The 57,671-nt window shown below is 57.4% G+C and carries 53 protein-coding genes, 1 tRNA gene and 1 pseudogene (1 of these 55 running past the window's edge); 35 read left to right on the top strand and 20 right to left on the bottom strand.

Going from position 1 to position 57,671, the window contains the following annotated elements:
* The 3 genes from K0H47_RS17440 to K0H47_RS17430 all read right to left on the bottom strand — a co-directional run.
* Window positions 1–679 carry the 5' portion of an endonuclease gene (locus tag K0H47_RS17440; protein WP_063031666.1) on the bottom strand. 11 nt of this gene lie to the left of the window's left edge, so only the first 679 of its 690 coding nucleotides appear in the window; the start codon lies at window positions 677–679; the stop codon falls past the left edge of the window.
* A gap of 4 nt (window positions 680–683) precedes the next feature.
* Window positions 684–935 carry a DUF1654 domain-containing protein gene (locus K0H47_RS17435; RefSeq protein WP_008438695.1) on the bottom strand — a complete coding sequence of 84 codons (252 nt, stop codon included), beginning with the start codon at window positions 933–935 and terminating at the stop codon, window positions 684–686.
* A 229-nt stretch (window positions 936–1,164) separates the two neighbouring features.
* Window positions 1,165–2,253, bottom strand: coding sequence for an asparaginase (locus K0H47_RS17430; protein ID WP_003219965.1), 1,089 nt, complete (start codon window positions 2,251–2,253; stop codon window positions 1,165–1,167).
* 567 nt (window positions 2,254–2,820) lie between these two features.
* Between K0H47_RS17430 and K0H47_RS17425 the strand changes: the two genes are divergently transcribed.
* The 7 genes from K0H47_RS17425 to K0H47_RS17395 are packed head-to-tail and all read left to right on the top strand — an operon-like array spanning window position 2,821 to window position 9,788.
* Window positions 2,821–3,780 (top strand): sugar ABC transporter substrate-binding protein, encoded by a 960-nt coding sequence (locus K0H47_RS17425; RefSeq protein WP_063031662.1) that lies wholly within the window; start codon window positions 2,821–2,823, stop codon window positions 3,778–3,780.
* Window positions 3,781–3,838: 58 nt separating this feature from the next.
* Window positions 3,839–5,392, top strand: a complete 1,554-nt coding sequence (locus K0H47_RS17420; RefSeq protein WP_063031660.1) for a sugar ABC transporter ATP-binding protein — start codon at window positions 3,839–3,841, stop codon at window positions 5,390–5,392.
* Window positions 5,389–6,366: an ABC transporter permease gene (locus K0H47_RS17415; protein WP_063031658.1), complete on the top strand. Its 978-nt coding sequence runs from the start codon at window positions 5,389–5,391 to the stop codon at window positions 6,364–6,366. The genes K0H47_RS17420 and K0H47_RS17415 overlap by 4 nt, the downstream gene beginning before the upstream one ends.
* Window positions 6,367–6,369: 3 nt before the next feature.
* Window positions 6,370–7,392, top strand: coding sequence for a LacI family DNA-binding transcriptional regulator (locus K0H47_RS17410; RefSeq protein ID WP_063031656.1), 1,023 nt, complete (start codon window positions 6,370–6,372; stop codon window positions 7,390–7,392).
* 23 nt (window positions 7,393–7,415) lie between these two features.
* Window positions 7,416–8,333, top strand: coding sequence for a ribokinase (gene rbsK / locus K0H47_RS17405; protein WP_177026021.1), 918 nt, complete (start codon window positions 7,416–7,418; stop codon window positions 8,331–8,333).
* Window positions 8,330–8,734 (top strand): D-ribose pyranase, encoded by a 405-nt coding sequence (gene rbsD, locus K0H47_RS17400; RefSeq protein WP_017478841.1) that lies wholly within the window; start codon window positions 8,330–8,332, stop codon window positions 8,732–8,734. The genes rbsK and rbsD overlap by 4 nt, the downstream gene beginning before the upstream one ends.
* A gap of 25 nt (window positions 8,735–8,759) precedes the next feature.
* Window positions 8,760–9,788, top strand: a complete 1,029-nt coding sequence (locus tag K0H47_RS17395) for a nucleoside hydrolase (RefSeq protein WP_063031651.1) — start codon at window positions 8,760–8,762, stop codon at window positions 9,786–9,788.
* A gap of 33 nt (window positions 9,789–9,821) precedes the next feature.
* Here the strand turns inward: K0H47_RS17395 and K0H47_RS17390 are convergent, their stop codons facing one another.
* Window positions 9,822–10,034 carry a hypothetical protein gene (locus K0H47_RS17390; protein ID WP_063031649.1) on the bottom strand — a complete coding sequence of 71 codons (213 nt, stop codon included), beginning with the start codon at window positions 10,032–10,034 and terminating at the stop codon, window positions 9,822–9,824.
* Between the two features lie 143 nt (window positions 10,035–10,177).
* On the opposite strand from K0H47_RS17390, the gene K0H47_RS17385 reads away from it, so the two are divergent.
* Window positions 10,178–10,483, top strand: a complete 306-nt coding sequence (locus tag K0H47_RS17385) for a hypothetical protein (protein WP_063031647.1) — start codon at window positions 10,178–10,180, stop codon at window positions 10,481–10,483.
* Between the two features lie 147 nt (window positions 10,484–10,630).
* Window positions 10,631–10,951 carry an I78 family peptidase inhibitor gene (locus K0H47_RS17380; protein WP_017478844.1) on the top strand — a complete coding sequence of 107 codons (321 nt, stop codon included), beginning with the start codon at window positions 10,631–10,633 and terminating at the stop codon, window positions 10,949–10,951.
* Window positions 10,952–11,024: 73 nt separating this feature from the next.
* Here K0H47_RS17380 and K0H47_RS17375 read toward each other — a convergent pair whose 3' ends face one another.
* Together K0H47_RS17375 and K0H47_RS17370 are read right to left on the bottom strand one after the other, a co-directional pair.
* Complete coding sequence (locus tag K0H47_RS17375) at window positions 11,025–11,237, bottom strand: cold-shock protein (protein ID WP_003179963.1); 213 nt, start codon at window positions 11,235–11,237, stop codon at window positions 11,025–11,027.
* A gap of 289 nt (window positions 11,238–11,526) precedes the next feature.
* Window positions 11,527–11,841 (bottom strand): hypothetical protein, encoded by a 315-nt coding sequence (locus K0H47_RS17370; protein ID WP_026078157.1) that lies wholly within the window; start codon window positions 11,839–11,841, stop codon window positions 11,527–11,529.
* 363 nt (window positions 11,842–12,204) lie between these two features.
* On the opposite strand from K0H47_RS17370, the gene thrS reads away from it, so the two are divergent.
* The 10 genes from thrS (at window position 12,205) to K0H47_RS17320 (ending at window position 20,681) form a co-directional block, all read left to right on the top strand.
* Window positions 12,205–14,127 (top strand): threonine--tRNA ligase, encoded by a 1,923-nt coding sequence (gene thrS / locus K0H47_RS17365; RefSeq protein ID WP_003219944.1) that lies wholly within the window; start codon window positions 12,205–12,207, stop codon window positions 14,125–14,127.
* Window positions 14,127–14,678: a translation initiation factor IF-3 gene (infC, locus tag K0H47_RS17360; protein WP_169875357.1), complete on the top strand. Its 552-nt coding sequence runs from the start codon at window positions 14,127–14,129 to the stop codon at window positions 14,676–14,678. Before thrS ends, infC begins: the two co-directional genes overlap by 1 nt.
* 59 nt (window positions 14,679–14,737) lie before the next feature.
* Window positions 14,738–14,932 (top strand): 50S ribosomal protein L35, encoded by a 195-nt coding sequence (gene rpmI, locus K0H47_RS17355; RefSeq protein ID WP_002553160.1) that lies wholly within the window; start codon window positions 14,738–14,740, stop codon window positions 14,930–14,932.
* Window positions 14,933–14,960: 28 nt separating this feature from the next.
* Window positions 14,961–15,317, top strand: coding sequence for a 50S ribosomal protein L20 (rplT, locus tag K0H47_RS17350; protein WP_003219940.1), 357 nt, complete (start codon window positions 14,961–14,963; stop codon window positions 15,315–15,317).
* Window positions 15,318–15,426: 109 nt separating this feature from the next.
* A complete protein-coding gene (gene pheS, locus K0H47_RS17345) occupies window positions 15,427–16,443 on the top strand; it encodes a phenylalanine--tRNA ligase subunit alpha (RefSeq protein WP_063031643.1) in 1,017 nt (338 codons plus the stop codon).
* 26 nt (window positions 16,444–16,469) lie between these two features.
* Window positions 16,470–18,848, top strand: coding sequence for a phenylalanine--tRNA ligase subunit beta (gene pheT / locus K0H47_RS17340; protein WP_093199055.1), 2,379 nt, complete (start codon window positions 16,470–16,472; stop codon window positions 18,846–18,848).
* Window positions 18,849–18,851: 3 nt separating this feature from the next.
* Window positions 18,852–19,154 carry an integration host factor subunit alpha gene (gene ihfA / locus K0H47_RS17335; RefSeq protein ID WP_002553164.1) on the top strand — a complete coding sequence of 101 codons (303 nt, stop codon included), beginning with the start codon at window positions 18,852–18,854 and terminating at the stop codon, window positions 19,152–19,154.
* On the top strand, window positions 19,135–19,491 hold the full coding sequence (locus K0H47_RS17330; RefSeq protein ID WP_003219935.1) for a MerR family transcriptional regulator: 357 nt from the start codon (window positions 19,135–19,137) through the stop codon (window positions 19,489–19,491). Before ihfA ends, K0H47_RS17330 begins: the two co-directional genes overlap by 20 nt.
* Before the next feature lie 90 nt (window positions 19,492–19,581).
* A tRNA-Pro gene (locus K0H47_RS17325) sits at window positions 19,582–19,658 on the top strand.
* A gap of 630 nt (window positions 19,659–20,288) precedes the next feature.
* The gene (locus K0H47_RS17320; RefSeq protein ID WP_257626690.1) at window positions 20,289–20,681 is read left to right on the top strand and encodes a hypothetical protein; all 393 of its coding nucleotides are present in this window, start codon (window positions 20,289–20,291) and stop codon (window positions 20,679–20,681) included.
* Window positions 20,682–20,683: 2 nt separating this feature from the next.
* On the opposite strand, the gene K0H47_RS17315 is transcribed toward K0H47_RS17320, so the two are convergent.
* Window positions 20,684–20,968, bottom strand: a complete 285-nt coding sequence (locus K0H47_RS17315; protein ID WP_008145664.1) for a hypothetical protein — start codon at window positions 20,966–20,968, stop codon at window positions 20,684–20,686.
* 558 nt (window positions 20,969–21,526) lie between these two features.
* Between K0H47_RS17315 and K0H47_RS17310 the strand changes: the two genes are divergently transcribed.
* From K0H47_RS17310 to K0H47_RS17285, 6 genes are all read left to right on the top strand, one after another.
* A complete protein-coding gene (locus K0H47_RS17310; protein WP_007992482.1) occupies window positions 21,527–22,144 on the top strand; it encodes a hypothetical protein in 618 nt (205 codons plus the stop codon).
* Complete coding sequence (locus K0H47_RS17305) at window positions 22,137–23,237, top strand: XRE family transcriptional regulator (RefSeq protein ID WP_008145665.1); 1,101 nt, start codon at window positions 22,137–22,139, stop codon at window positions 23,235–23,237. Before K0H47_RS17310 ends, K0H47_RS17305 begins: the two co-directional genes overlap by 8 nt.
* A 228-nt stretch (window positions 23,238–23,465) precedes the next feature.
* Window positions 23,466–25,016, top strand: a complete 1,551-nt coding sequence (locus K0H47_RS17300; protein WP_219273296.1) for a TIGR04141 family sporadically distributed protein — start codon at window positions 23,466–23,468, stop codon at window positions 25,014–25,016.
* A 478-nt stretch (window positions 25,017–25,494) separates the two neighbouring features.
* Entirely contained in the window at window positions 25,495–25,674 is a 180-nt protein-coding gene (locus K0H47_RS17295) for a hypothetical protein (RefSeq protein WP_007992485.1), read from the top strand.
* A gap of 27 nt (window positions 25,675–25,701) precedes the next feature.
* The gene (locus K0H47_RS17290) at window positions 25,702–27,903 is read left to right on the top strand and encodes a hypothetical protein (protein ID WP_219273295.1); all 2,202 of its coding nucleotides are present in this window, start codon (window positions 25,702–25,704) and stop codon (window positions 27,901–27,903) included.
* A gap of 364 nt (window positions 27,904–28,267) precedes the next feature.
* Complete coding sequence (locus K0H47_RS17285) at window positions 28,268–28,480, top strand: hypothetical protein (RefSeq protein WP_008145669.1); 213 nt, start codon at window positions 28,268–28,270, stop codon at window positions 28,478–28,480.
* A gap of 97 nt (window positions 28,481–28,577) precedes the next feature.
* Here K0H47_RS17285 and K0H47_RS17280 read toward each other — a convergent pair whose 3' ends face one another.
* From K0H47_RS17280 to tmk, 3 genes are all read right to left on the bottom strand, one after another.
* Complete coding sequence (locus tag K0H47_RS17280) at window positions 28,578–28,778, bottom strand: hypothetical protein (protein WP_008145670.1); 201 nt, start codon at window positions 28,776–28,778, stop codon at window positions 28,578–28,580.
* A gap of 89 nt (window positions 28,779–28,867) precedes the next feature.
* Complete coding sequence (locus K0H47_RS17275; protein ID WP_008145671.1) at window positions 28,868–31,570, bottom strand: tetratricopeptide repeat protein; 2,703 nt, start codon at window positions 31,568–31,570, stop codon at window positions 28,868–28,870.
* A gap of 47 nt (window positions 31,571–31,617) precedes the next feature.
* Window positions 31,618–32,250, bottom strand: a complete 633-nt coding sequence (gene tmk / locus K0H47_RS17270) for a dTMP kinase (protein WP_008145672.1) — start codon at window positions 32,248–32,250, stop codon at window positions 31,618–31,620.
* A gap of 39 nt (window positions 32,251–32,289) precedes the next feature.
* Between tmk and K0H47_RS17265 the strand changes: the two genes are divergently transcribed.
* Window positions 32,290–33,684 (top strand): radical SAM protein, encoded by a 1,395-nt coding sequence (locus tag K0H47_RS17265; RefSeq protein WP_008145673.1) that lies wholly within the window; start codon window positions 32,290–32,292, stop codon window positions 33,682–33,684.
* A gap of 903 nt (window positions 33,685–34,587) precedes the next feature.
* Here the strand turns inward: K0H47_RS17265 and K0H47_RS17260 are convergent.
* From K0H47_RS17260 to K0H47_RS17245, 4 genes are all read right to left on the bottom strand, one after another.
* Window positions 34,588–36,588, bottom strand: coding sequence for a DUF3732 domain-containing protein (locus tag K0H47_RS17260; RefSeq protein ID WP_219273294.1), 2,001 nt, complete (start codon window positions 36,586–36,588; stop codon window positions 34,588–34,590).
* Window positions 36,585–37,046: a three component ABC system middle component gene (locus K0H47_RS17255; protein ID WP_008145677.1), complete on the bottom strand. Its 462-nt coding sequence runs from the start codon at window positions 37,044–37,046 to the stop codon at window positions 36,585–36,587. Before K0H47_RS17255 ends, K0H47_RS17260 begins: the two co-directional genes overlap by 4 nt.
* Complete coding sequence (locus tag K0H47_RS17250; RefSeq protein ID WP_219273293.1) at window positions 37,043–38,260, bottom strand: hypothetical protein; 1,218 nt, start codon at window positions 38,258–38,260, stop codon at window positions 37,043–37,045. Before K0H47_RS17250 ends, K0H47_RS17255 begins: the two co-directional genes overlap by 4 nt.
* Window positions 38,261–38,819: 559 nt before the next feature.
* Entirely contained in the window at window positions 38,820–40,160 is a 1,341-nt protein-coding gene (locus K0H47_RS17245) for a hypothetical protein (RefSeq protein WP_219273292.1), read from the bottom strand.
* A 192-nt stretch (window positions 40,161–40,352) separates the two neighbouring features.
* On the opposite strand from K0H47_RS17245, the pseudogene K0H47_RS31155 reads away from it, so the two are divergent.
* A pseudogene (locus K0H47_RS31155) lies at window positions 40,353–40,633 on the top strand (integrase); the annotation flags it as partial.
* A 163-nt stretch (window positions 40,634–40,796) separates the two neighbouring features.
* On the opposite strand, the gene K0H47_RS17240 reads toward K0H47_RS31155, so the two are convergent.
* The 6 genes from K0H47_RS17240 to K0H47_RS17215 form a co-directional block, all read right to left on the bottom strand.
* Window positions 40,797–40,970, bottom strand: coding sequence for a hypothetical protein (locus K0H47_RS17240; protein ID WP_008145682.1), 174 nt, complete (start codon window positions 40,968–40,970; stop codon window positions 40,797–40,799).
* An 83-nt stretch (window positions 40,971–41,053) separates the two neighbouring features.
* On the bottom strand, window positions 41,054–42,508 hold the full coding sequence (locus K0H47_RS17235; RefSeq protein WP_008145683.1) for a site-specific integrase: 1,455 nt from the start codon (window positions 42,506–42,508) through the stop codon (window positions 41,054–41,056).
* Window positions 42,509–42,833: 325 nt separating this feature from the next.
* Window positions 42,834–43,154 (bottom strand): hypothetical protein, encoded by a 321-nt coding sequence (locus K0H47_RS17230; RefSeq protein WP_219273291.1) that lies wholly within the window; start codon window positions 43,152–43,154, stop codon window positions 42,834–42,836.
* A 107-nt stretch (window positions 43,155–43,261) separates the two neighbouring features.
* A complete protein-coding gene (locus K0H47_RS17225; RefSeq protein ID WP_219273290.1) occupies window positions 43,262–44,095 on the bottom strand; it encodes a CmcJ/NvfI family oxidoreductase in 834 nt (277 codons plus the stop codon).
* 28 nt (window positions 44,096–44,123) lie between these two features.
* A complete protein-coding gene (locus tag K0H47_RS17220) occupies window positions 44,124–44,864 on the bottom strand; it encodes an SDR family NAD(P)-dependent oxidoreductase (RefSeq protein WP_063031637.1) in 741 nt (246 codons plus the stop codon).
* 92 nt (window positions 44,865–44,956) lie between these two features.
* Complete coding sequence (locus tag K0H47_RS17215; protein ID WP_201142469.1) at window positions 44,957–47,107, bottom strand: TonB-dependent receptor; 2,151 nt, start codon at window positions 47,105–47,107, stop codon at window positions 44,957–44,959.
* Window positions 47,108–47,541: 434 nt separating this feature from the next.
* Between K0H47_RS17215 and K0H47_RS17210 the strand changes: the two genes are divergently transcribed.
* Genes K0H47_RS17210 through K0H47_RS17175 form a run of 8 tightly spaced genes read left to right on the top strand, consistent with a single transcriptional unit; the run spans window position 47,542 to window position 57,065 of the window.
* On the top strand, window positions 47,542–49,245 hold the full coding sequence (locus tag K0H47_RS17210) for an ABC transporter substrate-binding protein (protein ID WP_219273289.1): 1,704 nt from the start codon (window positions 47,542–47,544) through the stop codon (window positions 49,243–49,245).
* On the top strand, window positions 49,242–50,174 hold the full coding sequence (locus tag K0H47_RS17205) for an ABC transporter permease (protein WP_177071428.1): 933 nt from the start codon (window positions 49,242–49,244) through the stop codon (window positions 50,172–50,174). Before K0H47_RS17210 ends, K0H47_RS17205 begins: the two co-directional genes overlap by 4 nt.
* 23 nt (window positions 50,175–50,197) lie before the next feature.
* A complete protein-coding gene (locus K0H47_RS17200; RefSeq protein WP_219273288.1) occupies window positions 50,198–51,451 on the top strand; it encodes an acyl-CoA dehydrogenase family protein in 1,254 nt (417 codons plus the stop codon).
* 32 nt (window positions 51,452–51,483) lie between these two features.
* A complete protein-coding gene (locus K0H47_RS17195; RefSeq protein ID WP_219273287.1) occupies window positions 51,484–52,536 on the top strand; it encodes an NADP(H)-dependent aldo-keto reductase in 1,053 nt (350 codons plus the stop codon).
* 15 nt (window positions 52,537–52,551) lie between these two features.
* Window positions 52,552–53,415, top strand: a complete 864-nt coding sequence (locus K0H47_RS17190) for an ABC transporter permease (protein ID WP_063031624.1) — start codon at window positions 52,552–52,554, stop codon at window positions 53,413–53,415.
* Window positions 53,412–55,070 carry an ABC transporter ATP-binding protein gene (locus K0H47_RS17185; protein ID WP_219273286.1) on the top strand — a complete coding sequence of 553 codons (1,659 nt, stop codon included), beginning with the start codon at window positions 53,412–53,414 and terminating at the stop codon, window positions 55,068–55,070. Before K0H47_RS17190 ends, K0H47_RS17185 begins: the two co-directional genes overlap by 4 nt.
* 37 nt (window positions 55,071–55,107) lie before the next feature.
* Window positions 55,108–56,508, top strand: a complete 1,401-nt coding sequence (locus K0H47_RS17180; protein ID WP_081253184.1) for an LLM class flavin-dependent oxidoreductase — start codon at window positions 55,108–55,110, stop codon at window positions 56,506–56,508.
* Between the two features lie 41 nt (window positions 56,509–56,549).
* A complete protein-coding gene (locus tag K0H47_RS17175; RefSeq protein ID WP_219273285.1) occupies window positions 56,550–57,065 on the top strand; it encodes a GNAT family N-acetyltransferase in 516 nt (171 codons plus the stop codon).
* The last annotated feature ends 606 nt before the right edge of the window (window positions 57,066–57,671 follow it).

The following is a 57,671-nucleotide window of genomic DNA, read 5'->3' as shown; positions in this document are numbered from 1 at the left end:
CTTTCAAGTTCACCGGGCCGACAAATTCATTGCCGCGCCCCATCACGCACGCCACGGTTTGATTGCGCTGGCGTTCCCAGGGTTGTACCGGGTAGGTCTTGTTCCAGGCTTCGTAGAGTTGGCGGTCCTGCTTCGACAGGCGCAGGCCATACTGCTTGCTCATATAGAAGTACGTACGGGCGATCATCCCGCGAATGGACGGGCGGGGCATAACCTTCTTGGCCTTGAAATCCACCTGGGTCAGGCACGATCCATATTGCCCGCTTTGTACCGGCAGCCAGCCAAAACTGAAATTGTTCCGGTCGCCATTGACCTCGCCGATACTCGGCACCAAGTTGTGCAGGTCGGCCTCAGCGCGCTTGTACACCGCATCCTTGCGGGTGCAGTTCTTGCGCCCGCCATCCTGCCAGCACTGGCGCTGATGGCCGATCTGCCAGGCCGGAACAATGTGTTCCCATTCAATGCGTGCTGCCCGGTTGGCGTTCTTGCGCGGGACATAGCCGCAGGCTTTCAGGTCCACCCGGTTACCGTTGTATTTGCAGCCGCAATAAAATTCCGTGGATTGCGGTTCATACAGCTTCCAGGCGATTTTCTTGGCTTCGCTGAACGTCTTGGGCGCTTGGGCGTGAGCGGTGACAGCAAAAAACACAAACAACAGACTGATAAAACGGGCACTCATTGACTCAATCTTCCTTCGGCACAACCCAGAAAATCTGCACGCCACCGTCATCGCGATAAGCGAGGGTGACGTTGTCGTTTTCTGCGATTTCCTCCAGTAGTCGTGCCCATTCGTCTTCCGGTTCCTCGGGTAAACGGAAAATCAGCGCCGCCTTGTTCTTTTGAGCGTTGGTGGAATTGATGATTTTTTGCACGCGAACGGCCAGGCGTTGGTAGGCGTCAGGCGCTGCGGGTGCTGCGGAAGAGGGCTTTGCCACGGAGTATTCCTTATTAGGCTGTACGTGCATACAGTATTTAACTGTGGGCAATTTCGCAACTGCTTAAAATCCAAGAAGTTCTTCTGACAGTGGTTTTGCCGATTTGGTGTAGGAGGGCTTTGGTTCTCAACGGTTTATTGCGCGGGGGGTAAAGCGGGGGAATTTGGACCCGCTCGCGGTGCGCCACGAGCGGGATGGCCCAACCGTTACCGGCCGGGCCTGGGAGCGATCAATATTCCCAGAACATCCGTTGCAGTTCCTTGCTGTCCTGGGTCTTGGTCAGGGCGACCATGGCCAGGATGCGGGCTTTCTGCGGGTTCAGATCATGGGCAACTACCCAGTCGTATTTGTCGTCAGGCTGTTCGGCGTTACGCAGAACGAAACCGCCGGCATTCACGTGGGAAGAACGAATGATCTGCACGCCTTGCTTGCGTAGTTCCTGCAGGGCTGGCACCACCTTGGACGATACTGAGCCATTGCCGGTACCGGCGTGGATGATGGCTTTTGCGCCGGCCTGGGCCAGGGCCTTGTAGGCGGTGTCGCTTACGTTGCCATAGGAGTAGGCGATTTCGACGTCCGGCAGACTTTTGATGGTCTTGATGTCGAATTCCGAGTTCATGGTGTGGCGTTTGGCTGGCAGGCGGAACCAGTAGGACTTGCCTTCCACCACCATGCCCAGCGGGCCCCATGGGCTCTTGAACGCTTCAGTCTTGATGTTGATCATTTTGCTGACGTCGCGACCCGACTGGATCTCGTCGTTCATGGTGACCAGCACGCCTTTGCCGCGGGCGTCTTTGCTGCCGGCGACGGCAACGGCGTTGTACAGGTTGAGCATGCCGTCAGCCGACATGGCGGTGCCTGGGCGCATCGAGCCGACCACGACGATTGGCTTGTCGGTTTTTTCCACCAGGTTGAGGAAGTAGGCAGTCTCTTCCAGGGTGTCGGTACCGTGGGTGATCACGATGCCGTCGACGTCCTTGCTGTCGGCCAGCTCGGCGACGCGGCGACCCAGTTGCAGTAGGTTTTCGTTGGTGATGCTTTCGGAGGCAATTTGCAACACTTGCTCGCCGCGTACATTGGCGATCTGACTAAGCTCAGGAACACCGGCGATCAGTTGTTCGATGCCGACTTTGGCGGCCTGGTAGGTCGCGCTATTGGCTGCGCTGGCGCCAGCGCCGGCGATGGTGCCGCCGGTGGCAAGGATCACCACGTTGGACAGTTTTTGCTGGGTTTCAGCTTCTTTTGCCTGAGCAGCAACAGGGAACAACAGCAGGAGGGCTAACGCGCCCGGGACGAAAGTTTTCAACGCAGATTTCATTATTCTTCTCTCTAGTTTTTGATGAGTGCTGATGCAGGTTCATCTAGAAACACCCGGGCGGTTCTGTACGCCGCGAGGTGCTGAGTAAGAGCAGGATTTGTACCAGCGGTATTTTGTTTGGTAATAGAATTTAACCTATTGATTTATATCTATATTTATTTGATTTTTAAGCAAGGGACTTCGTCTTTTGTCCGGCTTTCCGAACAAAACGGCGTGCGAATGTTCGGTTGTCCGAAAAGGATGACGGAAAAGTTTGGTTTTAAACGCAGAAGGCACATCGCGACCTGTCGCTTCAGAGAACGATCAAGCGGCATCGATGTTTAGGGAGGACAGCCAATGGCTGCGAGGGCAGGGCGTAGAGCGGATTCATCAAAAGGCTGTTTTCTCCCGTTGACAAATCCCGACAAGCTTCTCATAGTTTGATCTAACGCAAACGTTTGCGAGATGTTTCACGGGCTGCTCTTGGCGTGTCGTGAAAGCTCGTATCAGTCGCCCGGGTGGGATGGCTGCCGAAGCGTTCTTCGGTGCAAGCGTTGCTCACAATAATCATAAGATCGGAGTGAACCCATGAAGCTGCCATTCGCTGGACGTCTTCTTGCTGTCGCTGTGCTTGCTGCCGCATCCGCTGCCCTGCCTCTTTCCTCTGCATTTGCTGCCGAGACCGCCGCCAAACCCAAGGTCGGCCTGGTCATGAAATCCCTCGCCAACGAATTCTTCGTCACCATGCAGGACGGCGCCAAGTCTTACCAGAAAGAACACGCCGCCGATTTCGACATGATCACCAACGGGATCAAGAACGAAACCGATACCAGTGCCCAGATCGATATCGTCAACCAGATGATCCTCGCCAAAGTAAACGCCATCGTGATCGCACCTGCGGACTCCAAGGCGTTGGTCACTGTGCTGAAGAAAGCCTCCGATGCAGGCATCAAGGTCGTCAACATCGACAACCGCCTTGATCCGCAAGTGCTGAAAAGCAAAAACCTCGATATCCCGTTTGTAGGCCCGGACAACCGCAAAGGGTCCAAGCTGGTGGGCGACTATCTGGCCAAGCAGTTGGCTGCGGGTGACAAGGTCGGCATCATTGAAGGTGTGCCGACCACCACCAACGCCCAACAGCGTACCGCAGGCTACAAAGATGCGATGGACGCCGCCGGCATGAAGATCGTCTCCACCCAGTCGGGTAACTGGGAAATCGACCAGGGTCAGAAAGTCGCATCCGCCATGCTGAGCGAATACCCGGACCTCAAGGCATTGTTGGCCGGTAACGACAACATGGCGCTGGGCGCTGTCTCTGCCGTACGTGCGGCAGGCAAGGCCGGCAAGGTGTTGGTCGTGGGCTACGACAACATCGAAGCCATTAAACCCATGCTGCAGGACGGCCGCGTATTGGCGACCGCCGACCAGGCAGCTGCCCAGCAAGCGGTGTTCGGTATCCAGAACGCGCTCAAGCTGGTCAAGGGTGAAAAAGTCGACGCCAAAGATGGCGTAATCGAAACCCCGGTCGAGCTCGTCCTCAAGAAGTAATTCCCCGGCAGCACCAAACAGCGTCCGCTCACTCGAGCGGACGCCTGGAGACGTTCCTATGTCATCTTCCGCACCGAACGCTGTCCTCTCGGTCAGCGGTATCGGCAAGACCTATGCCCAACCGGTTCTGTCCGACATCACCCTGACGCTCAACCGTGGGGAAGTGTTGGCGCTTACCGGTGAAAATGGCGCGGGGAAAAGCACCCTGTCGAAAATCATCGGCGGGCTGGTCACGCCGACCGACGGCCAGATGCAGTTCAATGGCCAGGCCTACACGCCGGGCAGCCGGACCCAGGCTGAAGAGCAGGGCATCCGCATGGTCATGCAGGAGCTCAACCTGTTGCCGACCCTTACCGTCGCCGAAAACCTGTTCCTCGATAACCTGCCCAGCCACGGTGGCTGGATCAGCCGCAAGCAACTGCGCAAGGCCGCGATTGAAGCCATGGCGCAAGTTGGCCTGGACGCCATCGACCCGGACACTCTGGTCGGCAGCCTCGGCATCGGCCACCAACAGATGGTCGAAATTGCCCGCAACCTGATTGGCGATTGCCACGTATTGATCCTCGATGAACCCACGGCGATGTTGACCGCCCGTGAAGTCGAGATGCTGTTTGAACAAATCACCCGCCTGCAGGCCCGGGGCGTGGCGATTATCTATATTTCCCACCGGCTCGAAGAGCTTGCCCGTGTCGCCCAGCGCATTGCAGTACTGCGTGACGGCAAGCTGGTGTGTGTCGAGCCGATGGCCAACTACAACAGTGAGCAACTGGTCACGCTGATGGTGGGCCGCGAACTGGGCGAGAAAATCGACCTGGGCCCGCGCACCATCGGCGCGCCGCTGTTGACGGTCACAGGCCTGACCCGCTCGGACAAGGTCCGCGACGTGTCCTTTGAAGTGCGTGCCGGTGAAATCTACGGCATCTCCGGCTTGATCGGCGCTGGCCGTACAGAATTGCTGCGCCTGATCTTCGGTGCCGATATCGCCGACAGCGGCACCGTGGCCCTGGGCACACCCGCGCAAGTCGTCAGCATTCGTTCGCCTGCCGACGCGGTCGGTCATGGCATCGCCCTGATCACCGAGGACCGTAAAGGCGAAGGCCTGCTGCTGACGCAATCCATCGGCGCCAATATTGCCTTGGGCAACATGCCGAAGGTCTCCAGCGGTGGCTTGGTGAATAGTCGTGACGAAACCGCGTTGGCCAAGCGCCAGGTCGACGCCATGCGCATCCGCAGTTCCAGCCCGGCGCAGTTGGTGTCCGAACTGTCGGGCGGTAACCAGCAGAAGGTGGTGATTGGCCGCTGGCTGGAGCGCGACTGCGAAGTGATGTTGTTCGATGAGCCGACCCGGGGCATCGACGTTGGCGCCAAATTCGATATTTATGCGCTGCTCGGCGACCTGACCCGCCAGGGCAAGGCGCTGGTGGTGGTGTCCAGCGACCTGCGTGAGTTGATGCTGATCTGCGACCGCATCGGCGTGCTTTCCGCCGGGCGCCTGATCGAGACCTTCGAGCGCGACAGCTGGACCCAGGACGAATTGCTTGCCGCTGCTTTTGCCGGCTATCAGAAACGTGATGCGCTGCTCAATGACGCAGCGCCTAGGAATACCCCATGAAAACCATTTCCTCCCCTGCAAAACGTGGCGGCAACTTTTACGGCCTGGGCACTTACCTTGGCCTGGCCGGTGCTTTGCTGGCGATGATCGCGTTGTTCTCGTTCCTGAGTGACCACTTCCTCTCGTACGACACCTTCAGCACCCTGGCCAACCAGATTCCCGACCTGATGGTGTTGGCGGTGGGCATGACCTTCGTGCTGATCATCGGCGGTATCGACCTGTCGGTGGGGTCTGTGTTGGCCCTGGCCGCATCGGCCGTCAGCGTAGCGATTCTCGGCTGGGGCTGGAGCGTGTTGCCGGCAGCCATACTGGGCATGGGCTGCGCCGCGTTGGCCGGGACTATCACCGGTTCCATCACCGTGGCGTGGCGCATCCCGTCGTTCATCGTGTCTCTGGGCGTGCTGGAAATGGCCCGCGGCGTGGCGTACCAGATGACCGGCTCGCGCACCGCATACATTGGTGATTCGTTTGCCTGGCTGTCGAACCCGGTGGCCTTCGGGATTTCGCCTTCTTTCATCATCGCGTTGCTGGTGATCATCGCCGCGCAGCTTGTGCTGACGCGTACCGTGTTCGGTCGCTACCTGATCGGCATCGGCACCAACGAAGAGGCCGTGCGTCTGGCGGGTATCAATCCAAAGCCCTACAAGATCCTGGTGTTCAGCCTGATGGGCCTGCTGGCCGGCGTGGCGGCACTATTCCAGATTTCGCGCCTGGAAGCTGCGGATCCAAACGCCGGTTCCGGCCTGGAATTGCAAGTGATTGCCGCCGTGGTGATCGGCGGTACCAGCCTGATGGGCGGGCGCGGCTCGGTGATCAGTACCTTCTTCGGCGTGCTGATCATCTCGGTACTCGCGGCAGGGCTGGCGCAGATTGGCGCCACCGAACCGACCAAACGTATCATCACCGGTGCCGTGATCGTGATTGCGGTGGTGCTGGATACTTACCGCAGCCAGCGCGCCAGTCGGCGAGCCTGAGCCATGGCAACGATCAAGGATGTGGCGGCGCTTGCGGGGATTTCCTACACCACGGTGTCCCATGTGGTGAACAAGACGCGCCCGGTCAGCGAGCCGGTACGGATCAAGGTCGAGGCGGCCATCAAGCAGCTCGACTATGTACCCAGTGCGGTCGCGCGATCGCTGAAGGCCAAGACTACCGCGACCATCGGCCTGTTGGTGCCCAACAGCCTCAACCCGTATTTTGCGGAACTGGCCAGGGGCATCGAGGATTACTGCGAGCGTAACGGCTATTGCGTGATCCTCTGCAACTCCGACGATAATGCCGAAAAGCAGCGCAGCTACTTGAGGGTGCTGTTGGAGAAGCGCATCGACGGCTTGATCGTGACCTCGGTAGGCGGTGATGACAGCGGCCTGGCAACGGGCCTGAAAGCGGTGCGTACGCCGATGGTCATCGTCGACCGCGCGCTGGACGGGATCGATGTGGACCTCGTGCGCATCGACCACGAACAGGGCGCCTACCTGGCGACCCGTCATCTGTTGGATTTGGGGCACCGCGACATTGCCTGCATTGGTGGCCCGAGCCATACCCGCGTGGCGCAGATGCGTATGGCGGGTTACTACCGCGCGCTGGCCGAGGCGGGGCTCGAAGTGCCGGCCGGTCGTGTGCTGGAGAGTGACTTCACCAGCACCGGTGGTTACGCGGCGGCAGCGCAATTGCTGGCGGATAATCCCCCCAGTGCGATTTTTGCCGGCAACGACATGATCGGCTTCGGCGTATTGCGCGCGGCTGCCGAACGTAATATCCGCGTGCCCGGTGAGCTGTCGGTGATCGGGTTCGATGATATTCAAATGAGCCAGTACGTGTACCCGGCGCTGACCACGGTGGGCCAGTCGATCCTGCAACTGGGAGAGATGGCGGCCGAGATTTTACTGCGACGAATTGCGACACCCCAATTGCCGATCGATCAACGCATCGTGACGCCGAGTATTGTTCTGCGCGAGTCGACGGCGCCGTTGGCCGGTGTGTTTGCCCAATACCGCTGAACCGAATTGATGAGTACTGATGTATGCCAGCAAAAGTAGTGGTAATAGGCAGCCTGAACATGGACCTGGTCACCCGGGCCAGTCGGCTGCCCCGCGCCGGTGAAACCCTGATCGGCCAATCGTTTTCCACCGTTCCCGGCGGCAAGGGCGCAAACCAGGCGGTCGCTTCGGCGCGTCTTGGGGCCGAAGTCGCGATGGTCGGTTGCGTGGGTACCGATGCCTACGGCGCGCAATTACGCGACGCATTGTTGGTGGAAGGCATCGATTGCCAGGCCGTCAGCACCGTCGACGGTTCCAGCGGTGTGGCGCTGATCGTGGTGGATGACAGCAGCCAGAATGCGATTGTCATCGTCGCCGGCAGCAATGGCGAATTGACCCCAGCCAAATTACAGACCTTTGACAGCGTGCTGCAGGCTGCCGACGTGATTGTCTGTCAGCTTGAGACGCCGATGGAGACTGTTGGCCATGCCCTCAAACGCGGTCGCGAACTGGGCAAGACGGTGATCCTCAATCCGGCACCAGCCAGCGGTCCTCTGCCTGAAGATTGGTACGCCGCCATCGATTACCTGATTCCCAACGAAAGCGAAGCCTCGGCCTTGAGTGGCGTGGTGGTGGATTCACTGGACAGCGCCAAGGTCGCTGCTACGCGTCTGATCAAGGCCGGTGCCGGCAAAGTCATCATTACCCTCGGCTCCGAGGGCGCATTGTTTGCCGATGGCCAGGGCTTTGAGCACCTGATGGCGCCCAAGGTCAAGGCGGTCGATACCACGGCTGCCGGTGACACCTTCGTCGGCGGTTTTGCGGCGGCGCTGGCCAGCGGCAAAAGCGAGGCCCAGGCCATTCGTTTTGGCCAGGTGGCTGCTGCGCTGTCGGTCACCCGTGCGGGTGCGCAACCCTCCATTCCTACATTGCATGACGTCCAAGGTTTTGTGCCCTCATGAAAAAGACTCCCTTGCTTAATATCGCGCTGTCGCGGGTGATCGCATCCCTTGGCCACGGCGACATTCTGGTGATCGGTGATGCCGGCCTGCCGGTGCCGCCGGGTGTTGAACTGATCGACCTGGCGCTGACCAAAGGTATCCCGGATTTCGTCAGCACCTTGCGCATTGTTCTCAGTGAAATGCAGGTGGAAAGCCACGTACTCGCGGAAGAAATCCTGCTCAAGCAGCCGCCGGCCCTGGCTGATCTCAATACCCTGACCGAACAGGCCGCTCTCGGCGAGCGCCGCCTGCTCAGCCATGAAGAGTTCAAGCAGCTCAGCCGCAAGGCGAGGGCGGTGGTGCGCACCGGTGAGTGCCAGCCTTACTGCAATATCGCGCTGGTCTCCGGCGTAACGTTCTAGAATTCCCAACGACAAGGAGTGCGTCATGCAACGTGGTACCCAAACCCTGCGACACCTTTTCCGGAGTGTGCTGCTTTTGTCCTTCCTGACTGCTGCAAGCGCCCACGGGGCGGAAAAAATCGACCTGATCATCGATACCGACCCCGGTGCGGACGATGTGGTGGCCTTGCTGTTCGCCATGGCTTCGCCCGATGAGCTGAACATCCGTGCGCTGACCACCGTTGCCGGTAACGTGCGCCTGGACAAGACCTCCCGCAATGCGCGCCTGGCTCGTGAGTGGGCAGGGCGCGAGGACATCCCGGTATACGCCGGTGCCCCGAAACCGATGCTGCGCACGCCGATCTACGCCGAAAATATCCACGGTAAGGAAGGCATCTCCGGTGTCACCGTGCATGAGCCGAAAAAAGGCCTGGCCGAAGGCAATGCCGTTGATTATCTGATCAAGACCCTGAGCACCGCCAAACCCCACAGCATCACCATTGCCATGCTCGGTCCACAGACCAACCTGGCGCTGGCGTTGACCCAGGCGCCGGAGATCACGCAAGGCATCAAGGAAGTGGTAGTGATGGGCGGCGCGCACTTCAACGGCGGCAATATCACGCCGGTGGCCGAGTTCAACCTGTTCGCGGATCCGATAGCGGCTGAGATCGTGCTCAAAAGTGGCGTCAAGCTGACTTACCTGCCATTGGACGTGACCCACAAGGTCCTGACCAGTGACGCACGCCTGAAGCAAATCGCTGCGCTGAACAACAACGCGAGCAAGGTGGTGGGCGATATTCTCAATGAATACGTCAAAGGCGACATGGAGCACTACGGCATCCCGGGTGGCCCGGTGCATGACGCTACCGTCATTGCCTACCTGCTCAAGCCTTCGCTGTTCAGCGGCCGTGAGGTCAATGTGGTGGTGGACAGCCGTGAAGGCCCGACCTTCGGCCAGACCATCGTTGATTGGTACGACGGCCTGAAACAACCGAAGAACGCATTCTGGGTTGAAAACGGCGATGCCCAGGGCTTCTTCGATCTGCTGACTGAGCGTCTTGGTCGCCTGAAGTAAGCGCTTTACCGGTCGGCGTTCGTCGGCCGGGTCTTATTCGCGCTCGGGGTCTGGCGCCCCCATGTGATCGGTCGGGTATTTCTCGAATACCTGGCCGATGAATGCCTGCGCGGCCTGAGTACCCAGTTCCTTGACCAGCAGGTCGATACCGATGATTGCCAACTCCTCGGGGCTGCCCGGGCTATAGGAGCTTTGCCCTTGGGGCCACTTGGCTTTGATGTCGGCGTGGATCGTGACGATGGTCATGGGGGGCTCGCGAGGCTGGAAGGCGGTTGGTGCTGTCTTGCGAGTGGAGTTAACCATTTTGCGCAGCGTTTGGCACTGCTACTTAGGCATGAGGGGAGGGCTGTGCGACACTGTCCGCCTGTTTAATTGCCAGGGCAAACCGCGTGCAGATCGATTTGAACAACCCCGAGAACCTGACGCTGGAGGCTGTGAAACAGTTGCTGGCCTCCGCCAGTGACAACGTTCACACCCAATTGCGCGTCACCAAAGCAGGCATTGCCTACCTATCTTCGGGCGTGGTGGGCGGTGTTGATATCGACGGCCTGCTGTTTCGTCTCGAAACCTGGGCGGCGGGTTCCGGTTATGTCGGCAACGTCGCAGCCAGCGACGAGGTGTGGGTGATGCAGATTTTCAATGCGCTCAAGCAGAACTGGCCGACGCCGCCGTTTGATTACATCGACATCTACTGAGCGCGTTCATATCTGGTGACGATTGATTCGCTGGTACCCAGCGTCGACTCAGGCAGACTGGCCAACGGCCAATTGTGACAATTCGGAAACCAATCGGCCAAACCGCGGTCGCACGGTCTCTGCCCATTTTTTCTTAAAGGAGGCTTCATGCCTTGGAAGCTCGCATCATTCGGTACTTTGTTGGCTGCGCTTGTCTTGACGGGTTGCAGCACCCCGGGTACCTCTGAGCCAGCCAAAGACACTGCCGTGACCGATGCTGGTCATAGCCGCTGTGAGGCGAAGGCTGCCGAGTTCGCAATCGGCCAGAAGGCTTCGCCGCAACTGCTGGAACAGGCCCGTAGCCGCGCCGGTGCGCAGAACGCACGCATTCTCAAACCAGACGACATGGTCACCCTGGAATACCGCTCCGATCGCCTGAATCTCAATACCGATGACAACCTGGTGATCAATCGCGTCAACTGCGGCTGATGGTTTCAGCGCTTTTCTCCAGGCCATAAAAAACCCCGTCACATGGACGGGGTTTTTTTAGTTCGGCGCAGAATTACTCTGGGCGAACCTGTGCAGCTTGCATACCCTTTTGGCCTTTCTCAGCCACGAAGGAAACGGTTTGGCCTTCTTTCAGGCTTTTGAAACCGTCGCTTTCGATAGCTTTGAAGTGTACGAACAGGTCGTCACCGCCACCTTGAGGAGTGATGAAGCCGAAGCCTTTTTCATCGTTGAACCATTTAACGGTGCCGGTTTGGCGATTAGACATGGTGTATCTCCAAGAAACATATATTTTCAGTAGTGCTGTGCTGCTCAGGCCAACTGGGCACACCGAGCTATCATAGTCGAAATGTTCGGCTTGGGAGCCCCCCCAAGGCATTGTTTGCTATTCAATCGCGTTGCGTTTCATGCCTTGGTTGGCTGAAAGCCCCGATCTACGGGGCTTCTAAGCGAAATATCAGCTAGTAAAAAAAGCCGTAAAAGCTGCGTAATTTGTGAGAAATGGCAGTTTTCAGGGCGATTTCTGGTCCTTTAGCCGGTCTGGCGGGGTGTAAAAATTACTTTTTCTTCACGACTTTGCAGGACGAAATAGCCGCCACAGCTTTGTTTTTCAACGCGGGATCTGCGTTCTGGTTAGTCATGAGTTCCTTGATCTCGGCACTGCTCAATTCGGCATTGATCTTGTCCGCGCCACATTCGCAATGGTCTTTGGCGGTTTTGGCATCAACGCTTTGCTGGGCGGCTGCACTGCAATCCTTGATGAAGCTGTCCCGTGCACCGGCAGGCCAGTTCGACGGGGCTGCGGCGTGCGCACCCAGGGACATGAGGGTCAGGGATGCAGCAAGGGCGAAAGTCGAGGTAAAACGCATAATGAAATGCTCCTGGAGTCATGGACGAACGGTGATTCTCGGTGTGTTTGAGGCTCGCCGTACAGTTCAAGTTCACTTTTGCCCCTAAAAGCCGGGAATTTGCGTTTCGTTAAGCGGCGCCGGCGCCATGACCGTTCATCTGTGCTAGCATCTTTCGCTTGGCTATTTTCCGGCGCGCTTATGCCGCCTTGCCAAGGTCTTTTTTGCTTAACTCCAGTCACTCTGGTTCGATTACCGGTTGGCCGAAAGGCTCCTGCCGCTGTAAGGCAGGCGTTCATCACTGAACGGCCTGGTGTTGGATCTTGTACTGGCTCATCCCAACCCACGTGACCTTTGGTAGGGGTCACCACTAGGAGAGGAGGCGCCATGCCAACTATTACTCTTCCCGACGGCAGTCAACGTTCATTCGATCATTCGGTTTCCGTAGCCGAGGTCGCCGCATCCATTGGTGCCGGCCTGGCCAAGGCCACCGTGGCCGGCAAGGTCGACGGCAAGCTGGTTGACGCCAGCGACCTGATCACCGGCGATGCCAGCCTGCAAATCATTACGCCCAAGGATCAAGAGGGGCTGGAGATCATTCGCCACTCTTGCGCGCACCTGATTGGCCACGCGGTCAAGCAGCTGTACCCAACCGCGAAGATGGTCATCGGCCCGGTCATCGACGAAGGCTTCTATTACGATATCGCCTACGAGCGTCCTTTCACTCCGGACGACCTGGCGGCCATCGAGCAGCGCATGCACGCGCTGATCGAAAAAGATTACGACGTCATCAAGAAAGTCACTCCGCGCGCCGAAGTGATTGATGTGTTCACTGCCCGCGGCGAAGACTACAAGCTGCGCCTGGTGGAAGACATGCCGGACGAGCAGGCCATGGGCCTGTATTACCACGAAGAATACGTCGACATGTGCCGTGGCCCGCACGTGCCGAACACGCGCTTCCTCAAGTCGTTCAAATTGACCAAGCTGTCCGGTGCCTACTGGCGCGGTGATGCGAAGAATGAACAACTGCAGCGGATCTACGGCACTGCCTGGGCTGACAAGAAGCAGCTGGCGGCCTACATCCAGCGCATCGAAGAAGCCGAAAAGCGCGACCATCGCAAGATCGGCAAGCGTCTGAACCTGTTCCACCTCCAGGAAGAAGCGCCGGGCATGGTGTTCTGGCACCCGAACGGCTGGACCCTGTACCAGGTGCTTGAGCAGTACATGCGCAAGGTTCAGCGCGACAACGGCTACCTTGAGATCAAGACGCCGCAAGTCGTTGACCGCAGCCTGTGGGAGAAATCCGGGCACTGGGCCAACTACGCCGACAACATGTTCACGACTCAGTCGGAAAACCGCGACTACGCCATCAAGCCGATGAACTGCCCGTGCCACGTACAGGTGTTCAACCAGGGCCTGAAGAGCTACCGCGAGTTGCCGATGCGCCTGGCCGAGTTCGGTGCCTGCCACCGTAACGAGCCATCGGGTGCACTGCACGGCATCATGCGGGTACGTGGCTTCACTCAGGATGACGCCCACATCTTCTGCACCGAAGAGCAGATGCAGGCCGAATCCGCCGCGTTCATCAAGCTGACCATGGACGTGTATCGCGATTTCGGCTTCACCGAAGTCGAGATGAAGCTGTCCACTCGTCCGGAAAAACGCGTGGGTTCCGACGAGCTGTGGGATCGCGCCGAAGCTGCACTGGCCGCAGCACTGGACAGTGCGGGGCTTGCGTACGACCTGCAGCCAGGCGAGGGTGCGTTCTACGGTCCGAAGATCGAGTTCTCGCTGAAAGATTGCCTTGGTCGCGTCTGGCAGTGTGGTACCCTGCAGCTCGATTTTAACCTGCCGATCCGTCTGGGAGCCGAATACGTCTCCGAAGACAACAGCCGTAAACACCCGGTTATGCTGCACCGGGCGATCCTCGGCTCGTTCGAACGGTTCGTCGGGATCCTGATCGAGCACTACGAGGGTGCATTCCCTGCGTGGCTGGCTCCGACCCAGGCAGTGATCATGAATATCACTGATAAACAGGCAGATTTTGCCGCTGAAGTTGAAAAAACTCTCAATGAAAGCGGATTTCGTGCCAAGTCCGACTTGAGAAATGAAAAGATCGGCTTTAAAATCCGCGAGCATACTTTGCTCAAGGTTCCCTATCTTTTGGTTATCGGAGATCGGGAAGTCGAGATGCAGACTGTCGCTGTGCGTACTCGTGAAGGTGCTGACCTGGGCTCGATGCCCGTCGCCCAGTTCGCTGAGTTCCTCGCGCAAGCGGTTTCCCGGCGTGGTCGCCCAGATTCGGAGTAATTATTATTAAGCGTGAAATGAGACAAGATAAACGAGCTGCACCGAAAGCCCCGATCAACGAGAATATCTCGGCACGCGAGGTTCGGTTAATTGGCGCTGACGGCGAGCAGATTGGCATCGTCTCGATTGATGAAGCGCTTCGTATTGCTGAAGAGTCCAAATTGGACCTGGTGGAAATCTCCGCCGACGCAATCCCACCCGTTTGCCGGGTGATGGACTACGGCAAGTCGATCTTCGAGAAGAAGAAGCAGATTGCCGCGGCGAAGAAGAACCAGAAGCAGATTCAAGTAAAAGAAATCAAGTTTCGTCCAGGGACGGAGGAAGGGGATTACCAGGTAAAACTGCGCAACCTGGTACGTTTCCTGAGTGATGGGGACAGGGCCAAGGTATCCTTGCGATTCCGCGGCCGTGAGATGGCCCACCAGGAGCTGGGGATGGAACTCCTCAAGCGGGTTGAAGCTGACCTGCTCGAGTACGGTTCGGTCGAACAGCATCCTAAGATGGAAGGACGCCAGCTTATTATGGTCATCGCCCCGAAAAAGAAGAAGTAATCAATAGGGCACGGCAGGCCTTCTGATTATGTTTATCAACTGAATGCGGAGTACCGAACATGCCAAAGATGAAAACTAAAAGTGGTGCTGCTAAGCGGTTTCTGAAAACTGCTAACGGTATCAAGCACAAGCACGCTTTCAAGAGCCACATCCTGACTAAAATGTCGACCAAGCGTAAGCGTCAACTGCGCGGTAGCAGCTTGCTGCATCCGTCTGACGTTGCAAAAGTCGAGCGCATGCTGCGCCTTCGTTAATTTTAGTCAAGAATAGAGGAAGTAACTCATGGCTCGTGTAAAGCGTGGCGTCATGGCGCGTAAGCGCCACAAGAAAATTCTGAAACTTGCTAAAGGCTACTACGGCGCGCGTTCACGCGTATTCCGTGTTGCCAAGCAAGCGGTTATCAAGGCTGGCCAATACGCCTACCGTGACCGTCGTCAGAAAAAACGTCAGTTCCGCGCACTGTGGATCGCTCGTATCAATGCTGGTGCACGTGTTAACGGTCTGTCCTACAGCCGTTTCATCGCTGGCCTGAAAAAAGCGTCCATCGAGATCGACCGTAAGGTTCTGGCTGATCTGGCAGTGAACGAAAAAGCGGCGTTTGCTGCGATTGTCGAGAAAGCTAAAGCCACCTTGGCTTAAGTACCCCCGACAGTCACCCTGGGTCGCTTCCGCGGCCCAAGGTGTTAAACGTCTTAAATAGGGGAAGAGCCTTCAAGCTCTTCCCCTATTTTGTATCTGGAGTCTGTACATGGAAAACCTGGATGCGCTGGTCTCTCAAGCACTAGAGGCTGTGCAACGCGCAGAAGATATCAATGCCCTGGAGCAAATCCGGGTTCACTACCTTGGCAAAAAGGGTGAATTGACTCAGGTGATGAAGACCCTGGGGAATTTGCCGGCTGAAGAGCGTCCGCAAGTCGGTGCGCTGATCAACGTGGCCAAGGAGCGTGTTACAGAGGTTCTCAATGCGCGCAAGGCGTCGCTCGAGGAGGCCGATCTTGCGGCCAAGCTCGCCGCCGAGTCCATTGACGTAACCCTGCCTGGCCGTGGCCAGACCTCGGGCGGCCTGCATCCGATTACCCGGACTCTGGAACGTATCGAGCAGTTCTTCACCCACATCGGCTACGGCATTGCCGAAGGCCCTGAGGTCGAAGACGACTATCACAACTTCGAGGCGCTCAACATCCCAGGCCACCACCCGGCCCGGTCGATGCATGACACCTTCTATTTCAACGCGAACATGCTGCTGCGCACCCATACCTCGCCGGTACAGGTCCGCACCATGGAATCGCAGAAGCCGCCGATCCGCATCGTCTGCCCAGGCCGTGTGTACCGCAGCGACTCCGATATCACCCATTCGCCGATGTTCCACCAGGTCGAAGGCCTGCTGGTTGATCGCGACATCAACTTCGCCGACCTCAAAGGCACCATCGAAGAGTTCCTGCGGGTGTTCTTCGAGAAGGAGTTGGCGGTGCGTTTCCGTCCCTCATTCTTCCCGTTCACCGAGCCATCCGCTGAAGTCGATATGGAATGCGTGATGTGCAGCGGTAAAGGCTGCCGTGTCTGCAAACAGACCGGCTGGCTGGAAGTGATGGGTTGCGGCATGGTTCACCCCAACGTGCTGCGCATGTCCGGGATCGACCCGGAAGAATTTTCGGGCTTTGCCTTCGGCATGGGCGTTGAGCGTCTGGCCATGCTGCGTTACGGCGTGAACGACTTGCGTCTGTTCTTCGACAACGACTTGCGGTTCCTCGCGCAATTTCGCTAGTCGTAACGGATCTTTAGGAGAGCAGGATGAAATTCAGTGAACAATGGCTGCGTGGCTGGGTAAGCCCGCAGGTAAGTCGCGACGAGCTGGTTGCCCGTCTGTCGATGGCCGGCCTTGAGGTCGATAGCGTTACGCCGGCCGCCGGTGTTTTCAGTGGCGTGGTAGTGGGCGAGGTGCTGAGCACCGAGCAACACCCGGACGCTGACAAGTTGCGTGTGTGCCAGGTCAGCAACGGCGCGGAAACCTTCCAGGTCGTGTGCGGAGCGCCAAACGTGCGCCCGGGCCTGAAAATCCCGTTCGCCATGATCGGTGCCGAACTGCCAGGCGACTTCAAGATCAAGAAGGCCAAGCTGCGTGGCGTTGAGTCCAACGGCATGCTGTGCTCCCAGGCGGAGCTGCAGGTCGGTGAAGGCAATGATGGCCTGATGGAACTGCCGGCCGACGCGCCGGTGGGCCAGGATATCCGTGTCTACCTGGAACTGGAAGACGCCAGCATCGAGGTCGACCTGACCCCGAACCGCGGCGACTGCCTGTCCCTGGCGGGCCTGGCGCGTGAAGTCGGTGCGCTGTACGCCGCCACCGTCAGCCGTCCGGTGGTTGCCGCCGTGCCTGCCGTGCACGACGAAGTGCGTTCGATCGAGGTGCTGGCCCCTAACGCCTGCCCACGTTACCTGGGTCGTGTGATCCGTAACGTCGACCTGTCCAAGCCAACCCCGCTGTGGATGGTTGAGCGCCTGCGTCGTTCCGAAGTACGCAGCATCGATGCTGCCGTCGACATCACCAACTACGTGATGCTGGAACTGGGTCAACCGCTGCACGCTTTCGATCTCGCTGAAATCAATGGCGGCATTCGCGTGCGCATGGCCGAGGAAGGCGAGAAGCTGGTACTGCTCGACGGCCAGGAAGTCAGCCTGCGTGCCGACACCCTGGTGATTGCTGACCATTCCCGCGCCCTGGCGATTGCCGGCGTGATGGGTGGCGAGCACAGCGGCGTGTCCGCAACCACTCGCGACATCTTTCTCGAAAGCGCTTTCTTCGATCAGATCGCCATCGCTGGCAAGGCCCGTTCCTACGGCCTGCACACCGACGCCTCGCACCGCTACGAGCGTGGCGTGGACTGGCAACTGGCCCGTGAAGCCATGGAGCGCGCCACTGGCCTGTTGCTGGAAATCACTGGTGGCGAAGCCGGCCCGATCATCGAAACCGTCAGCGAGCAGCACCTGCCGTCGGTTGCACCGATCGTCCTGCGTGCCAAGGCCGTTGAGCAAATGCTCGGCCTGGTGATCGAGCCGGTTGAAATCGAGCGCCTGCTATCGGCACTCGGCCTCGGCATCTCTGCAGGTGAAGCAGGGCAGTGGCACGTAGAAGTGCCAAGCCATCGCTTCGATATCAGCCTGGAAGTCGACCTGATCGAAGAGCTGGCCCGCCTGTACGGCTACAACCGCCTGCCGGTTCGTTACCCGCAAGCGCGCCTGGCCCCGCAGCCGAAAGCTGAAGCCCGTGCACACCTGCCGGAACTGCGTCGCCTGCTGGTTGCCCGTGGTTATCAGGAAGCGGTGACCTACAGCTTCATCGATCCGAAGCAGTTCGAACTGTTCAACCCAGGTGTCGAGCCGCTGTTGCTGGCTAACCCGATCTCCAACGACATGGCCGCCATGCGCTCGTCGTTGTGGCCTGGTTTGGTAAAAGCGCTTTCCCACAACCTGAACCGTCAACAAGACCGTGTGCGCCTGTTCGAAAGCGGTCTGCGTTTTGTCGGTCAGTTGGACGGCCTGAAGCAAGAGCCGATGCTGGCTGGCGTCGTCTGCGGCAGCCGCCTGCCGGAAGGCTGGGCACAAGGCCGCGACACCGTCGACTTCTTCGACGTCAAGGCCGATGTGGAAGCGGTGCTGGGCTTTGCCGGTGCGCTGGATGCCTTCACCTTCACCCCTGGCAAACACCCGGCGTTGCACCCGGGCCAGACTGCACGTATCGAACGTGAAGGTCGCCTGGTGGGCTTCGTTGGCGCGATTCACCCTGAACTTTCGAAAACCTTGGGGCTGGACCGTCCAGTCTTCGTTTTTGAGCTAGTCTTGGCTGAAGTGGCATCGGGCAAAATGCCTAAATTCAGCGAGTTGTCGCGTTTCCCTGAAGTGCGACGTGATCTGGCGCTGATTGCCGATCAAGGCGTCGCGGCCAGTGCTGTTCTGGACGTAATCCGTGAAAATGCAGGGGAATGGCTGACAGACCTCAGGCTATTTGACGTCTATCAGGGTAAAGGCATTGATCCGCATAGAAAAAGCCTTGCAGTTGGCTTGACCTGGCAGCATCCATCGCGCACTCTTAATGACGATGAGGTGAATACGACGACACAAAATATCCTCACCTCGCTCGAACAAAGGTTGAACGCCACGTTAAGGAAGTGACGTATGGGGGCTTTGACGAAAGCTGAGATGGCGGAACGTCTGTATGAAGAGCTGGGCCTGAACAAGCGCGAGGCCAAGGAATTGGTCGAGCTGTTTTTTGAAGAAATCAGGCACGCTCTTGAAGACAACGAACAGGTCAAATTGTCCGGTTTCGGCAATTTTGACCTGCGGGACAAACGCCAGCGGCCTGGCCGCAATCCAAAAACGGGAGAAGAAATCCCGATCACGGCTCGCCGTGTGGTCACCTTTCGTCCAGGGCAGAAGTTGAAGGCCCGAGTTGAGGCTTATGCTGGAACCAAGTCATAACGACGAACTGCCCGTCATCCCAGGCAAACGCTATTTCACCATTGGTGAAGTCAGCGAGCTCTGTGCGGTAAAACCGCACGTGCTGCGCTATTGGGAGCAGGAGTTTCCTCAACTCAACCCCGTCAAACGCACCGGGAACCGTCGGTATTATCAGCGCCAGGATGTGCTGATGATCCGACAGATCCGCGCGTTGTTGTACGACCAGGGGTTCACCATCAGTGGCGCGCGCCAGCGTATGTCCGGTGATGAAGCCAAAGACGACACCACCCAGTACAAGCAAATGATCCGCCAGATGATCTCCGAACTCGAAGATGTGCTGGTGGTTTTGAAGAAGTAATTCCGGCTTTTAAAATACTTCCACATTTCAAAAGCTTGCGGTATATTCCTGATCGCTTCGTTGCGAAGCGAACCCAGTAAAACGCCTAGTCGGGGCGTAGCGCAGTCCGGTAGCGCACTAGCATGGGGTGCTAGGGGTCGAGTGTTCGAATCACTCCGTCCCGACCATATAATTCAAGGGGTTGCGAGATTTTATCTCGCGACCCCTTTTTATTTTTAGGCGTTTTTACCCCTACAAAAACTCTGGCTCTTGGTGGAATCCTCACCTCTTGGGGAGGAGATGGGCGCAAGATTTCGGTGTGCCAATGCCCCCCAGGACGTTTGGTGATGGAGGGCAGAGATGGACCTAGTTGGCGGCTCATCAGGCAGTCGGAGGGAATCTGGTGGTGGAAGCCAGTCGCAACGCCGCCATGTTGGCCAACGTGCTCGACGGACTGGAGCAAGCCAACTCTATGTTGCGGCGCGTGGTCATCTATTAGGGCTTCAAAATTTACGGCTCCCACCTTGGGGCGAGGTTCGCACGCCTGCACGGGAGAGAGATGCGGGGTATACGCCACCGAACCTGTACGTCGCTCAGGAATCCCAACTGAGAAAGCGTGCCGAGCATAGCCGTTGGGATTATGTGGCGTTGCATCCTGATCTCATGGTCGGGGATATCTACGGCAACCCGATGAATATTGCGATGGTCATCAGTGTCTTCGCCGAGCTGTCCCATGCGCTAAGTATCCCGATGCGATTCCCCGGCACCGATTAGGCCTACGGCCAGCTACTGCAATTCACGGGCGCCGGTTTGCAGGCATGAGCCAGGGCTGCGCTCAGCGAGTTCGTGGCGAGGCTTTCGACGTGGTCAGCGGCGACATTTACCTTTGGGAGCGTATGTGGCAAGACACCGCCAAATATTTAGGGATGGAAACAGCGTCGCCGGTTCCGTTGACGCTTGCACGCCACATGCACGAAAAGGGCGAATTCTGGCGAGAGATCGCCGAGCGCCACAATTTGATCCAGCCTGATCTGGGTAAGCTGGTCGGCTGGGGGGATTCAATCTTCCATACCGAAGCGGTCATCATCTCAGATACAAATAAAATCTACCGATTCGGATTTACGGAAAGGGCCGATTCTAAAGCTTCGTTGTTCAGGGCGCTGGATAGCTTGAACAAGCAACGAGTGCGTAACACGAAGATGTACGGATAACGTTAAAGCCGTGCGTTGATCCATTCCCACACACTCTTGCTAAGCCAACCTTGGTGCTCACCTTCGTTGATCTTAGTGACAAAAATACGATCATTGACGTCGAGTTTAAGTCTTAGGTCATCAGAAACTTGAGTCGCAGTGGCGGCGCTGTTAAGCCATCTAACAGACTCCAATCCTGGATCGCTGACATTCTGATAGCGATCCAAATGTTGTATGAAGGCTTGCCGAGCTTGGGCGTAATTCCCACGCTCTTTATTGAGGTTCCATGTCACCATAAAAACAGCCATTGACTACTCCTTGTTGAGCCGTGATGGGCTTCACAGAGATTAAGCGAAGGCAAAACGAGAGTCTACATGTCAGGCAGTTCCAGCCATTACGGTATTTTTCACGGCTGTAAAATCCTCTCAAATACGCTGCGCACGCTTGCGTTAGCCTAGGCGTGAAGAGTTCTCTCCTTACTCAAGGGCGGACGAACTCAGCGCTCCGAGGAGAATGCCCGCTTCCTAACCCGCCCAATCAGCATGTTTCCTATGAGCTTCGAGGCCGTTGGGCTTCTGCCGGATACCACTGTGGGCTTTTCCTCCTCGTTAATCGATCCATCTGCTCATTGCCTACCATATGACCGAGCAGATCGAGTCCGTGCATGCTCGGACTGCATCGCCACGCTATCCAGCGTTTGAGACTGCAAGATGTGTTTGCCAGCCGCTTGTTCACCGGAGTGTCTCTCCAGAAACCCTTTTCGATCGATTGGTTTTTGGGCGAACATCGGTTGACACTTTTGTGGAAATGCATAAAAATTCAGTTGACAGATTTTTCGATATGCATAGTTTTTGAGGGTCCGCCTGATGCTTGAGACTCAACACCCCAGCTATTTCGAACCAAGACTGCAGCCTGAATACTTGGACAGGTTTTGTCAGGAAGTATCTTCCGTCGCTTACGGTGCGTTGGAAGATTCCACTACCCAATACGACACCGCATACACGCGCGGCACGCTGCTGTTCGGTCGACTGCAGGGGCTTTCCCAAGTCTTAGGTAAAGACAAGTCGTTGCCTTGGCTGGAGTTGAGAAATGCGACCCTGGACTTCACGGTAAGCGTAAACGGCGTTCTTTTTCAGGTGGTCACGGACAATCCTCAAGACATCAGGAAAACTCACCGCATTAAGGCCAATCCGCTGGAGCAACACCAACTGAGTTTGTTCGAGGTGTCTCCAGAGGTTTGCACTTGGCGGGTTTATCTGTCGAGCAACCAGGACCCTGAATTCCCTAAAATCGAAACGGCGATTGTCGGTTTTGACGCCAATCTGAATGTCGTTTGCCTTTGGAAGCATGAGCAGAGATCAGGTGTGTCTGTTCGAGCCATGGAGCAGCATCCTCAGGTCGATGTAACTGAAGCTCAACCGCGTCGTAAAAAGAAAGACGCAGATACGGATACTGCAAATGATGTTGGCCCGATAGATGGATGAAAGAACGCAACAGCTCACATTTGGCGAAGAGTTTTCTCCCGAGAAACTCCGGTTGGCCAGATGCGCCGCAGGCCTTTCGCTTGCGGAGTTGGGTGAGCTGCTAGGGGTTAGCCGGCAGTACGCGCACAAGCTCGAAATCAACACTATTCCTAACAGGGCGCAGATCGAAGTGCTCAGTAAGGCGTTAGGCGTTACCGAGGGATTTTTATCGAGCCCTCGGCGTGGCTCTGTGGAGCTTGAGCAATGCCATTTTCGAAGTCTTCGCTCGTCTACGCAAACAGTGAAGAAGAGCATCGCCTCTCAAGTTGAGTTGTTTGAGCTGTTCCTTGACGGACTGGAAAAGGAAATCGATTTTCCCGCAGTGAAGTTCTCCACCTTTGACGAGACGCTCCTGAACCACGACTCGATGGAGGTCGCCGCTGAGCGATTTCGACGTGAGCAGTCGATTGGTATAGGCCCAATCGCGAATATGACCCGTTTGGTGGAAAGTGTTGGTGTTTTGGTTGTAAACCTCGCGGATGCTGATGACCGAGTCGATGCATTCTCGTTGTACAACAAGCGACCTCTGATCGTGCGCAACATCGCGAAGGAGAACCCATGTCGTCAACGCTTCGACATTGCTCATGAACTGGGTCACCTAGTCATGCACCAGGGGGTCGAGACGGGATGTCGCACCACTGAAGATCAGGCCAACCAGTTTGCGAGCGCCTTGTTGATGCCTCGTGCGAGCTTTGCAGGAGAGTTTCCTCCCATGCGGGGGCAGTACCTCAATTGGTCTGCACTCCGGGAGCTCAAGCTGCGTTGGAAAGTGAGTTTCAAAGCGCTCATTTACCGTGCGCAGACACTGAATCTGATCACCCAGGATCAGGCACGGTCGGGATTCACCTATCTCAATCGCAACGGATTCACTCGGCGAGAGGAGCTGGACGAACAGATTGAGATGGAATCTCCCAGCCTTGTTCAGAAGGCTATCGAGCTTCTGGATCATGCAACTTGGCGCGGTATCTTGAAGGATTCAGGACTTACAGATGCGCTTGTCACCGATCGCTTCATGCTCAGGGTGCCTGTGGCTCCGTTGTCTCTCGTCAAGTGAAGGCCTGATTCAATTGGGTGAATCGCCCCGAATACTTTAGCTACATGAACCCCGTCGGCAGGTATCCCTTGCTTATGTAGCGAGCCTGATTGAGTCGATGTGGATCTCAGGGAATGGGCGCGGATAAGTCGGGCGCAGCCCCGAGGAGTGAAGGTTATTTGAAGTCGTCTTGACGGGCGAAATGGCGGGTGTCAATTTGGTATCAAACTGCTGAGTCATGGAGGACGTGTGAAGATCACGATCAATGTGTTCTTGCTTAAGGCAGGAAGAACTGTTCTCGACGCGTTGACTGATGAATCCAGGCTGCGGCCCATTTCATTTTCACTGCAGAGCGTCGAGTGCCTCTTCTACCACCAGACCAATCCGTCTCACCCGAAATGGACACAGCTGTTCAGCAATATCGAGGAAGTCGCGCAGCTGGATCTGACAGGCCGGTCGCTCAAGGCGCTCCTGGTCATGGCGGTTCAGGATCGAGTGTTTTGCTTCACGTTCGGTCACGCCCGGCATCTGATTGATGCACTTGGAATCGAGCGCTATTTTGGACTGAGAACAGCGTTAAGCCTGACGGATCCGCTACTCATCAAGTCAGTGGAAAAGGCGAGCATTGATCGAACTCCGCTGCGTTCAAAAGCGCAATCTTCAAAGCACTTGGCCATTTCGGAGTTCGATTTTAAATTCGACTCGGAGATTCTCAAGTCGCTCACTGGAGTGGTTGAGAGCGACCAGGATGAAGGCGAGTATGTGAGTGGCTCGGACTCCTTGGTTTTGCACTCCGATGTCAGGCTCGAACAACTTCCCGAGATCGCTGCTCGTCTACTGACGGCTTATGAGGACGAGCGATGCAAGGAAAAGTACCCGTGGATGGACTTCATTGTCCCGGTACGAGATGCAACGCTCGTGGCGCAGCTTGATGAGCAACTGGTGGTTGCGATTAACGCTCAAGAGTTTGATCGAGTCCGCGCGGCAGCTCCCCAGCTATTATCTGATGACATTAGCGGCTTTGGTTATCTGAGGCACCGTGCGCGATCGCGTAACGGCCCTGCGATTGCCTACGATCTGGATCTTCGACAGGTGCTCCTGGCCAAGCAGATCCTTGGTGCGGTCACGCTGCAATCGCTGAGTTCGGAGCGCATCTACCTGTATGGGGCGGACGAGCAGCAACTCGCTGCCTGGCCCGTGTACGGTTGCCTTGAGGCGGAGATCGAATTCGAAGAAAAGATCTACCTGCTCAGCGAGGGGGATTGGTACCAGATTGATCGAGACTACACGGGCCAGGTAAACCAATACTTCGAAGCGGCTTCCAGATCTACCCTCCAGTTCCCTCGGTACGGTACCGACCAAGAAGGCCCGTACTTAAGACGGGTCGTCGACAACGTAAATTTCTTTCTGCTTGATCAGAAGCTGATTCGTTTGAACGGTGCTGCGAGTCCATTTGAGTTCTGTGACCTGATGACGCCGCAATACGACATCATCCACGTAAAAAAATACTCATCGTCCAGCGTCTTGAGCCATCTGTTCTCCCAGGCGTACGTGTCCGCTGAGGCGCTTATCAATGATCCCGACGTAACGGCGCAGGTTAATAGACATCTCGCTCAGGAGGGGGAGTTTCAGTTCGTATTCGACTCGGCCACACAGCCTAGAAACAAGATAGTGTTCGCCATCATGCAACCCAACGAAGTCCTGCATATGCCATTCTTCTCAAAGGTCAACTTCAGGCAGTTTTCCCAGCGATTGATCGCTATGGGCTACCAGGTTGAGGTGTGCAGGATTGGTAACTGAAAACAAGGGCGCTCTCACCTACACCAGGAGGCCTCGCAGCCCATAGCTTGGAAGAGACTGCCGAACTGGTTCAGGTGTCTCCGGTTTTTTCGGAGTCGCTGCCTTATTGATCAGTGACGAACATCACTAGGCACGGAGGTTTTTGTGAAAGGTAAAAGCTCAGTTTTCTACACATGAGCCGATAGCCAGAAGTGGCGTGGAACCTTTGAGTATCGAAGCTAAGGTGAGTGAGCGTGAGCTATGAACGCTTGCTCTCAACGGTTGTCTCAACCGTGGAAGGATGGCATTCATTCGCTTCTGAAGAAGGGGGAGTGTTCACTCAAGCTCCCTATCTGTATACTGATTGACAAACTGAAAGCTCGAACGCCTGCAAAAATTTCCTAGGCTTCGATGAGCTGCAAGCACTAACCCTACCGATTGTGCTTAGCTTAGCTTACATGCTAATTTGAATAATCCATGCCGTTTCTTGAGAGAAGCCATGAGTCTGATTGCACTGATTGAGCTCACCAATCGTAGAAAATATGAAGCCTCTGACGTTCGCGCCGCGCGAATGGAAGAGAGCCGAGAGCGCCTGCGCCAATACGACCAAGAGATTGAGAAGCGTATCGCTTCCCAAGCCGTGAGCCAGGCCCTGCTAGCTAAGACCTGCAGCCTCTAACCTATTCTCGAAGGAAAAAGCAGCCGGATGGCTGCTTTTTTTATGCCTATGACTCCGTACCTTGTTTCTGAATTCGCGAAGCCGACGATCACCAATCTTGTCAGGGAATGCTTTGGGTATGACTTTCCGGACATTTTCAGCAAGGATCAGGTCGACTACCTGTTTACCTATCTGACCTGCCTGGAAGCCAAGACAGTGCTTCTGGAGTTCAACTACGTCGACAAGGACTACCTGGAAGACTTTTCACGCTACTACGTTAAGCGCTTCGGCAACGACGGCCACAAATGTGCGCGCCTCCATTTTTTCTCTTCGTCCGTCGATCACCGTACGATTACATCGATTTTGAAGCGTGGTGAAGCTGCTCAGGCCGAAATCGATGACCTGAACAGCGACTACCTTGGCTTTATGGTGATCAAACCGTTGCCTCGAACTTTCATTGGGAAGACCTGCCTGAAGGTCATGCCGGATGAACGAAGCGAGAGCAAACGTAAGCGACGACTCGCTCGTGAATACAGCGTCGACCTGTTCGGGATCTCGCTCAAGGTGGAGTCGATTGCCTTTCAGGAACAAGACAAGGTGGTTGCCGCCTGTGCAACGACGGCTATTTGGGCTTCCTTGCATGCGCTGAAATTGCGTAGCACACGCAGTATCCACTCGTGCAGCGAGATCACGATCAACGCCATCAACCATGTTGAAGACTCATCCAACAGCTTTCCGAATCAACAACTGAGCAACAAGCAAATTTTGCGCTCATTAGACGTTGAAGGATTGCGCTACCACGCCAAGAGTATGGAAGCACCTGACAAGCCTTATTTCCTGCAGTCAGTGATTGCGCATATCAACAGCTCGCTTCCCATGATTCTCACAGGCGAAGTGTTTTCCCAGGTGCTTACGGCTCCTAACGCGGCTGCAAATGATGCCAGCCTGGACTGTGCTTCGACTGGTCCGGAAACCGCGAGTGAGTCGCAAGCACAGGATGTGACTGACAGTCATGGTGGGCAAACAGCTAAGCCTGTGTTCAAAGCCCGTGGCGGACACGCCATTTGTGTGGTGGGCTACAAGGTTGATCAGGACGAACAGGTTTTATACGTCCATGATGACCGGCTGGGGCCCTATGCCCGGGCCAAGCTGATTGGAATTGATGGGTATAACTTGATAGAAGGCTCGGCTCCACGCGACATCAAGTGGGCGCTTGGCCTGCAACGGATGAACGAGGCGGGTGGTTGGGATGAGCCACATGAACTGATCACCCCTGATTTTTCCGTGGTTCCTTGCGACAGGAAAGCACGTCTTCCTTTTATATACGTGTATGAAACCTCCAATCTCATCGTCAAAGAACTGAAGAATATGGCAGGTGGCGAGCCATTGGATTTTTTAAGCTACGAAATTGAGCTGCGTGAAATTTCTGATATCCGCAGTGAGGTGTTGGCACATATTCCCGACACTAAAAACCATCATAGTGATGAGGTTCTTGATGCCAGTCCGGAGCAAGTAGAGGCATGGCAAGCGAAAAAAGTCGAATTCCTGACGACCAGTTATGCTCGCCTTCAGTGGGTTGTGTCATTTAACAACGAAGACATTCCGCTCTTCAAAGTGCTGATCGATGCGAGCGAAATTCCTCAAGGGAATGCTGTCTCCGCCATTCTTGCCTATGACATTTTTATGGGCGAGGCGTTGCTCGATTTGATCCGGCAAAGTGCTGATCCGGATGTGGTGGAGGTCAACTCCGGTCACTTTTATCAGTCTTTCCTTCGACGTTTGAAAGCAGACGAATCAAGCCGTACAACGTATCTGGACAAGACCTATGGCTCGCCACGCGCCCCAAAAAATTTACGTGCAAGTGAGTTCGAAGGTGGGAATATAGTACTGAATAGTACGCTGGAGACCTTGTACGAGCCTAATGGAATAAAGCTGTTGGACATGTTCCCGACCTTCGCAAGCGGTGAAGTCGGCAATTTGATCTGGGCAGTTTCTCTGGATGGTGATTTGTTAATCGCCGCCGAGCATGACGGTCGTGGACATCCCAGTATCACGGGTTTCAAGCCCGCTCGAATAGCGGGTGAGATCAGGCGTCCTACAGAAGGCGAATCGCTCCTCATTAATGTGGAGTCAGGACGTTACAGTCGCGACTACGTCAATCGGATTGAGCTATTGGAGAATGCAAAAAAACGCTTTGAACGCTATTTCCCTGAGCAAACGTTCGAGATCCAGATAATAGAAGGTCGCTGAGCGGGTGGCGTTGAGCTCGTAGCCGCCATTACTACTCATGTTGCGCACCGCCGGGATGCAGATGCGCCCGTTTTTCTCATGAAAAGTGAAGGTGTTCGTGCCGGCGCCGATTGATCTAGTTGCCGAAATGCTACTGATCCAGTCTGACTCATCTCGAACCTTCGCCTACGCTGGATTTGTACCAATTTGAAGGTGGGGCTGTCTTGCGTCGGCACGTGGGTCAATTCGGTGTCGGCGTGAACAGTAGTGATACCCAACCGGCAGAAGGTGGACGTGGATGGGTTACGGCAGACTCTCAAAGCCTGGGGCCCTCGAAGCCGCAAATTTGATTACACTGGGCCACCACAATATAGGAGCTATACCCATGAAAACCTGTACCGTTTTTGGGGATATGCAGTCCGACAGTGCCGCCGAACAATACCCGACCGTGACCCTGTGTAATGAATGCGTCGAGCAGGACGCCCTGGCCGAAGAGGATAATCAAATTGTCAGCCAGGGAGCCTACGACGAGTCTTTCGGCGACAGCTGTGAGTGGTGCGGAATCACCAGCGCCGAGGAAGAGGGTGCCGTGCAGTAGCGGCTAGGTCTAGGTATAGGTGCCTCGGATCTAGGCCTCTCTCAGAGCCCCACCTAAACAAGCCTCCACAAAGGGCGGTTTTTCTGTCTACACAGGCTCAGTTTTCGTTGCCTGCATGCACCTCGTACGGGGTGAAGCGGATCACTTCTTGGTCCAGCCATTCATTGATCTGCATCAGCCTGGCCTGCTCTCGTTCAATCTCATTCATAGACCATACCTGAGTTGCGTCACGCACCGCCCGGAACCCTCCTGCGTTCTGCGGGGCCACGCCCATTAACTGCGGCGGAATGCGCAGCATGGCCACTCGTTTTTACCATTCAGTTCGGTGTACCTATTTCCCTGAACTGAGTTCAACACTGGTGACACAAAAAAACCGACACGCCTAGGTCAGAACGCGGAAAACTGAGCGATAAGACCGGGATTGGTTGTATATCGATAGCCCTCGGCTATATCGCTGGCAGGATTCTGTTGTAAAGCGATTTTTACTTTGACGCGCTGCAGAAGGAAGCTACTACGGTATTTTTCGTTCATGCCGGTAGCCCCCGCGACGGACTCGTTAACGAGATCAAGAGCCTCCTCTAACTTGCCCAGCTCGAGTTTTACCTGCGACAAATTGTGAGCCAACCAAATCCGGCCGCTCTTGTCTTCTATCGTATCGAGGATAGTCTCCGCTTCTGCGTAGCGACCAAGTTTATAAAGCGCCTCGCCCCATTTGCGCTTTTGATAGATGTTTGGCGCTTTCAGCGTCTCAAAAGCGTCTAGAGCGCGGTTCAGGTAAACGGCTTCGTCGTCGACGCCCGCTGCGAGCAGCATGATCTCCGCATAGCCGCCCCGACTCTGGTCATCGTCTAGCATCAACGGTGTTGGTTCGGGCAGGCGCGCCAGTACGCTTTCGACCCGCTCCGGTGCATGCCAGACCAGCGCTCGGACAAAGCTAGCGACAGAGTGATAGCCTTGCGGTATACCGATGGCGGCACTGTACAGCGCTTCCCTTAGAAACAGCTCCTCATGCTGTTCGATAAGGTCACCAGCCCAGGTCTGACGAGCGCCATTGAGCGCGTCGCCTAAAGCCATCAGCAGTGAGGGAGACACGGCTCCGTTGTCCAGCTTCGTATTGATGATCTCTGACGCATATCGTTTTGCCGTCTCATAGTCTTGAGGCCTGCGACCGACAGACCGCACCAGTTGAAGTTTGGCATCATTAAGCGAGTGGCTGGCGACCACCTCCTCGAACAAGCGCTCTGCTTCGGCATGTTTCCCCAGGTTACGGAGCGTTTTTGCATGGTGGTGCTTGATTACAGCGGCTTGACGTGCACTGAGGTCAGCCATGGCCTCAAGATCGCCGTAGGCCTGCACGACCGTTCCTAGCCATTCTACGGCAACCACTTCCCCTGACGCTTGCCAGAGATAGCGTTCCTTTGCTTCGATTGTCTCGAGGACGACCAGGATGGCCACGTCGTTGTTGGCCGCGCCCAACGCCTTGAGCCGCTGAGCCTCTTCCAATGGGTTGGGCAGCAAATGGATCTGAATGGCGCTGCCTATCCAGACCATCGACAAAGCGTATAGGAATGCCGGACGACGATCACCATTCTCGACATTACTGGCGATCTTGCCCTTCAGTTGCGATGCGATCAGCTGTAAGCCATGTCCGTCCTCGCGGATCTGCTGGAGAATGAACGCCTCGAGCTTACTGTCGATTTGTCGTGCCTTCTCTTCGGTTAGCCAATCCAATGAACTAAGGGCGGTGAAGACGATATCGTGGATGCGGATCGACGCTTCGTTCTCGGGGGCAGTCAGTCCGTGACGCTCGAATGCTCTCAAGCGAAGCGGTCCGATAACGTACTTGAAAAACGCGCGATCGCAGTGACTCTGGCCCGCCCACTGGAACAGGCACAGCTCTTCCCCTAGTGCCGGTTTCAGCCGTCCGAGAATTCGGTCAGCAAGCCGTGCGCCACCAACCGGTAGATTAGCGACATTGGCGCAGTCCTCGGCGAGTTCGTTCCACGACACGCCCTCGTACGCGGCGGCATTAAGCATCACCAAGCTAAGAGGATGACCGCCGACTGCGCGCCAGATCGTCTGGAACTCCTCCATAGACGGCTGGGTATCAAGCCCCTTACCAAGCAATTCGCGAGCCTGTAGCTCTTTCATAGTAGGCATAGCGAACGCTCCAGGTGACGTGTTTTGCCGTGTGATCAGAATCCGAGAGTTCGGTCCACATAATGCGGCTAACTGTTCTACCACGAGGCTCGGGTTTGCATCGTCTACGACTAAGAATGTGCGGTTCCTGCGTAACAGAGCACTGACGTTACGCTCGGCACCGCCGCGCTGGACCGGAACCGACGAGAGCCGTTCGACACTGTCGATGTCGCGACCGCTGACCCAGAACCTGTACTCGAAACGGTGTTCGCTACGCAGTAGACAGGCGGCTGCGGCTTGTGACTTGCCAATGCCGCCAATGCCGCCGATCTCGACACACGGCGTTGTTTCTAGGAGCCGGTCCAGTTCTGCGTCGATCGCCTCATTTTTAACATAAAGCGCGCTCAGCGGCGGAGCGTTCAATGACGCGGGGTGGTCATCGCGGATCTCAGCCAGGACGGGTAGATGCTGGGCCAGGTCGTCGATCGCGTCGTCACGTAGCATCAGCGTGTCAATGATGGCCTCGGCGATAGCGCGGCTGTCCATCAGGTGGAGGCGTCGCCCGACCATGCGATCCTGCTGGAGGGCCGCATTTACCATCGCTTCGATTACGCCAGTTTCTGCGCGCTGCGAACTCAGCAGATAGATGTCTTCGGCCAATGGTGCCAGCGTGAGAGTGTGGTCGAGATCGCTCCAAGGCTTTTTCATTGCGCCCGAAAAATAACCCTTCACGATCGACGCCTCGACGACGATCCGGCCATCTTCGGAAACGGCATCCAACGCTCCCCCGACGGGGCTGCCGCCTACTGACGAACCGCGCTGCACCAACCTGACATCGTTCATTCGCTCAATCAGAATGACCCCAAAACGCTCGAAGATAGAGCCAGGTGCCAAGATGCCAAGCGAGTCAATCACGCGCTGGATGAGCAGATTGCGGGTTTGCGGATTCATGAAGTGTTCCGGGTATTAGTAGATCTGAGGCGACGTGCCACGGCCGCTTAGTTCGTTGCCGGAGAGTCTCGCAACAAAGGTTCGACCAATTGCCAGATATCGCGCGCAACCGCACTTGGCAACTGGTCCGCGTCGATAAGATGACAGCGTCTCGGGTTCTCGTGTGCCACCGTTAGTAGCCCGTCTTGGATGGCCGCGAAATCCCGCGTCGCTTCCGCCGGGTCGGCAACGCCGTCGTGACGCTGACCCCGCCGATGCTTTGCAACCTCGATCGGAAGGTCGAGGATGATCGTCAGATCCGGGAATGTGGATCCCACGACGATGTCGCGGGTCGACCGGAATAACTGGTGCAGGTCGACGTCGGACACCGCAACCTGAAACGCGTAAGTCGAATCGATGAAGCGATCGGAGATGACCCACTGGCCATTCGCTAATGCTGGCCGGATAATACTTTGTACGTGATCAAATCGAGCAGCGCTTACCAGCAAGAGCTGCTCTACGGGATCGAGTCGGCGGTCGGGCCGTGTCAGGATCGCCCTCACTTCCGCACCCAGTTGTCCACCATCCGGTTCCTTTGTCTGTAGCACCGATTGACCGGCGCTTCTCAGATGCTCAACAAGTAGCTTAACCTGCTCGGTCTTCCCGCTACCGTCGATGCCCTCGATACTTATAAATGGCATGTGCGTCCTTTCTGCTCAAACACAAGGAAGTGGTACTTAATGAAGCGTTCGAATACAGTTGCATTCGTATCCGCCGGTATGTTGTCGCCGAAGAAGCGCGATCATATGCTTGCGCGCCGGCAGCTATATCTCAACTACGGTGCATTATCGCTGGCAACGATCCTAGATGCCATTGGGACCGAGACCCTGCTGTTGCATGGCGAGCACAGCGAACCCGCCGACGTGCTTGGCGTGCTGCTTGATAAAGGCGTATTTCCGTCTCGGTTGCCAATAATGCTATCCATCCCCAGCTTCTATGCGCTTCCGTGGGCGCAGACTTTTTGCCGGCTAGTGCGTAGCGTTGATCCAGACGCCAGAATCATTGTTGGGGGACGTTGGGTAGTTGGGCCCGATCCTGACTGGTTGCATGCGAAACTGCCTGAGGCGAACCTACTCGTCCCAGGGCTGGCAGAACCGCTTATAGCAAGCCTCCTCACGAACTCCCCGGACTTGCGCCGCCTGCCTGCGCCAACACCAGATTTTGTCTTGAAGCATCCCTTGATATCAGGTTTCGAGCGCTATCAACCGAGTATCGAGGCATCGCGCGGGTGTGGCATGGGCTGCGCCTTCTGTGAGGAGCGAGATATCCGGCTTGAGAAGCTACGTGCGCCGGAGCAGATTGCAAGTGCATTTGCGGCGGTTGCTAGCCAGTATGGCGACAGCGAGATCCGACCCTATTTCCAGTCATCGATGTTCGCGCCTAATGAGAAATGGGGAACAGGCCTAGCGAATGCCTTTCGGGCAGCGGGCCTCAATGTCCAGTGGCGGACGGAAAGCCGCGTCGATGCGCTCACGCCTGAAACGATCGCCTGTCTCGCCGAGGCAGGTATGAAGGTACTCGATCTCGGGCTCGAAACGGCGTCGCCGACGCAGATCCTGAACATGCGCAAATCGCCCAATCCGGATCGCTACTTAGAGCGAGCGTCTACTTTGCTCAAAGCATGCAGCGATCATGGCATCGCCGCCAAGGTCAATGTCTTGCTTTATGCCGGGGAAACGACCAAGACTTTAGATGAAACGCGTTCGTTTCTCGATGAGCACAAGGGTTCGATTACCGGAGTCTCGGTCGGCCCGGTCGTGGCCTATGGCCCACCGAAAACTGCGGACATTCTTTTGCGTGAATGGTCGAGGAGCGGTGCTGCGCCGGTCGACCCAAGTAGCGCGAACGACAGCGGGATATCAATGATTCATCTCAGCCATGATTTCGACGCAAAGTCGGCTGAGGCCGCAAGCTTGGAATTGTCTAGGCGCTACATGGATGCAGACGCATATTTCTACCTGAAGAGCTTCTCTTATTACCCGCGCGACTATACGCGTGCGGACTTTGATTGTGATATTGCGGCAAGCGATACATCGCAGTTGCCGTTTCGCGCCTTTCCACGTCTCCCGTCCTGACTGGAAGAAAATGTCGATGGGCAGGCATCTGTATCGCTGAGCATGAACAAACTGACCCTGCCTCGATTCCACGTACGGCAACAAGTTGGAAGCATCAGATGTATAGGGTGTCGAGATGAGAGATAGCAATGCGCCCAAGCGGGAGTACACGGACGGGTTTAGTGCGGAGGCGGTAGGCTGGCCAAATCAGTAGCGTGCGCGTTTAGATGTTTCGCTCGCCGAGTTCGATGGTATTAGCAGTCTTCGTAAACCATGGTTTTACAGAGCTAGCTGCTACCGCGGGCGCGGCTTAGGCCGCAATTAGCCTGAAGCAGTAAGGAGATCTATAAAGGGAACGATCAGCACCGTACGGATCGCCATCGAAAGCAAATTACCAATATATGAAGCAGATATTTCGGTAATCGCCCAGTAATTGTGCAGAGTAATGGCGGGGCGATCAGCGCATCCAGCAGGGCACTTGTGATGATCACGGTAGCGCTGCCGCCGTTGGTCAATACGGCGGCGGGCACCATGGACACCAAAAGTAAGTAGGTCGGCTATCTGTCTGGGCCCGACCAGCTGCGCGAATATCTCAAAAAACTGGATTTAGCCGGCCAACACATCTGAGAAGCAAAGTAATGGAAAAGTTCGGTGGCCGGCACGTCGGCGTATGGTGCACCTCATTTTTTTGTCCTATCCAGTCGCAAGCACGCCTGTGGCAAGTCGGTGAATTTTTGTTATTACACCAGGCGCCGCATTTGGGCTTTGACGACAAGTTGTCAGCTCTGGTAACAGGCAGAGTATCGATGAGCGGGATGAGAGGAATTTCGTCCCCTCCGGTCTCAGGCGTAATGATTGATGCACCAACCACTGTGGCCTGATCAGGAAGCGGGGGAGTAATCCCCCCCTTCAGGATGAAGACTCCTAGTCGGCGATGAAGCCCCGCGTTCTCCATGTAGCCCGGACATAATCCGGAAATTTGTAACCTTCGCCTAGGGTCAGCCTATCTGCATGATCCGAGACGATGATTTGCGGAGTTACGCCTGTCTTCTTGCCGGTTTCATCACAGAACTTGGCCAACTGGGTGAACATGTTTGTCACAGCACTCATGTCTGCGTCGACTGCGTTTTCACGCTTGGCCTGTTTTGAAAGTTCTTGAGCATCGAAATCCTCTGCGTCATCCAGTGAGGCAGGGAAGTACACTTGGGTGGGCTGATCAAGGAACAGGATTGGTGGGATCTTGCACCCTTTGTTCGACAGCGCCGCGAACTGGTAGTGCAGGGACATGAACAAGGCGAGGTGAGAGTACAGCCAGTTCGCACCGCTGCCCATCGAGCGTAGGTAAACCCGAGTGTTCTGATTCTGCTGATACCAAAGGTCGAACGTTTCAACGTCAAAGCGCAGCTTCGAAGGCTTGTACGTTTCCTCGAAATCGAAGTGGTTGCCAAGCTCACACATCTTGGCGTCGATCTCATTGCTTAACGTTTTCAACCTGTCCTTGATGTCGTATTTCTCAAGTAAGCCGGCCAGGCGATCAACCTCAGTGCGCAGATTTTTTTCTTCAGTCGCCAGCTCCGACTCAGGTTTGTCCAACTGATCTTGAATGGCGATTTCAAGCCGAAGCTTGGCCTTGGTAGCCTGCTCATCGATCGATTTGGATGTCTTGAGCTTGGCAATTTCTTCATCGAGTGGCTGGATGTCGGCCTGGATACGACGCAGCTCTGCGTTCACCTTATCGAGCGCTTCCTGAATGTTTCGGCGCTCTGCAGCGAAACTCTCCCGAGCATAGGCGGACAGCTTGAGTTCGTCATTCAACCACTCAATAGCGCCTACGAGTTTGTTTGCTTCCATGGCGGGGGTGCTGGTATGAGCCTCGCAAAGCGGGCAATGAGCTTCGGACAGCTCAATGGAATCGGGCAATGTCTCAGCGGTCATGCTCAAGCTGAATTGTGTTGCAGAAGTCAGAGACTCATTGACCAGCCTCATCTGTCCCTGCAGCTTGCGCTTTTCGATGAGCGCAGCGATTCGTTGAGAGTGAAGTTCAGCCCGACGCATTTCAACCTGATCTGAGAGCACGTCGATTTTGACGGAACGCCCGGAAATCATCTTCAGCATCGTCGCGGGTTTGCTGTAGATGTCCTCAGCCGTGGCATCGACTAGAGGAAGACCTGCCAAGGACTTGAACTCGATTAGGTAACGGTTGTAACGAGCGATCGCAGCTTCTTTGCGCTGAGCTTGCTTGGGAATCTGCGCCTGGATTTTTTTGAGTTCGTGCTTGGCAACCTCATGATCCCGGTACAGATCGAAATAAGCTTCGTCCACAAGACCCATCAGAATCTTGAAGTGATTGATCGCCTGGTCACGTTTTTCCTTCTCATCGAAGCGGTAGAAAATCGCGTGCTTGTTGGCCACTAGGTTTTGATGCTGGAGCATGAAGGAGGAAAAACTGCGTACCGATGGAGTGGCTGATTTGTTGCGGCCGGCCGCTTTCAGGTACGGGTCTTCGTCGATGTTTTCCAGCGTGATCGCAAAATAGCGCCCAAGGCTTTTCTTGAAGTCTGCCAGTGGCATGTAGTGCTTGGGATCGAAGAAGGCCTTGGGTTGCTCGATTAGTTGGAGCAATTGATCTGGGTCGGAGCCTTGTACCTCAAGCAAAAAGCAGCGGTCGGATTTTTTCTTGCGTGCGGCCACGATGAAGTAGCTGGGAAATTGCAACGCAATGAAAAAGGTCTCGGCGCGCTCAGTGATCGTGCCCACCGGAATTGTGTCTTCGGTGCTGCCGAGGCAATAGTCGAATATTTCCAGGATCGCACTTTTTCCAGTGGATGACTTGCCAGTGATGACGTTGAGCCCAAGCTCCAGTCGCACTTTGTGAATTTTTTCTTGAGTGTCGACTACGCCGATGTACCGCAGAAAGCATTTCATAGAGACTTGAATCCTAACGTCCTGTAGATGGAAACGACGTCTGCCTCTGCGCAGACCATGGAAAGACGGCGGGCGGCTTCGAGTTGTTTGGGGTTGGCATTGGAGGCCCTGACGTCCCCGACCGACTTCACAGTTAGGTCGTCGGTGATCTCGATGCTTTGCTCTGCTTGAAGGACAAGTAGAGCGGCGTTGGTGAGGGATTTGAACTGCTGGGTGTTGTGGGTGAGCCCTACCAGCCGCGACTGCTCTTTGCAGAGCGTGCGCAGGTTGCTGGTCTTCCTCACGGCCAGCAGGTACGTTTGCATGGCCGGGTACAGCACCATGGGCAGCACCAGATAGCTCAACAGCAGGTCTCGTTCCCTAGGTTCGGAATGGGCGAAGAAGTTGTGGATCACCGGTGCCAGTGCGATGGGGGAACGCTGAAGCGTGAAAAGGTGTTCAATGGGTTTTGCACTCATTTCCAGAGCCTCCAGTGAAACTCCTTCGCTGAGCTTGCGGGCACTGAATCTGCGAGCATGTGGTAGATGCCATTGCGGAACTCAACGGGCGTGTCTTCGTAGTTTCGAAAGCCCACGACATCCAATTCACAGCGCGCGTAGTAGAACTTGAGGGATTCCTGCTTCAGTTTCGAAACCGACCAGGTTTCGTCGCAACCGATCATCAGTTTTGCCCTGCTGGCACTATGAGTGCGCATATGGTTCTTGCTGTAGCTTTCCACGTCGCTCTGTGACGTGGTGCAGTCCTTGATCAGCTCGGCAATGTATTCGTGGGCATGAAGCAGATCGGCAGTTGCCTCAAGAATAAGCTCCTCCTCGCCGCCGATCTCATCTAGCTTTTGGGCGTAAATGCGGTCACGCACATTCATCTCAGCAGCTTCCCGCTCGATCTCCTCAGTGTTGACACGGGGAAACTTCACCGAGCCAACCAGGTAGCGGGCGGTGAGCTCTGTGAATTTGCTGTCGAATTCCGCGGTGGTGAACCGCCATCCTTCTGTGACCTTAACGGCGCTGGTCATGAAGCCAAAGAGGTCATTCAAGAAGTCGTCCATGCGATGCTCATGGATGCTTTTAAGATGGGCCCTCTTGTACCTGGCGATCAAGCCAAGCAGGTCAGGTTGCTCGGTGATGATCTTGACCTTGGGCAGAGCCTCCATCAGCGACTCACGCATGGCTTTTGCCATCACCTTGCGCTGCAGGGTCAGCGCCTTAGAAGGCCCTGGAGTTTTTCCTCCTGTACCACCTTCCTCGCTTTGGTCAGCAGTTGCCTCTTTCTCCTGCTTGGCCTTTTCGAAGCGAGCCTCCGCATCCTGGAGGATACTTTCCAGCGCAGCCAGACGCTGATCAGTATTCCACTGATACCAATCTTTGATAGCTGCTCGCTCACCATAGGCCTGAGTCGTCAGCAGGATCAGGTTGGCGTATTGCTGATGATTGAAATCAGGCTTTAGCCAGTTATTGAGGGTGTTCCAGAGGTTTTCATGGCTGTCGGTCAGGCTGTCGCTGTACTCCTTAACCTCAACCTGATCACGGCCTTCGACGGTGACATCGCCAAACACCTCGATCCAAAGGACATCGTCCTTATCAAGGGTATGGCAGTAGTCGATCGCTACGTGGATTTGGTACTTCAGGGCTTCGTAGAGCTTTGATGCGTCAAAATCGAGCTTCGCGTTCACAGCAACTCCAATCTTGGAAAACAAGATTGGCCAGTGAGTAGCTAACTTCGCCATCCTGGCCAGGAAAATCCACGATACTGTATTGATATACAGGTTGAATGTATTCAGAGCGCAATCTTATCAGCCCAAGCTGGCTAAACGCCATATTGAGTCATGCTGATACGTCCCTGGTTCATAGACACCATTGAGCGGCAGCTTTTGGCCGGGTAGCGACGGTCTGACCTCCGCTGTCGCTGTGGATGGTCAAACCTATCTGCTCCGCCATTTCCAGGGCACCATCGACCTCAATACCCAGATATCTGGGTGCTTTTAGTTTCGTATGTCGAGGTGACTGAGGATCTCGATCAGTGCCCCTTGCGGTCAGGACATAGAACAACACTGCTATATCTGGAACAGCTTGAATGGCAATCAAACCTATGTCGGTAACGTCTGCATTTGGTCCCGGTGTCTGGTTGATTAGGCGCATCAGAGTGAGAAGCGACATGATGAGTTAGAGAGGGCTAGCATAGGCGGGTGTTATCGGGGCTGCTGCATGGATAAACGCCGACAGCCGCGTGGGTCAGTCTTGCTGCAGCAGGTCGAGCAGGAAGTCCATGAGCAGGTACGGCTTTTCGAAACAGGCATCAATGAGTGTATGGACGAAGAGTGTGCCGTCGTCCAGCATGAAGGGGATGGCGGAGCGATCGATCTTGAAGGTCTTCAAGCGCTTACGTGCGTTGCCTTTCTGGCTGAAATCGTCGGCGCGTAGGTCAAACTCTTCGTGGGTGTAGAAAATGAATTCGTGGTCGATATGCGAAACGAATAACCGGCCGCCGTTGATGAAATACTCCAAGTGGATCATACGGGTCACTGCGCAATCTTCAAGCAGTTCTGGGACGTGGGCGATTTCCTCAAAGGTCATGCTGTTCGCAGTGATCGAACACCAAGTTTTATCCTCACTGTCCGGTCTGTAAAAGGTCGAAACCGAGGGCCGTACAGCAGCACTATCGTTCGGCAAACTGCTTTTGCGGAGTACTGTACGCAGCACTGTCCCGTCCGGTTGTCGGGGCAGATTGTCCACCGTTAGCGGTACCGTGATGATCTGATAGCCTAGGGTGACGAATATGTGTTTGTCCGTTTCAATCAATACATCGTTGCTGGCTAGCAGGGCTAGGTCTTTAATTAGTCCCTCATTGCGCAGGCGCTCGAACAGCCTTAGTACATGCTCTGGGGTGTTTTCGATAAGCAGTTGCAGCGGTCGTTGCGGGTCGAGGATCCTATTGGGTATTCCTATTAGTAGTTTGGTATCCAGGGTGACTGAGTACAAGTTGTATTTGCTGTACTGCGTGTCGGTCTCAAGCAAGTCGACTTCCGCGGCCTTGTAGTACTGGTAAAGTTGCGTGGATTTTTGCGGCACACGCATGTATCTGCGTTCCTCGCGTTGCTCTGCACAGTGCGCTTCATACACGATGCGCAGCAACTTGGTGAGGAAGAAGTTGTTCTTGCACTGGCGAGCAGCGAAGTCCTTTGCGGCCACCAAGGTGGAGCAAAAATCGTCGTAGGAGCGCAGGGCCCGCTCTTGCAGGCTCTCGAAGCACACATCATCGAGTTCACGCTTCTTGAATTCTATTTCGCGGCGGTTATAGGTAGGATCGATATGAAGCCGCTCCAACTCTCCTTCGAGCCTGTTGCGTTCTAAGCGCAGGATGCTGTCCATGAAAGCTGCTTCTTGTACGGCCTCCTGCAACCATGGTATGGCGTTCTCGAATAGCGTCGCGTCATTGTCTAGGAAACAATCTGTGATCAGGTCGAATGTTCCGCCTTCGCAGCTGAAGTCATCTTGCAAACAACGCAGGCTTATCTGAAGGCGCTCCTCGCTGAGTGAGTCGAAGTAGCTTGCAAGTGCAGCGGGCAGCTTCATGATGAATGAATCCTGAACTATGGGAGATATTTAAGGCGTAGTAGGCATTATGTTGGATTGGCTGTCGGGTGACACTCGCTTGGCAGGGCAGCAGCCATCGGACTGTTTCTGCTCCAAGCTCAATGAGGCCCGTTTTTCGTTGCGGTCGTTGTCCAAGGGGTGATCAATCATATCCGCCTGCCCCCCCCCCCCATGAAAACTATTACGACCTGCAGCTATCAACCGCGGAACAGAGGAAATTGGTCGAGCAGAAAGTCCCACTCCGACTCAAAGATAACTGGTCCATTCGGGTGAGGCCGCGATCTAGCGCTCTTCCATCTAGCCATCGAAAGCAAATCGCGGACCTGCGATTTGACTAGGTTGCGCGTACGCGACGTTCCCCACGGGAACATGTCTCAGCGCGAGCCATCGTCATGCAGCAGAAAACCCAACGCCCCGTGCAATTAGATAACACCGAGCAAACGCGGGTAGCTTGCGCTCTTTAGCCAATGACTCATTTAGCGCGTGAGGCTCGGTTAATTGAGAGGGTGCTTCAATCCTTCACCGGACTATAGGTGAGTTCAAATCAGTGCCAGTAGTCTCAGGCGGGGTGTCACTGTCGAGCACCTGGAATCGGACATAACCTTCGACCTGAGTTTACGTTGTAGTTGCCTTTCCCATGCCACGGCAAGGGAGAGGGATGCCGGCTTTGCGACAAGCTTTGGCGACGGCGACGTCGGAAACACCAATTTCGTGGGCCAGTTTGACCATGGGTGTTTGCCATACTTTTTCGAACAGTTCCTTGACGGTAAAACTCACGAATGTGTACATGCAATCTGCCACCTTTGCTCATCGCCAATTATGGATCACAGCATGGGGACGTTAAATTCCGGTGAACGCAGGGTGAAACAGCCCTATGAGGATGTCCGGGGCTCTTTCGTCGTGTACGCTGGAAAAGACAACTTCGACTCGTTTGGCGTGTGCTCGTAGGTCGAGGACAGCACCGCACTGAGTCGATCGCCCAGCAAGTTCCAGGCGTTTTTCTTCTCGTCGGCATAGTCGTGATGCAGGTAATGGCGCCTCACCCGAGAGCCGGCCAGCACATGGTTTTGGCAGCGATCGATGATATCCAGGCTAACGCCTAAGGCTTGCATCATGGTCGCCCCCGTACGGCGCAGGTCATGCGGAGTCCAGTCGCCGTTTTGGCCGTCGGCAAGGACCAGGGTATCGTCATGGCACCGTCTGGAGAGGGCCTTGCGGTTTTTGAACCGAGCCTGGCGATCACCGACCTGTTTACTCACCACCTTTACGTCCACATGCCCATCATCCTGCTTGTTGGGAAAGCACCATTGCGAGTCGCCCGTCAGGATTTTGAGTTCCTGAAAGAAATGCAGGGCGAAGGGGGAGAGGAAAACATGGTGGTCTTGTTTCTTGCCCCGGGCGCCTTTGACGTTTTCGCTGGGGAGGAACCAGGTCTGCTGGTCTAGATCGACATTTTTCCATTCGGCCTGCAGCAACTCGCCAATCCGGCATAGCGTGCCCAGGCTGATCCAGAGCGCAAGCTGTGTTTCCTTCTTTAGCGGTCGAATGCCGTCGTATTTTTGGCCCGCGGGGAGGGCGTCGTAATCGGCGGTCATTTGCTGGAAGCGGGTGTGCAGTTCCAACAGCTCAGCCGGGGAAAGGATGCGGCTTCTTTCCGCTTCGTAGTCGGCAGGGATCAAGGGGGAGATGTCGACCAGTTCCGTCGGATCGCCCTCGACCAGTAACGCCCGCCAGGGCTGGCGCTTTCTGGCCCAGCTGAACATCTGGGTGAGGTCGGCGAAGAAACTGATGGCTTGTCGGTGAGCGCCGCGGTTGACCACGGTGCGGATCAGCGCCCGAACATCGTGTTCCGACACACTGCTCACCGCCGTTTTGCCGAGGGCCGGGTATAGGTCCTTGTTAAAACGGCGCTGCAATTCGGCATTGCCGTCTTTACGCGCGACGCCATCCAACAGCCAGGCCTTGGCCAGATCCTGGACGGTCAGTGTTTGCGCCTTCGACGTCTTTACCTGTTCGGCCTCTATATCAGCCGCGGCGTATGCCTGTGTCTTGGCGGTCTTCTTTTGCTCGTTAGGATTGATTTGCTCATCGATGAGCGCCCGGGCTTGGTTGCGTGCCTTGCGGATGTCCGTCAGGGATTTGCGCGGCCAGGTTCCGCAGGCGTACTCTTTGTTCTGGTTGCCCCACCGATAGCGATAGAAAAAGCTGACCGACACACCGTCCTTACGGACGGAGATTCGCCCGGCCAGATTGCCGTCCTCCCGGAGGATTCGGCCGGCATCGTTGGCGCTCAGCGACTCGAGTTCTTTGATGGTGATTTTGGCCATAAAATGGATTCCTCCTACTTTTACCCCCACAAAAACGTCGGCTCTTGATGGACGTTACTAGACTCTCGTGGAGCAGAACACCGCTGGAGCTCAAGTAAATACTAGCTTGGAAAAATCCAGAGTAAAATTTTGGAGTCTTTCAAAAAGTACGAAAAAGGAGATGGGGTGCTAGGGGTCGAGTGTTCGAATCACTCCGTCCCGACCATATATTTCAATGAAAAGGCCAATGCACACAGCATTGGCCTTTTTCATTTGCGTGACTTTTGCGGGATGCCCTTATTTCCCCGCTTGCCTTAACTTGCCGATTAAACTTCCAAGACAATCCTCACTTGAACAAGCCCCGATCCCGGCGGTAACTCGTCACAAAACCCTCAATGGTCGGCAGCGGGCCGAACAGTTTCTGCTGCGTTCGATGATCGTGGCTGATATACCCGCTTTTTCGCACCCACGACAACACGGCAACGCCGTCCCGGAGCGATGGAGCGGGCCTGGCATCAACGGCCTCAGCAACGTGACCAGACGCGAGAATGCAGGTTTCGCAACGACGAGCCGACCCGGCACGCGTATGAATGCCGCCGCCACCATTGGTCCGGTAGGCGACATCGCAGAAGATATCGACGCTTTGATTCAGCACCGATGCAGGCAAGTCGGGTGCTGCTTCAATGGCGTACCGCGCCAGGTCAGGTGAGTAGCCTTCAAACGCGTGGTCGGACGTGCGCTCCGAAGTTACCAGGCCTCTCTCCAGACTCGCCCTCACTCCCCAAAAAACACCAACGCCCGCACCTCGATACTCCTCCTTGGCGGTGCATCCACCGGCGTAGTCGGGTCATCAAACGCCGTATGTGCGCTGCGCCTTACAACATCGCTACGCGAGTCATGGATCTTCAACAGCAGCACCTCATCCGGCCGCAACTGCGGGTAGTAATACCAGCGATGTGCGGGATTGGCCTTGACCGAAAAAGTCTCGCCAACCTTGTCCCGATACACCAGGTCGCTGGGCAGCAAGTCGCTCTCGGCCATGCTTCGCGCATCGCACAGGGCGAGTGGGGTACTCAGGACCGGCGCACCAATCGGCCGCCAGACGTTAATAATCGCAAACCGTTTCAGCAGCCGCTGTTCAGCCTCATCCGCAGGCAAATGATCACGTACCCTGCGAATCGCCGAGCGCTCGGTCTGGTCGTTATGCACGTACCGCACCGGCTCACGCAGCCCGCGGTCCTCGCGTCCGTGCTCGTCCACCCGGATGGTGTGGTCGAAGATCACCACTTTCACCGCTCCGGTCTGTTGCTTGAGCAAGACTTCGGTTTCCGGATAGTAGCGTTCACGGACCTGATCATCGTTTTCCAGGTCAGGCACCGAGCTGGTGTGGTCGATTCTTTCGAAACCGTTGCGATCCAGATGAGCCGGTTCGTCGAGCAACCGGGCGTTGTGAATACTCACTTGGGTGGGGTCCAGCACGCCGTTGCGCTTGGGTGTGCCGTCTGGCTGCGGAAAGGTGTAGTTCACCGGTCGCTCGCCGGTGTCCAGCAGGTAGTTGAGTTCGCCGATGACCGATGGCGGGGCGAGATGAGTCTGATGAGTTCCCATGAACAATCCTCCAGGCGTGAGGCGGTTTTCAGAAGGGTTCCTTGAAGGGCCGCAGGTCCAGTTCCTGGGTCCAGGCGCTGCGCGGTTGGGTGTGCAGGTACCAATAGGCGTCGGCGATGTCTTCGAGTTTCAGCGCACCGTCTTCCCCCAGTCGCGCCAGGTAATCCGGGGCCCGGCTTTGCACGCGCTCACCGTCGATGGCGCCATCGATGACCACATGGGCGACGTGCACGTTTTGTGGCCCGAACTCGCGGGCAAATGACTGGCTCAGTGAGCGCAAGCCCGCCTTCGCGGCAGCAAAGGCGGCGAACGGTGGCTTGCCTCGCAATGAAGCGGTAGCCCCGGTGAACAACAGGCTGCCGCCACCACTGTCGAGCAGCAAACGGGTGGCTTCGCGGGCAAACAGGAAGCCGCCCAGGGTCGAGGCCCGCCAGGTCTGCTCGAACAACTGCGCGCTCAACTCCAGGGTGGGCGCTGCGACGGAGTTGCCGACATTGAAGATCGCGGCCTTGAGGGGGCCCAACTGGCTGATCTGCTGGCTGGCGGCGATCACCTCGGACTCGATTCCCGAGTCCGCCACGATAGCGACCGCTTCCCCGCCGAGCGCACGGATGCCCTCGACCACAGCCTGCAACTTGTCGGGGCTCCTGCCGCTGACAGCCACCAGCAAACCCTCCCGCGCGAAGCGTCGCGCCAGCGCCGCTCCCAGGCCGGCCACGGCACCCACACCGGCAACCCACACCACAGGCTCGGATCGAGACTCAGACATTAGCCACTTCCTCAATGAGATACGTGGCTAACAATTTACCCATCGCCGGGCGTGAGGAATAAGAACATCGACAGCTAAGGTTATGCGATGACTCAATAGCGCATTTCCACCGCCACATAAGCCCCAATCCCATCCCCCGGATACAACGACGCCGTATCCTGCCCCTTCGCGTCATACAGCGGCTGTACCGCCGTCACGTATTTCTGATTGGTCAGGTTCTTCACATCCAGCGACACCTTCCAGTCCTTGCTCGGCGTTTCATACCCCACGTTCGCCCCGAAGATTGTGTAGGAGGGCGCATAGAAGCTGTTGGCATAGTCCACCGCCGTACGCGAAGCCGATTGCACGTTCACCCCGGTATAGAAGCCCGCCGGGTGCTGATACTGCACCTCGCCCTGATAGATATGCTTCGGAATTCCCGGCAGTTGGTTGTCGCCGAAGGTCGGGTCGTGCCGGTAGTAGAAGTCGTTGTAGGTGTACACCTGGCGCAGGGTGATTTTTTCACCCGAGGTGTTTTCCCACAGGCGCGTATTCAAGCCGGCCTCGATCCCTTGATGGATCGTCGGTGTGGCGTTGAATGCACCGGTTACCGCCGCTGCGGTGGAGGTGGCCGGAATGATCTGCACGTTGAGCAATTCATTTTTCACCCACGAGCGGTAGAGCGCCAGGCTGCCGTCGAAGATGCCCGATGAACCCTTGATCCCGACTTCCACGGTATTGGCTTTCTGTTCCACCAGCGGCCGTACGTACGGCGAGGTCGGCCCGGAGCCGGAGTATTCCCACGACGCCGGTGGGTCGACGGAGCGGCTGACGTTGGCGAACACTTGCAGTTGCGGGGTGAACTCGTAACGCACGCCGATTCGCGGTGCCAGGCTCCAGTTGTCGTAGGTCACATCGCTCGGGTACGTGGTGGTGTTGGCCACCAGGGCTTCCTTGACGTCGGCATGGCGCCGTACGTTGATCGCCGAGACGCCACTGGTCAGCCACAGGCCGTCCACCAGTTCCAGGTCGTTGCCCACGGAGAACACGTGATCGAAAGACGAGCTGTAGTCGACGAACTTGCGGGTCTGTTTGTTGGCGAAGGTGGAGTCGACCTGGCCCTTGAGGTGTTCGGTGGAGGTGAAGGCCAGGCTGGAGCGGCTTTCGTGGCCGAACAGGGTGTCGCGGCGGTCGTAGTTGATCACCGCGCTCAGGTCATGCCAGTCCCAGTAGCTGGGGTTGCTAGGGCTGTTCGGGCTGTTGTTGTGGGCGTACTGGTAGTAGACGAAGCCCACCGACAGGGTGGCGTCGTCCTCAAAGGTGTAGGTGGTCTTGCTGCCCAGCCATACGCTGCCGGGGCGACGGCTGCCGGCGCCGCTGCTTTCGGCGGTGGCACTGGCGCGGTCGGAGTGGTGCTTCACCGCATCCAGGGTGGTGGCGCTCGGGTCGTTGTGGAACTCGTCGCGGTAACGCAGCATCACCCGGGTTTCGAGTTGCGGGCTGAAGCGGTAGCCAAAGTTCGCCACTACGCCCTGGCTTTTCGACAGGCTGTAATCGCGGTAGCCATCGCTGCGGTAGTTGTCGGCATTCAGGTAGTAATCGAACGCACCCTCGACGCCGCCGACACTCAGGCTTTGCTTGTTGTAGCCATAGCTTCCGGTTTCCGCGCGCACCCGCAGCCCGGGCGCGGTGTAGCCGGTTTGGTTGACGAAATTGATGGCGCCGCCAAGGCTCAGTGCGCCGTATTGGAAGGCGTTGGCTCCCCGCAGGATTTCGGTGTAGTTCACCCCCGAGCCGTTGAGGAATTCGTAGGGTGTGCCGCCCGGGCCGGTGATCGGCAGGCCGTCGAACAGGAACTTGATGCCCTCACGGAAATACCCCGGCGAGGTGTTGGCCCCTGAGCCACGGATGGAGATCTTGGCCGCGTCATTGCCACCGGTGGACTGCACGAACACACCCGGTTGATAGGCGAGGGTGTCCTGCAAGGTGGCGGTCCGTCCCTTGGCCACCTGTTCGCTGTCTACCACGCTGGTGCCGCCGGGCACCTCGGACAACTGACTCTTTGCCGCCTCAACGGGCGTGATTTTTTGTGCCTCCACCGTCACGGTCTTTAGCCGTGTACCGGTTGTCGGTGTGACCTCATCCTCTGCCTGTGCGCTGGTGGAAAAGACCAGGGCCGAGCCCAGTCCCAGCATCGCCAGCCAAGTGGCTTGCCGCACGGCAAGTGTCAACTTTTGCAACTCTCCCCGAAAGATCGGATCCATTAAGCGTGTTCCTTGTGAATAGATAAAGATAGCCCCAGCTTTCTATTCGAATAGTCATGCCTGTTTCGCTCTGAGCAGTTTCTATGCCAATGCTATTTTCCAAGGATTACGGGCGCTTAGTGGGGGAGAAGTGTTCTGCGGGATACTTTGTTTTGAATCAGTGTTTAATTTTCAACAGTCAACTCTATTGGCCGGATCTGCTTCAACTGTCGCAAACGCAACAGTTGATAAGCAGTGTGTAAGGCTACCAACAACTTAAGGCCGTATAACGGGTATAACCATATAAGTGTTTGGTATGGATTTTCCCGGTCTGTAAGGGTTTCGTACCTGTTTAGTGATCAGGATGGCGTTTCTGAAAGTCTGGCATGCTCACTGCATTACAGCCTGTAGTTGCAAACTTTCAGTGTTTATCGAGTTCCTCTAAGGAAGCGTCATTGACAACCATTCTGAAACTGTCGGCGGTTATATCACTGTCCCTGGCGATCAATGCCTGTTCACCGGCTGCGGCACCACAACATGAAACTTCGGTGGCTGATGGCACTGTGACTAACGGTGTGGTGACTTATTCGGCGACGGACTTTTATGAGCCGTCACCGGGTCGCAGCGGTGGAACTTTGCGAGTGTCCGCCGCCTCCGACGCCGGCAGTTTCGATGTTCACGCCTTATCCAACGGCAACATCCAATGGATGGGCCGAATTCTCTACGATTGCCTGGTGTACCAGGACGAGCAGGGCAATATCAGCCCATGGCTGGCCCGCTCCTGGGACATCTCCGAGGACGGCAAGACCTACACCTTTCACCTGCGCGATGACGTGACCTTCAGCGACGGCGAGAAATTCAACGCCCAGGCGCTGCAAACCAACCTGGAGCACATGCGCGATCCGGCGACCAAGTCCCCGCTGGCGGCGGCCTACATCGCGCCATACCTGGGCGGCAAGGTCATCGATGACTACACCTTCGAAGCCCACTTGCGTGAACCCTACACACCCTTCCTCGACGTGCTGGCGCAGTCCTGGCTGAGCATGATCTCGCCAAAACAGATCCGCGAAGCGCCCAAGACCATCGCTGAACATCCCATCGGCAGCGGCCCGTTCCTGTTGCAGAGCTACACCCGTGACCAGGGTGCGGTGTTCATCAAGCGCCCCGGCTACAACTGGGCACCACCGGTGACAAGGCATAAGGGGGAGGCCTACCTGGACCGCATCGAGTTGAGCTACGTCCCCGAAGCCATGATCCGCTTCACGGCGCTGGAGTCCGGCCAGTCGGATTTCGCCCTCGACGCGCCGGCCCAGAACGCCGCCGCGATCCGCGCCAACCCGAACCTGGTGATGCGCAGCCGGATCCGCAAAGGCAACCCGAGCCGCAGCATGACCTTCAACGTTGAACAGCCACCGTTTGACGATGTACGCGTGCGCCGCGCAGTCGCCAAGGCCATCGACCGCGAAGGGTTGGCGTGGATTTCCGGCTTCGGCGAATACATCGCCAAGGCGGATTTCCTGGCGGCTAACACCCGGTTTTATCAACCCAACAACGACGCCCTGGCCTACGACGTCAAAGCCGCTAATGCGCTGCTGGACGACGCCGGCTGGACCGGGCGCGATGCCCAGGGTTATCGCACGAAGGATGGGCAGCGCCTCAAGGCAACAATGCTGTCCTATGACAACCCGGCGTTTCCCGCCAGCGTCTCGGTGGCCATCCAGGCCGACCTGAAAAAAGTCGGGTTTGAGATGCCCATCGAAATGCTGCCGCTGACCCGGGTGACCGAGAAACGCTACGCCGGGAAATTTCAGGCACTGGCCGGCGGTTACTGGCACACCAACACACCCGACGGCCTGTTCGTGCTCTATCACAGCCAGGCCATCAGCACCGACAAGATCATCGGCCAGAACGTCGGGCGCTTCAGTGATGCCGAGCTGGATCGGGTACTCAGCGCCGCTCGCCAATCCCGCGACCCGGTTGAATTGCAGGCGCTCTACGGCGAAGCGCAAAAGCGCCTGACCGAAACCGTCCCGGCGGTGCCTTCGGTGGAAAGCCAGGTGCTCACCGCGTATGGCCGGCAAGTTCAAGGCGTGATTTTTGATACCTCCCACAACGTACCGTTCTTCACCAGCATCTGGCTGGACCGGGGGCAACCATGAGCCTGTTCAAATCCATCGCCTGGCGCCTGCTGGCGGGCATCGGCGTACTGTGGGGCGCTGCGACGCTGACCTTTCTCGCCGTCAATTTCAGCGGCGGAGATACGGCGCTGGCGATCCTCGGCGGCCCGGACTCGATGCCCACACCGGAGCTGCTGGCCCGGGTGCGTGCCGAATACGGCCTGGACCAGCCCCTGATCGTGCAATACGGCAATTACCTGGTACGCCTGGCCCATGGCGACCTCGGCGAGTCCTACCGCTTGCGTATCCCGGTGCAGCAGGCGATTGCCGAGCAGATCGGCGCAACCATCCAGCTGTCCCTGAGCGCGGCCCTGCTGGCGGTGGTGTTGGCCCTGGTGTGCGCAATCCTCACCGCCAACCGTTCGCGCTGGGTGCGTTCAGTCGTCTCCGGCAGCGAACTGGTGCTGTCGTCAGCGCCGTCCTTTGTGATCGGCATGCTGTTGTTGCTGGTGTTTTCGTTTCATTGGCACTGGTTGCCGCCGTCCGGTTCCGTGGGCTGGCGCTCCTTGATCCTGCCCTCGATTGCGCTGGCCTTGCCGGTGGCTGCGGTGCTGACCCAACTGCTGCGCCAGTCCCTGGAAGACACCCTCGAACAACCCTTTATCGCCATGGCCCGTGCCCGCGGCCTGTCCGAAACCGCCGTGCGCCTGCGTCATGCCTTGCGCCACGCGCTGGTGCCGTTGGTGACCCTGGCCGGGTTCGTGTTCGCCAGCCTGCTGGGGGGCGCGGTGGTGGTGGAATTGCTGTTTGCACGCCAGGGCATCGGGCGCTTGATGCTCGATGCCACCAGCAACAAAGACGTGCCGATGGTGCTGGGGGTGACCCTGCTTGCGGCCACGGTGTACGTGCTGGTGAACCTGGCCGTCGATTTGATCAACCGCTGGATTGACCCCCGGGCCAATCAGGCGTGAGTGTCTTTGAAGAAGGAAAAACCATGAGTGCTTCGATCCCCGCTGCGGTGAGTTATGCCGACTTGCACCAGCGTTTTGCCGACGTATTTGCACGGATAGCCGACACCGCCGTCGCCCGCGAGCAGCAACGCGAGCTGGCCCATGACGCGGTGGCGTGGCTGCGGGAGGCCGGCTTCGGTGCCCTGCGCGTGCCCCTGGCCCGGGGCGGCCTGGGCGCGAGTTTGCCGCAGTTGTTTCGCCTGTTGATTGAACTGGGGGAGGCCGATTCAAACCTGCCGCAGATTGTGCGCGCGCATTTCGGGTTTGTTGAAGGCCGGATTTCCAGCCGTGACAGCGAGTCCCAGGATTACTGGTTCGCCAAAGTCGTCGACGGCGAACTGTGGGGCGCCGCCATGGCCGAGCGCACCGATACCACCCGCAACTCGGTGACCCTCAGCGCAGTCGATTCCGGCTGGCAGCTGGACGGCGAGAAGTACTACTGCACCGGCACGCTGTACGCCAACTGGATCGCCGCCGTCGCCCTGGATGGCGAGGATTTTGTCAGCCTCGCGGTGCGTACCGATGCGCCAGGCGTCACCGTCGAGGATGACTGGGACGGCTTCGGTCAGCGCCTCACCGGCAGCGGCACCACCCGCTTCAAGGCGGTCGACGTACCGGCGCAGCACATCGTGCGACGCTTCAAGAAAGACGAGCTGCGCGCCGAGTCCTACCTGAGCGCGTTCTACCAGCTGTTCCACCTGGCGACCCTGGCCGGCATCGCGAATGCGGTGCTGCGCGATGCCACCGAATTCGTCAAAGGCCGCACCCGCGCGTTTGGCGTGCCGGGGCAATCGAGCCCCAAGGATGATCCGCTGGTGCAGCGGGTGATCGGTCGCCTGTCGAGCCTGGCCTATGCCGCTCGCACTCAGGTGCTGGTCGTTGCCGAGGTCCTTCAGGAGGTGCACGAAGCAGAGCAGGGTGGCTACGCCAACGAACAGCATTACACCGAGGCCGAGATCCGTGCCTATCAGGCGCAACAGATCGTGCTGGAACAGGTGCTGGAAGCCACCACGCTGCTGTTCGAAGTCGGCGGCGCCTCCGCCACCAGCGAGTCGCGTCGCTTCGACCGGCATTGGCGCAACGCGCGCACCCTGGCCTCCCATAACCCGGCGATCTTTCGCGAACGCGCCCTGGGCAACTACTACCTCAACGACGTCACCCCCACCGCCGCCTGGCGCAGTCTGCAAGCCGCCGACGCCGAGCAGCAGGCCGCTCGCGACGAAGCGAGTGCGGTATGAGCCTTCAACCCTTGAATAAAAAAGGATCACCCATGCGTTACCGCCAACTGGGCCACAGCGACATCCAAGTCAGCGTGCTGGGCCTGGGCACCATGACCTGGGGCCACCAGAACACCGAAACCGATGCCCATCAGCAGATTGATTTGGCGCTGGCCGAAGGCATCAACTTCATCGACACCGCCGAGATGTACCCCACGCCCACCAAGGCCGAAACCTGGCGCACCACCGAGCACTACATCGGCAGTTGGCTGGCGGCCAGTGGTCGCCGGGACGAGGTGATCCTGGCGAGCAAAATCGCCGGCCCGGCCCGTGACCCCAGCAGCCAGCAGCACATCCGCGACGGCCTCAGCCACCACGACCGGCGCAACATCGTCGAAGCCCTGGACGGCAGCCTCAAACGCCTGAACACCGACTACCTCGACCTCTACCAACTGCACTGGCCCGACCGCACCACCAACATCTTTGGCCAGCGCGAATATCCCTATCAGGCAGACAACCAGAGCGTGGCCATCGAGGAAACCCTGGCGGTGCTGGCCGATCAGGTCAAGGCCGGCAAGGTGCGTCACATCGGCGTTTCCAACGAAACCCCGTGGGGTGTGGCCGAGTTTCTCAAGCAAAGCGAACGCCTCGGCCTGCCGCGGATTGCCAGCGTGCAAAACCCCTACAGCCTGCTTAATCGCCTGTACGAGGGCGGCCTCTCGGAGTTCACCCACCGCGAAGGCGTCGGCCTGCTGGCGTACTCGCCGCTGGCCTTCGGTGCGCTCACCGGCAAATACCTGGGCGGCGCACGTCCCGAGGGTTCGCGGCTGTCGGCGGTGTACCGCACCTTCAACCGCTATGACAGCGCCTCGGCCCAGGAAGCCATCACCGGCTACGTGGAAATTGCCCGGCAACACGGCCTGACCCCGGCCCAGTTGGCCCTGGCCTTCATCATCGACAAACCCTTCGTCACCAGCGCACTCACCGGGCAAACCAGCCTGGCGCAATTGCGCGACAACCTCGGCGCGCTGGACGTGAGCCTCAGCGACGAGATCAAGGCGCAGATCCATGCCATCCACCAGCGCATTCCCAACCCTGCGCCCTAGAACGAGGAGCCTGGCATGACGCAAACCATTGAAACGTTGAGCGGCATTCGCCCGTTGCGTCTTGCCGGGCTGACCCGGCTGCGGCCCGGCCTATTGCTCGCCGGGGTGTTTGTTGCGTTGCTGCTGTTGGCCGCCGTTGTTCCGCAATGGCTGGCGCCCTATGACCCGCTGGAGGCGTCGGCGCGCCTGGCATTCCAGGCACCGAGCAACGTGTATTGGCTGGGCACCGATGAGAACGGGCGCGATGTGCTCAGCCGGTTGATTTATGGCGTGCGCTCGTCGCTGTTCATGGGCATCGCCGCTACGGCGCTGGGACTGGCCTGGGGCACCTTGCTTGGGTTGATCGCCGGCCTGGGGCCGCGCTGGCTGGATGGCGCCCTGATGCGCGGTATCGACGTGTTGCTGTCGTTTCCCGACCTGTTGCTGGCGCTGGTGATCATCACGTTTTTCGGCCAGGGCACGGCCAACCTGATTCTCGCGATAGGCATCGCCGGCGTGCCGCGTTATGCGCGGCTGGTGCGGGCGCAAACCCTGAATGTGCGCAACGCCGGCTACGTCGAATCCGCTGTCACCCTCGGCCAATCCCATCTGGCGGTGGTGCTGCGGCACATCCTGCCGAATGCGTTCAAGCCGGTGCTGATCCTCGCCACCATCGGCGTCGGCGGCGCGATCACCGCCGGCGCCGCCTTGAGCTTCCTCGGCTTTGGCGCACCGCCGCCGGCGCCAGAGTGGGGCGGGATGATGTCCATCGGACGCAGCTTCCTGGCCAATGCGCCGTGGCTGGTGGCCTGGCCCGCCCTGATCATCACCCTGACCGTTGTCTCCATCAGTGCCATCGGCCGCGAACTCTTGCGCCGCAGCGAAGGAAAGCCCCTATGACGATGAACATCCACACCCTCGGCCCGCTGGTCGACATCCGCGACCTGACGGTCCGTTTTGGCCAGGCCGAGCCGGTGTTACACGGTGTCAGTCTGCAGTTGCATCGTGGTGAATGCCTGGCGCTGGTGGGGGAGTCGGGCTCCGGCAAAAGCGTCACCGCCCGCACCCTGGCCGGCCTCACGGGCAAGGACGCCCACGTCCAGGCCGCCAAGCTGGCCTTCCAGGGCGTCGACCTGCGCCAGCTTAACGAACGGGCCTGGCAGCAACTGCGCGGCGCGAGCATCGGCTTTGTGATGCAGGACGCACTCGGCGCGCTGGACCCGCTGCGCCGCGTCGGTGCCGAGATTGAAGAACCGTTGCACCTGCACACCACGTTGGGTCTGGAAGCGCGCCGCCTGCGGGTGCTGGAGCTGCTGCGGGATGTTGGCGTGCCGGAACCGGAGCTGCGCGCCAGCCAATACCCCTGGCAACTTTCCGGCGGTTTGCGCCAGCGTGCGTTGATCGCCTCGGCCATCGCCTGCAACCCACGGCTGATCATTGCCGATGAGCCCACCACGGCACTGGACGCCACGGTGCAGGCCCAAGTTATCGCGCTGCTGGAAAGCCTGCGGGGTGAGGACAATGCGCTGCTGATGGTCAGCCATGACCTGTCGGTGGTCTCGCGCCTGGCCGATCGCGTGGCGGTGATGCGCCACGGGGTGATCGTGGAGGAGGGCAGCACCGAGCAGGTCCTGCAAGACCCGCGTCATCCGTATACACAACTGCTGCTGCGGGCGGGCAAGGCCGTGCACTTCCAGCCCACACGGCGGTTGCTCACGGCGGTCGAACCCGAGCCTGCGCCCCAGGGCGAAGTACTGCTGGAAGCGCGTGATCTGTCCAAAACCTTTGTTGGCCCCGACGGCAAGACCCGCACGGTGCTGAACCAGGTGTCGTTGCAACTGCGTCGTGGCGAAACCCTGGGAGTGGTGGGCGAATCGGGCTGCGGCAAGACCACCTTGACCCGCCTGATACTTGGCCTGGAAACCGCCGATGCCGGCGAGGTATGGATCAAGGGCCAGCGCTGGTCCGACCTCGACACCCGGCAAAAACGCGAAGCCCGGCGTGCGGTGCAAGTGGTGTTCCAGGACCCCCTCAGCTCCTTCGACCCGCGCTACACCGTGCAGCGTGTGTTGTTCGAAGCGCTGGTGGTGGCCGGCGTTCCTCGTCACATACGACGCGACCGTGCCCTGGAACTGCTGGAACTGGTGCGCCTCGATGCCAGCGCCTTGTCCCGCCGGCCTATCGAACTCTCCGGCGGCCAACGCCAACGGATTGCGATTGCCCGGGCCCTGGCTTCCGAGCCCCAAATCCTTATCTGCGATGAACCGGTCTCGGCGCTGGACGTGTCGGTACAGGCACAGATCCTGGAGCTGCTCGACGACCTCAAGCGCCGCCTCGGCCTGGCCTGCCTGTTCATCTCCCACGACCTGGGGGTGATCAATCACGTCAGTGAACGCGTACTGGTGATGAAGGCCGGCGAAGTGGTGGAGTCCGGCTCGGTACGCGCCGTGTTCGACCGCCCGGCCCATGCCTATACCCGCGCGCTGATCGACGCGATCCCGACCCTTGAAACCGACTACACGCCAGTCCCGTTCTACCTGAACGTCGCGATCTGACGTATTGGAAAACGTATCTACGAAAGGAGTGCTCCAGGTGCCCAAGCAACTGCACGTGAATTTGTTTGAGATGAACTGCGTCAGTCACATCGTCCATGGTTTGTGGGTGCACCCGGACAACAACCGGCACCGCTTCAACGACCTCGACTACTGGACCGAGCTGGCGCAGTTGCTGGAATACGGCACCTTTGACGGTGTGTTCCTGGCCGACGTGATTGGCACCTACGACCGTTTTCGCGATGGCCCTGAAACCTCGTTGCGGGAAGGCATGCAGATCCCCAGCAACGACCCGCTGCTGGTGATTCCGGCGATGGCCGGGGTGACCAAGAACCTTGGTTTCGGCGCGACCTTTTCCACCACCTACGAACCGCCGTTCGCCTTCGCGCGGCGCATGAGTACCCTCGATCACCTGACCAAGGGGCGGGTGGGCTGGAATATCGTCACCTCGTACCTGCCGAACGCGGCGCGCAACTTCGGGCACGACACTGAGGTGGTCCATGATCACCGTTACGAGATCGCCGACGAATATCTGGACGTGTTGTACAAACTTTGGGAAGGCTCCTGGGACGACGACGCGGTGATTGTCGACCGCGAGCGGCGGATCTACACCGATCCGGACAAGGTGCGCTATATCAACCACGTGGGGGAGCACTTCAAGGTTGCCGGTCCGCACTTGTGCCAGCCTTCGCGGCAACGTACGCCGGTGTTGTTTCAGGCCACCGGGTCACCGGCGGGCATCGAGTTTGCCGGGCGGCATGCTGAAGTGGTGTTTACCGGGGGTAATGATGCACCGGCGGTGCGGGCGAATATCCAGGCGATGCGGCAGAAGGCAGTTGAGCATGATCGCGATCCGGCGGGGTTGAAGTTTATTGTGATGGCGGGGGTGATCGTCGGGCGTACCGATGAGGAGGTGAGTGCCAAGCTCGACAGTTATCGCAGGCTGGTGAGTGTTGAGGCGTCGCTGGCTCATGGGCAATCGGCGATTGATTTGACGGCGTATTCGCGGGATACCTTGATCAGTGATCTGGTGAGTCGGCGGGTCAAGGGGTGGGAGAGTTTGAGCCGGTACAAAGCGGACTCCACTGTGGGCGCGGTCTTGGCCCAGCTTGGCGGCTTCAACCGTGAGCGTTTTTTCGTTGCCGGTACACCTACGGTGGTGGCTGATGCGATTGAGAAATGGCTGGATGAGGATGGGATCGATGGGATCAACCTGAGGCAGTATCTGTCGTTTGAAACGGCGCGGGATTTTATTGAATTGGTGGTGCCGGAGTTGCGTCGTCGGGGGCGGTTTCGTGAGCGGTACAACGAGGGGGAGACGCTGCGGGAGCGGTTATTTGGGGCCGGGCGGGCTCGGTTGCCGAGTGATCATTTTGGCGCGCGTTATCGGGATCCGGCGGCGTTGCTGAAGCCGGCGTTGCCGTTGCGGTTTCCGGCGTGAGTGGTGTGCCTGAGGGGGTTCTGTATTTCAGGGCTGCCAGGGTGGAAGATGCGCCGCGGTTGGCGCACATTCATTTGCAGACCTGGCAGGCTGCGTACCGGGAGATTTTGTCCGAGCGTTTTCTTGCTGACCTGAACAGCGGGGTGTCACAGCGCACGGCGTTTCTGGCCCAGGCCATAGGTGGTGGCACCTTGTCGGTGTGGGTGGTGGAGTTGGACGGGGAGCTCGTGGCGTGGGCGTCGTTTGGTAGCAGTCGGGATGTGGATGCGCCGCTGGTTACTGGAGAACTGCGTGCGCTTAATCTGTTGCCTGGGATCTGGGGGCAGGGGATTGGTACGCGGCTTTGGGGGCGGGTTCGGGAGCAGTTGATCGAGGCCGGTTTTATCAGTGCGACCGTTTGGGTGGTGCAGGGGAATCGGCGTGCTCTGGGTTTCTATCGGGCGCTTGGGTTTGTGGCTGAGCCGCAGACTGAAAAGACCGTGGTGGAACATGATGAGCCGTTGCCGTTGGTGCGATATCGGGTGCAGCTTAAGGTTTTTGTGGGAAATGAAGTTTGAGTACATATCCGTTATTTAGGTAACGGCGGCTTATGGTTCCGCTCTTACAGCGGGTCACTTTTGGCAAACGCTCGGAATGCCGGCCCAGCCAAAAGTAACCAAAAGGTCTTTGCCCCACCACTCGGTGCCTCGCCTAGGCTCGGCATGCCCGCACTCCGGCCCGGTTCCGCGGGCCGCCGCGACGGGCCATCCATGGCCCGGCGCGGCTAAATCGGCATCCCTGCCGATTTACCCGCTCCACCGTGCCTACTTGCGGCCATCGTGGTTGACGGGGCCCGCAGATCAAGATCAAAGGCCAGATCAAAAGCAAGAGCACAGCGGCCTACCGGCCGGCTTGAGTGTGGTGAAGCAAAAGCCAAATCAAAAGCTAAAGCGGGCACGGTCAAATGTGGGAGCTGGCTTGCCTGCGATGGCATCAACTGGGTGTACCTGATACACCGAGGTGTCTGCATCGCAGGCAAGCCAGCTCCCACAGAAAAGCAGCTCTGCTTTCGCTCTGGCCTTTGATCTGGCTTCTAACACTCAAGCCGGCCGGTAGGCCGCTGTGCTCTTGATCTGCTTTTGATTTTGATCTTAGGCGCCCCGTTAAACCACGCTGGCCGAACG

Source organism: Pseudomonas sp. Xaverov 83 (assembly GCF_019352905.1).
Taxonomy (GTDB): Bacteria; Pseudomonadota; Gammaproteobacteria; order Pseudomonadales; family Pseudomonadaceae; genus Aquipseudomonas; species Aquipseudomonas yamanorum.
This window is presented reverse-complemented; position numbering and strand designations above follow the sequence as displayed.

Bases quoted from the DNA above. Each gene is read 5' to 3' on its own strand.
- K0H47_RS17260 (WP_219273294.1), bottom strand. From the start codon at position 36,588: ATGAAATGCTTTCTGCGGTACATCGGCGTAGTCGACACTCAAGAAAAA.
- K0H47_RS17380 (WP_017478844.1), top strand. From the start codon at position 10,631: ATGCCTTGGAAGCTCGCATCATTCGGTACTTTGTTGGCTGCGCTTGTC.
- K0H47_RS17390 (WP_063031649.1), bottom strand. From the start codon at position 10,034: ATGACCATCGTCACGATCCACGCCGACATCAAAGCCAAGTGGCCCCAA.
- K0H47_RS17215 (WP_201142469.1), bottom strand. From the start codon at position 47,107: ATGGATCCGATCTTTCGGGGAGAGTTGCAAAAGTTGACACTTGCCGTG.
- K0H47_RS17245 (WP_219273292.1), bottom strand. From the start codon at position 40,160: ATGAAGCTGCCCGCTGCACTTGCAAGCTACTTCGACTCACTCAGCGAG.
- K0H47_RS17280 (WP_008145670.1), bottom strand. From the start codon at position 28,778: ATGCTGCGCATTCCGCCGCAGTTAATGGGCGTGGCCCCGCAGAACGCA.
- ihfA (WP_002553164.1), top strand. From the start codon at position 18,852: ATGGGGGCTTTGACGAAAGCTGAGATGGCGGAACGTCTGTATGAAGAG.
- pheS (WP_063031643.1), top strand. From the start codon at position 15,427: ATGGAAAACCTGGATGCGCTGGTCTCTCAAGCACTAGAGGCTGTGCAA.
- K0H47_RS17195 (WP_219273287.1), top strand. From the start codon at position 51,484: ATGCGTTACCGCCAACTGGGCCACAGCGACATCCAAGTCAGCGTGCTG.
- K0H47_RS17375 (WP_003179963.1), bottom strand. From the start codon at position 11,237: ATGTCTAATCGCCAAACCGGCACCGTTAAATGGTTCAACGATGAAAAA.
- K0H47_RS17290 (WP_219273295.1), top strand. From the start codon at position 25,702: ATGGCTGCTTTTTTTATGCCTATGACTCCGTACCTTGTTTCTGAATTC.
- K0H47_RS17425 (WP_063031662.1), top strand. From the start codon at position 2,821: ATGAAGCTGCCATTCGCTGGACGTCTTCTTGCTGTCGCTGTGCTTGCT.
- K0H47_RS17255 (WP_008145677.1), bottom strand. From the start codon at position 37,046: ATGAGTGCAAAACCCATTGAACACCTTTTCACGCTTCAGCGTTCCCCC.
- K0H47_RS17305 (WP_008145665.1), top strand. From the start codon at position 22,137: ATGGATGAAAGAACGCAACAGCTCACATTTGGCGAAGAGTTTTCTCCC.
- K0H47_RS17185 (WP_219273286.1), top strand. From the start codon at position 53,412: ATGACGATGAACATCCACACCCTCGGCCCGCTGGTCGACATCCGCGAC.
- K0H47_RS17415 (WP_063031658.1), top strand. From the start codon at position 5,389: ATGAAAACCATTTCCTCCCCTGCAAAACGTGGCGGCAACTTTTACGGC.
- K0H47_RS17190 (WP_063031624.1), top strand. From the start codon at position 52,552: ATGACGCAAACCATTGAAACGTTGAGCGGCATTCGCCCGTTGCGTCTT.
- K0H47_RS17285 (WP_008145669.1), top strand. From the start codon at position 28,268: ATGAAAACCTGTACCGTTTTTGGGGATATGCAGTCCGACAGTGCCGCC.
- K0H47_RS17420 (WP_063031660.1), top strand. From the start codon at position 3,839: ATGTCATCTTCCGCACCGAACGCTGTCCTCTCGGTCAGCGGTATCGGC.
- rpmI (WP_002553160.1), top strand. From the start codon at position 14,738: ATGCCAAAGATGAAAACTAAAAGTGGTGCTGCTAAGCGGTTTCTGAAA.
- K0H47_RS17220 (WP_063031637.1), bottom strand. From the start codon at position 44,864: ATGTCTGAGTCTCGATCCGAGCCTGTGGTGTGGGTTGCCGGTGTGGGT.
- pheT (WP_093199055.1), top strand. From the start codon at position 16,470: ATGAAATTCAGTGAACAATGGCTGCGTGGCTGGGTAAGCCCGCAGGTA.
- K0H47_RS17330 (WP_003219935.1), top strand. From the start codon at position 19,135: ATGCTGGAACCAAGTCATAACGACGAACTGCCCGTCATCCCAGGCAAA.
- tmk (WP_008145672.1), bottom strand. From the start codon at position 32,250: ATGCCATTTATAAGTATCGAGGGCATCGACGGTAGCGGGAAGACCGAG.
- K0H47_RS17430 (WP_003219965.1), bottom strand. From the start codon at position 2,253: ATGAAATCTGCGTTGAAAACTTTCGTCCCGGGCGCGTTAGCCCTCCTG.
- K0H47_RS17205 (WP_177071428.1), top strand. From the start codon at position 49,242: ATGAGCCTGTTCAAATCCATCGCCTGGCGCCTGCTGGCGGGCATCGGC.
- K0H47_RS17225 (WP_219273290.1), bottom strand. From the start codon at position 44,095: ATGGGAACTCATCAGACTCATCTCGCCCCGCCATCGGTCATCGGCGAA.
- K0H47_RS17265 (WP_008145673.1), top strand. From the start codon at position 32,290: ATGAAGCGTTCGAATACAGTTGCATTCGTATCCGCCGGTATGTTGTCG.
- rbsD (WP_017478841.1), top strand. From the start codon at position 8,330: ATGAAAAAGACTCCCTTGCTTAATATCGCGCTGTCGCGGGTGATCGCA.
- rbsK (WP_177026021.1), top strand. From the start codon at position 7,416: ATGCCAGCAAAAGTAGTGGTAATAGGCAGCCTGAACATGGACCTGGTC.
- rplT (WP_003219940.1), top strand. From the start codon at position 14,961: ATGGCTCGTGTAAAGCGTGGCGTCATGGCGCGTAAGCGCCACAAGAAA.
- K0H47_RS17395 (WP_063031651.1), top strand. From the start codon at position 8,760: ATGCAACGTGGTACCCAAACCCTGCGACACCTTTTCCGGAGTGTGCTG.
- thrS (WP_003219944.1), top strand. From the start codon at position 12,205: ATGCCAACTATTACTCTTCCCGACGGCAGTCAACGTTCATTCGATCAT.
- K0H47_RS17200 (WP_219273288.1), top strand. From the start codon at position 50,198: ATGAGTGCTTCGATCCCCGCTGCGGTGAGTTATGCCGACTTGCACCAG.
- K0H47_RS17235 (WP_008145683.1), bottom strand. From the start codon at position 42,508: ATGGCCAAAATCACCATCAAAGAACTCGAGTCGCTGAGCGCCAACGAT.
- K0H47_RS17410 (WP_063031656.1), top strand. From the start codon at position 6,370: ATGGCAACGATCAAGGATGTGGCGGCGCTTGCGGGGATTTCCTACACC.
- K0H47_RS17240 (WP_008145682.1), bottom strand. From the start codon at position 40,970: ATGTACACATTCGTGAGTTTTACCGTCAAGGAACTGTTCGAAAAAGTA.
- K0H47_RS17320 (WP_257626690.1), top strand. From the start codon at position 20,289: ATGAGCCAGGGCTGCGCTCAGCGAGTTCGTGGCGAGGCTTTCGACGTG.
- K0H47_RS17295 (WP_007992485.1), top strand. From the start codon at position 25,495: ATGAGTCTGATTGCACTGATTGAGCTCACCAATCGTAGAAAATATGAA.
- K0H47_RS17310 (WP_007992482.1), top strand. From the start codon at position 21,527: ATGCTTGAGACTCAACACCCCAGCTATTTCGAACCAAGACTGCAGCCT.
- K0H47_RS17275 (WP_008145671.1), bottom strand. From the start codon at position 31,570: ATGAATCCGCAAACCCGCAATCTGCTCATCCAGCGCGTGATTGACTCG.
- K0H47_RS17315 (WP_008145664.1), bottom strand. From the start codon at position 20,968: ATGGCTGTTTTTATGGTGACATGGAACCTCAATAAAGAGCGTGGGAAT.